Here is a 56782-nt window from a genome sequence, read left to right as displayed (position 1 = left end):
GCCTGGCCGATACGAGGACACCAGATGAAGCTCAGGACCCAGCTGGTCGGCTTTGCCGCAGACCAATATCCTGGCCCTGAATGCGGCGGTCGAGGCGGCGCGCGCCGGCGAACAGGGCCGCGGCTTCGCCGTCGTGGCGACCGAAGTACGCAGCCTGGCCCACCGTTCGGCCGAGGCGGCAAAGCAGATCAAGAGCCTGATCGGTGAATCGGTCGAGGCCGTCGACAATGGCGCGCACCTGGTCGAGCGTGCCGGCCAGGCAATGGGCGAGATCGTCGACAGCATCAACCGGGTGGCCACGGTCACGGCCGACATCAAGCTGGCGAGTGCGGAGCAAAGCGCCGGCATCGAACAGGTGAACGAGGCCATCGGCCAAATGGACCAGGTGACGCAGCGAAATGCCGCGCTGGTCGAGGAAGCGGCCGCGTCCGCCGAATCCTTGCGCAGCCAGGCACAGCGGCTGGCCGAATCCGTCGATTTCTTCAAACTCGAGGCAAGCGCGTCCTCGCAGGCCGCCGCGGATGTGGAGAAGACGCGGGGCCACCTGCAACTCTCGCCGCTGTGGCGGTGATCCAACACGTTCCGGTGTTGACCAGCCACCAATGGCAGCTATGTGCGTGCGCGCACGACCATTTCCTGATCATTATCCGTACGCTAGGACTTATTGCAGCGCATCATCCGCGCTGCTTTGCGATGGTGCAAGCGCCTGACTGGCAGTGGGTTGCCCAGCAGCATTTGTTGATGTAATTCAACAAATCGCAGAATTGTCAGATATGCATATCTCAGCAAAAACAATGGCTTACAAGAAAAAATATCTGACTCATCAGTTATTTTTGTTGTAGGGGCACGTCGAGGCGGCGGCCCGAAATGGGGCGCCTCAAGCGGGGCTTGAGGTTTCTGCACTACAATAACGGATTACTCAAATACCAAACACGCTGTGTCGAACCTAGTCGAAATCCGTGATCTGCACTTTGCCTACGGGGAGCGTTCCGTCCTGTCGAACCTCCGCATGGACTTCCCACGCGGTAAGCTCGTGGCCGTCATGGGCGGTTCCGGCTGCGGCAAGACCACGGTCCTGCGCCTGATCGGCGGCCAGATCCGCCCGCAGCGCGGCGAAGTGCGCGTGGGCGGCGAGGTCGTGCACAAGCTCGACACCGACGGCCTGTACCGCCTGCGCCGCCGCATGGGCATGCTGTTCCAGTTCGGCGCGCTGTTTACCGACCTGTCGGTGTTCGACAACGTCGCCTTCCCGCTGCGCGAGCACACCAACCTGCCGGAAGAACTGATCCGCGACCTGGTGCTCATGAAACTCAACGCCGTGGGGCTGCGCAATGCGCACCGCCTCAAGCCGGCCGAGATTTCCGGCGGCATGGCGCGCCGCGTCGCCGTGGCCCGCGCCATCGCGCTCGACCCGGAACTGATCATGTACGACGAGCCCTTCGCCGGCCTGGATCCGATCTCGATGGGCGTCACCGCCAACCTGATCCGCAACCTGAACGATGCGCTCGGCTCGACCTCGATCCTGGTCTCGCACGATGTGCATGAATGCTTCGCGATCGCCGACTACGTGTACTTCATGTCCGCCGGCAAGATCGTCGCCGAAGGCACGCCGGCCGACCTGCGCATCTCGGAAGACCCGTACGTCCAGCAATTCGTGAATGCCGCACCGGACGGCCCCGTGCCCTTCCATTATCCCGGCAAGTCGCTGGCCGACGACCTGGGCCTGGGAGTGCGCAAATGATCACCGGCGTCCTGGAAACCATCGGCCGCACCGTGCGCGAGTCCATCGCCAGCGTCGGCTTCGCCACCCGTGCCTTCTTCAACCTGCTGGGCGTCTCGCCCGGCGCCTTCCGGCGTCCGGCCCTGATTTCCGAGCAGGTCCACTTCATCGGCAATTATTCGCTGGTGATCATCATCGTCTCCGGCCTGTTCGTCGGCATGGTGCTGGGCCTGCAGGGCTATTACACCCTCCAGGCCTACGGCGCCGAGCAGGCGCTGGGCCAGGTCGTGGCGCTGGCGCTGGTGCGCGAACTCGGCCCGGTCGTGACGGCGCTGCTGTTCGCCGGCCGCGCCGGCACCTCGCTGACCGCGCAGATCGGCCTCATGAAGGCCGGCGAGCAATTGTCTGCCATGGAAATGATGGCGATTAACCCGGTCCAGCGCGTGCTGGCACCGCGCTTCTGGGGCGGCGTCATTGCCATGCCGATCCTGGCCACCGTGTTCTCGGCGGTGGGCGTGTTCGGCGGCTACCTGGTCGGCGTCCAGCTGATCGGCGTGGACGAGGGCGCGTTCTGGTCGCAGATGCAGGCCGGCGTGGATGTGCGCGCTGACGTACTGAACGGTGTTATCAAAAGCTTTATCTTCGGCGTGGCGGTCACCTTTACCGCGCTGTTCCAGGGTTACCAGACCAAGCCGACCCCGGAGGACGTGTCGCGCGCTACCACGCGCACCGTCGTCATCGCGTCGCTGATGGTCTGGGGCCTGGACTTCATCCTGACCGCCTTGATGTTCAATAAATAATCAAAGTAAGCAAGTTCCATTAGGGTATTCGTATGCACCGCAAAACTATCGATGTCTGGGTTGGCCTGTTTGTCCTGCTGGGCTTGATCTCCCTCCTGTTCCTGGCCCTCAAGGTCGGAAACATGAGCACGCTTTCATTCAAGAAGACCTATGCCGTGACCGGCAAGTTCGACAATATCGGCGGCCTCAAGCCGCAGGCGCCGGTGAAAAGCGCCGGCGTGGTAGTCGGCCGCGTGGGTGACATCACCTTCGACGACAAGACCTACCAGGCGCTCGTGCGCCTCGAAATGGAGCCAGGATATAAATTCCCTAAAGACAGTTCGTTGAAGATCCTGACTGCCGGCCTGCTGGGCGAGCAGTACATCGGGATCGAACCGGGTGGCGATACCAATAACCTGGTCGATGGCGACCGCATCAACCGTACCCAATCGGCAACGGTGCTGGAAGACTTGATCAATCAATTTATCTATAGCAAGGCCGCTGAAGGAAAGGAAGGTTCTGAATGAAACACGTTCCACTCTTCACCCCCGGCCAACTGCGCCTGGCCACGGCAATTGCCGCGGGCCTGATGCTGACCGGATGCGCAACACCGCAGAATCCGCAGGATCCGCTCGAGAAATACAACCGCGCCGTCTTCAGCTTCAACGATGCGGTCGACCGCACCGTGCTGAAGCCGACCGCCACCGCCTACAAGAAGACGCCGAGCTTCGTGCAAACGGGCGTGAACAACTTCTTCGGCAACCTGTCCGACGCCTGGAGTGCGGTGAACAACCTGCTGCAGGGCAAGGGCCAGGCCGGCATGGGTGACATGACCCGTTTCGCGATGAATTCCACCTTCGGCATCGTCGGCCTGCTCGACATCGCGTCGGAAGCCGGCATCCCGAAGCACAACGAAGATTTCGGCCAGACCCTCGGTACCTGGGGCGTTCCAAGCGGACCCTACTTGATGTTGCCGCTGTTGGGCCCATCTACGATCCGTGACACCGCAGCATTGCCGGCGGACATGGCCGGCGACATCTGGTCGTACAAGTACCCGGCGAACTGGCGCAATGTCGGCAAGGCCGTGAACATCGTCGACAAGCGCGCCACTTTGCTCGACGCCTCGAACCTGCTGGAAGAAGCTGCCCTCGACCGTTACGAATTCATTCGCGACGGCTACATGCAGCGCCGCCAGAGCCAGGTGTATGACGGCAACGTGCCGCGTCAGGACGATGCGGAAGACGCTGCCGTAGCACCGGCGGCACCGAAGTCACAAGTGGTTACACAACCGGTGTCATCCGACAAGCAGTAAGACGAGTTAACGGTGTATCGCCCGCCGCCAGCCTTGCGCGGCGCGGCACCCAACAACAAGGAAACCGACACATGAAACCAGTCATTCAACTGATCGCAGCCGCTACCGCCACTTTCGCTTTCTCCACCGCCGCCATCGCCGCCGAAGCACCGGACGTCCTGGTCAAGCGCATCAGCGCGGATGTCATCGAGACCGTCAAGGCCGACAAGGACATCCAGGGCGGCAACCGCGCCAAGATCATGGAACTCGTGAACTCCAAGATCCTGCCGCACGTCGATGCCGACAAGATGACCGCACAGGCGGCCGGCCGCTTCTGGCGCCAGGCCACCCCGGAACAGCAGAAGCAGCTGTCGCAGGAATTCAAGACCCTGCTGGTCTACACCTATTCGGGCGCGCTTACCCAGATCAAGAACGAAACCGTCGAATTCAAGCCGATGCGCGCTGAAGCCGGCGCCACCGACGTCGAAGTGCGTTCGCAGGTCAACGTCGCGCGCGGCGAGCCGATCACGCTGAACTACCGCCTGGCCAACGGCCCGCAAGGCTGGAAGATCTATGACATCAACGTGCTGGGCGCCTGGCTGGTCGAGACCTACAAGAGCACCTTCGCCAGCGAGATCAACAAGGGCGGCATCGATGGCCTGATCAAGAAGCTGGCCGAGCGTAACCAGCAGCTGGCTGCCAAGCCGCTGAAAGCCCCGAAGTAATGGCGGAAGCGAATCCGATGCTATCGCTCGATGCCCTGACCTTCGAGAGCGCCCGCGGCGCGCTGGAGCAAGGCTGCGCCGCGATCTCGGCCGGCGAGACCCAGTTCGACCTCGGCGGCGTCAGCGCCGCCGATTCGTCGGGCGTGGCGGTGCTGCTGGCCTGGCAGCGCCTGGCCAACAAGGCCGGGCAGCGTCTTACCTTCATCAACGTTCCCGAGAACGTGCAGAAACTGGCCGCGCTGTATGGCGTGGACCAGCTGCTGCCGCAGTCGTAAACTGTCGGGTGGGCGGCGATGCCGCCCACCCGACGACCCCTCCTGCTTCAAAAATCCCACCGACCTCTGGTATTTGCAATTTCCCCTATAATGGGCCGTTTCCCCGCATGGTCCGGCGCGCTCGCGCCATCCCCCACACGAATGACAGCGATCCAGATTAACAGCGTCGAGAAAAGCTACAAGGGATTCAAGGCCCTGAAGGGCGTTTCCCTCAGCATCGAGGAAGGCGAATTCTTCGGCCTTCTTGGCCCGAACGGCGCCGGCAAGACCACATTGATTTCGACCATCGCGGGACTGATCCGTCCCGACGTGGGCAGCGTCAAGATCCATGGCCACGATGTCGTCACGGATTTTCGTGAAGCGCGCAAGCGCCTGGGCGTGGTGCCGCAGGAACTGGTGTTCGACCCCTTCTTCACGGTGCGCGAAACCCTGCGCCTGCAATCGGGCTATTACGGCATCAAGAACAACGACGCCTGGATCGACGAAGTGATGCACAACCTCGACCTGACCAACAAGGCCGAGGTCAACATGCGCGCCCTGTCCGGCGGCATGAAGCGGCGCGTGCTGGTGGCCCAGGCCCTGGTGCACAAGCCGCCCGTGATCGTGCTGGACGAACCCACCGCCGGCGTCGACGTCGAGCTGCGCCAGACGCTGTGGAAGTTCATCTCGCGCCTGAACCGCGAAGGCCATACCGTCGTACTGACCACCCACTACCTGGAAGAAGCGCAGGCCATGTGCCAGCGCGTGGCCATGCTCAAGCTGGGGCAGGTGGTGGCGCTGGACACCATGTCGGCGCTGCTGCGCCGCGTGTCCGGCTCGCAGCTGGTGGTGCACTTGAGCAGCGGCGACCTGCCGCAGGACCTGCGCCACCTGGTCTCGCACGACGAACATAACAACGGCAACAAGTACACGCTGCGCGTGAACCACGTAAACGAAGTCGAACCGATTTTGGCGCGCATCCGGCTAAGTGGCGCCGTCATCGACGACATGCAGCTGGAGCAGGCCGACCTGGAAGACATCTTCCTGCAGGTGGTGGGCGACAAGCAGCCGGGAGGCCCGCAATGAATCTGTTCTCCGTGGGTTTCCGCACCCTGTTCTACAAGGAGTCGCTGCGTTTCTGGAAGGTCGCGACCCAGACCGTGGCCGCGCCGATCGTCACGGCCATGCTCTATCTGCTGATCTTCGGCCATGTGCTCGACGGCCGTGTGGAGATGCTCGATGGGGTCAGCTACACCGCCTTCCTGATCCCGGGCCTGGTGATGATGAGCGTGCTGCAGAATGCCTTTGCCAACTCGTCCTCGTCGCTGATCCAGTCCAAGCTCACCGGCAACCTGGTCTTCATCCTGCTGCCGCCGCTCTCGCATGCCGAGATCCTGTCGGCGTATGTAGCGGCCGCGGTGCTGCGCGGGGTCGTGGTGGGCGCCGGCGTGTTCGTCATCACCGCCTGGTTCGCGCACCTGAGCTTCGTGGCGCCGCTGTGGATCGTCATCTTCGCCTTCCTCGGCGCCGCCATCCTGGGCACGATGGGCGTGATCGCCGGTATCTGGGCCGAGAAGTTCGACCAGCTGGCCGCGTTTCAGAACTTCCTGATCATGCCGGCCACCTTCCTGGCCGGCGTGTTCTATTCCATCCAAAAACTGCCGCCATTCTGGCTGGCAGTCTCGCATTTCAACCCGTTCTTTTATATGATTGACGGGTTCCGCTATGGATTCTTCGGCAAGTCCGACGTCTCGCCCTGGATCAGCCTGGCCATCGTGTCGGTGTTCTTTGCAGTGCTGGCGGCCATTGCGGTCAATATGCTCAAGCGTGGCTATAAGTTACGCCACTAAGTGCGCCACTAGAGCCATCAAGAATTTACTGGAGTTACCGTGTCGACTACACCCGAACTGATCCACAGCTACATCAGCAATGGCCTCGATTGCACCCACCTGGAAGTCGAAGGCGACGGCCAGCATTTCACGGCCGTGATCGTGTCGTCGGCCTTTGCCGGCAAACGCCCGATCCAGCGCCACCAGCTGGTGTACGCCGTGCTCGGCGACCGCATGCGCGAAGAAATCCACGCGCTGTCGATGAAAACCCTCACCCCTGAAGAATACCAAGGCTAATCATGGACAAATTGCGGATCAATGGCGGCAAGCGCCTCAATGGTGATATTTCGGTCTCGGGCGCCAAGAACGCGGCCCTGCCCATCCTGTGCGCGGGCCTGCTCACCGCAGGCGACCTCGAACTGTCGAACGTGCCGCGCCTGCACGACGTGCGCACCATCCTGAAACTGCTCGAGCAGACCGGCCTGAAGGTCACGCAGGACGACGAGCGCGTCACGCTCAACGGCGCCAACATCACCTCGCTGGAAGCGCCGTACGAACTGGTGAAGACCATGCGCGCCTCGATCCTGGTGCTCGGTCCCCTGCTGGCGCGCTTTGGCGAAGCCAAGGTTTCGCTGCCGGGCGGCTGCGCCATCGGTTCGCGTCCGGTCGACCAGCACATCAAGGGCCTGCGCCAGATGGGCGCCGAGATCACGATCGAGGGCGGCTATATCCATGCCAGGACGAATGGCAAGCTGAAAGGCGCGCGCATCCACACCGACATGATCACCGTCACCGGCACCGAGAACCTGCTGATGGCGGCGACCCTTGCCGAGGGCGAGACCGTGCTGGAGAACGCCGCGCGCGAGCCGGAAGTGACCGACCTGGCCAACCTGCTGGTGGCCATGGGCGCGAAGATCGAAGGCATCGGCACCGACCGCCTGGTAATCCAGGGCGTCGACGCCCTGCATGGCGCGCAGCACGCGGTGATCTCGGACCGCATCGAAGCGGCGACTTTCCTGTGCGCGGTGGCGGCCACCGGCGGCGACATCCTGCTGCGCAACACCCGCACCGACACCTTCGACGTGGCGCTCGACAAGCTGCGCGAGATCGGCCTGCAGCTGACCGTCGCCGGCGACACCATCCGCGCGCGCATGGATGCGCGCCCGAACCCGGTGTCCTTCCGCACCACCGAATATCCGGGCTTTCCGACCGACATGCAGGCCCAGTTCATGGCCGTGAACACCATCGCCGCCGGCTCGAGCAAGGTCACCGAGACCATTTTTGAAAACCGCTTCATGCACGTGCAGGAGATGAACCGTCTCGGCGCGCAAATCTCCACCGACGGCAACACCGCCAACATCGTGGGTGTCGACCGCCTGGTGGGCGCGCCCGTGATGGCGACCGACCTGCGCGCTTCGGCGTCGCTGGTGATTGCCGGCATGGCCGCCGAAGGCACGACCCTGATCGACCGCATCTATCACCTCGACCGCGGCTACGATCGCATGGAAGTGAAGCTGTCGGCGGTGGGCGCGGACATCGTGCGCATCAAGGAAGCCAAGTAAAACGCATGACATTCACGAGCAAAAGTGGAGAGCCGGGCCTGATCCTGGCGCTGTCGAAGGGCCGCATTTTCGAAGACACCCTGCCGCTGCTGGCGGCGGCCGGCATCACCGTCCTTGAAAATCCGGAAACCTCGCGCAAGCTGATCCTGCCGACCAACGACCCCGGCGTGCGCGTGCTGATCGTGCGCGCCAGCGACGTGCCGACCTATGTCCAGCATGGCGCGGCCGACTTCGGTGTGGCCGGCAAGGACGTGCTGCTCGAGCATGGCGGCGAAGGCCTGTATCAGCCGATCGACCTGCGCATCGCCTGCTGCCGCATGTCGGTGGCCGTCAATGCCGGCTTCGACTACGAGACCGCGGTGCGCCAGGGCGCGCGCCTGCGCGTGGCGACCAAGTTCGTCAACACCGCGCGCGAGCACTTCGCCAGCAAGGGCGTGCACGTCGACCTGATCAAGCTGTATGGCTCGATGGAGCTGGCCCCGCTGGTCGGCCTGTCCGACGCCATCGTCGACGTGGTCTCGACCGGCGGCACCCTGCGCGCCAACAACCTGGTCGAAGTCGAAAAGATCATGGACATCTCGTCGCGCCTGGTGGTCAACCAGGCCGCATTGAAACTCAAGCGCGAGCGCCTGCAACCGATCCTGGACGCGTTCCAGCGCGCCTCACAACAACAAGGCTGACCCATGGCAGTACAGATCCGCAAGCTCGATTCCTCCGCGCCCGATTTTCACAAGACCTTGCACGCGCTGCTGGCTTTCGAAGCCGAGACCGACGACGCGATCGAGGCCAGCGTCGCGAAGATCCTTGCGGACGTCAAAAAGCGCGGCGATGCAGCCGTACTCGAATACACGAACACATTCGACCGCATCCCGAACGGCGGCGCCGCCTCGATGGCCGCCTTCGACATTGGCCAGGCCGAGCTCGATGCGGCCCTGGCTGCGCTGCCGGAAACCCAGCGCACCGCGCTGCAGGTTGCGGCGGAACGCATCCGCGTCTTCCACGAACGCCAGAAGCAGGAACTGAACGGCTTCAGCTTCACCGAGCCGGATGGCACCGTGCTGGGCCAGCGCGTCACGCCGCTGGACCGGGTCGGCATCTACGTCCCGGGCGGCAAGGCCGCCTATCCATCCTCGGTGCTGATGAACGCCGTTCCGGCCAAGGTGGCGGGGGTGCAGGAAATCGTCATGGTGGTGCCGACCCCGGACGGCGTGAAGAACCAGATGGTGCTGGCCGCCGCCGCCATTGCCGGCGTCACACGCGTGATCACCATCGGCGGCGCACAGGCCGTCGGCGCGCTGGCCTACGGCACCGAGACCATTCCCGCGGTGGACAAGATCGTCGGGCCGGGCAATGCCTATGTGGCCGCCGCCAAGCGCCGCGTGTTCGGCACGGTTGGCATCGACATGATCGCCGGCCCGTCCGAAATCCTGGTGCTGTGCGACGGCACGACCGACCCGGACTGGGTGGCGATGGATCTGTTCTCGCAGGCCGAGCACGACGAGCTGGCGCAGGCCATCCTGCTGTGTCCCGATGCGGATTACATCGCCCAGGTGGAAGCGAGCATCCACAAGCTGCTGCCGACCATGCCGCGTCACGAGACCATCACGACGTCCCTGAGCGATCGCGGCGCGCTGGTGAAGGTGCGCGACATGGAGGAGGCCTGCGAGATCGCCAACGCCATCGCCGCCGAGCACCTGGAAATCTCGGCCGAAGACCCGTTACAGTGGGCCGACCGGATCCGCCACGCGGGCGCCATGTTCCTGGGCCGCTTCTCGTCCGAATCGCTGGGCGACTATTGCTGCGGCCCGAACCACGTGCTGCCGACCTCGCGCACGGCGCGCTTCTCGTCGCCGCTGGGCGTGTACGACTTCCAGAAGCGCTCGTCGATCATCCAGGTCAGCGAAGCGGGCGCCCAGACGCTCGGCAAGGTCGCGGCTGTACTCGCCTATGGCGAGGGCTTGCAGGCGCACGCCCGCAGCGCAGAGTTGAGATTGAAATCATGAGCGGCTGGGTCGACCAGGTATTCTGCGAGGATGCGCTTGCCGGCATGGCGCGCATCCCCGATGGGTCCATCGACCTGATCCTGACCGACCCGCCCTACAATCTGGGCAAGGACTACGGCAACGCCTCCGACCAGCAAAGCGTCGAGGCTTATCTTGCCTGGACCGAGCAGTGGATCGACGCTGCTTTGCCGAAGCTGAAACCCAACGGCAGCCTGTACATCTTTCTTACCTGGCGCTTCGCGCCGGAGATCTTCGTCATGCTGAAAAAGCGCATGACCATGATGAACGAGATCATCTGGGACCGCCGCGTGCCCTCGATGGGCGGCAGCGTGCGCAGTTTTTCGTCGGTCCACGACACCATCGGCTTCTTCGTGAACCGCAAGGACTATTACTTCGACCTGGATGCGGTGCGCATTCCGTATGACGCCGAGACCAAGAAGGCGCGCTCGCGCTCGATCTTCATCGGCGCCAAATGGCTGGAGGTCGGCTACAACCCGAAGGACGTGTGGAGCGTCTCGCGCCTGCACCGCGAGCACCCGGAGCGCGCCGACCACCCGACCCAGAAACCGGTCGAGATCATCGAACGCATGGTGAAGGCTTCCTGCCCGGCCGGGGGCGTGGTGCTGGATCCCTTCATGGGCAGCGGCACCACCGCGATCGCCGCGCGCCAGGCCGGGCGCCATTTCACCGGCTTCGAACTGAACCCGGCCTATTGCGACATCATCCGGGAGCGCCTGGCCGCGCCCGAAGTGCCGGTCGCGGGCAAGGCTGCCAAAAAACGCAGGAGCGCCGCCAAGCGAGCGCTCGCCGACGAGGAAACCGCATGAGCTCCATTGACAAGCTGATCGAGAACACCATCCGCGAAGACGTGCGCGCCACCGGCGGCTACCAGGTGCCGGATGCGAACGGCTACATCAAGCTCGACGCGATGGAAAACCCCTACCAGCTGCCCGTGGAGCTGCGCGCGGAACTCGGCCAGCGCCTGGCCGACGCCGCGCTGAACCGCTATCCGGTGGCCTCGTATGCGACCCTCAAGGCGAAGATCTGCGCCAGCCTGGGCGTGCCGGCCGGTTACGACGTCTTGCTCGGCAACGGTTCGGACGAGCTGATCTCGATCATGGCCATGGCCGTCGCGCGGCAGGACAAACGCGCCGTCATCATGGCGCCGACCCCGGCCTTCGTGATGTTCTCGCGCTCGGCCCAGTTCGCCGGCGCCGATTTCGTCGGCGTGCCCGTGAAGGCCGACTTCTCGCTCGATTTGCCGGCCATGCTGGCCGCCATCGAACGCTACCGGCCGTCGCTGGTCTTCCTGGCCTACCCGAACAACCCGACCGGCAACCTGTTCGATGCCGGCGACATGGCGGCCATCGTCAAGGCCCTGGGCGAGACCGGTATCGCCGTGGTCGACGAGGCTTACCAGCCTTTCGCGCGCACGAGTTTCATGGGGCGCCTGCCGGAGTTCCCGAACCTGGTCGTGATGCGCACCCTGTCCAAGCTGGGCCTGGCGGGCATCCGCCTCGGCTACCTCTCTGGCGACCCCAAGCTGCTGGAGCAGTTCGAGAAGGTGCGTCCACCCTATAACGTGAACGTGCTGACCCAGGTTGCGGCCGAGTTCGCACTCGACCATCTCGACGTGCTCGACGCGCAAGCCGGCCTGCTCAATGACGAGCGCACCCGCTTGAGCGCCGAACTGGCGGCGCTGCCGGGAGTCGAAGTATTCCCGTCTGCCGCGAATTTCATCTCGCTGCGCGTACCCGACGCGGACAAGACCTGTTCAGAACTGCGCGCGGCGAAGGTGCTGATCAAAAATTTGAGTAGAATGGACAAGCTGTTGGCCAACTGCATCCGCGTCACGGTCAGCACGCCTGAAGAAAACACCGCATTCTTGAACGCCCTGAAAGCGTCCCTATAAAAGCGGCTGCCTGCGCACAGGCAGCCTGGAAGAGCACCCAGCAATGACCCGCACCGCCGACATCACACGCAATACCAACGAGACGCAGGTCCGCGTCTCGATCAATCTCGACGGCACCGGCCGCCAGAAGCTCAATACGGGCGTCCCTTTTCTGGACCACATGCTCGACCAGATCGCCCGCCACGGCATGTTCGACCTCGAAGTCGAAGCCGTCGGCGACCTGCACATCGACGCCCACCATACGGTGGAAGACACCGGCATCACGCTGGGCATGGCGGTGGCCAAGGCCGTGGGCGACAAGAAGGGCATGACGCGTTACGGCCATTCCTACGTGCCGCTGGACGAAGCGCTGTCGCGCGTGGTCATCGATTTCTCGGGCCGTCCGGGCCTGGAAATGCACATTCCCTGGACGCGCGCCATGATCGGCACCTTCGACGTCGACCTTACCGGCGAATTCTTCCGCGGCTTCGTGAACCACGCCGGCGTAACCCTGCACATCGACAACCTGCGCGGCGTCAATGCGCACCACCAGTGCGAAACCGTGTTCAAGGCCTTTGGCCGCGCGCTGCGCATGGCCACCACGCTCGACGAGCGCGCAGCCGGCATCATCCCTTCGACCAAAGGCAGCCTGTAATCGGCTCTACTTCGCGACCATGACGAACAAGATCGTAGTAGTCGACGGCCTCGGTAACCTGCGCTCGGTCGCGCAGGCGCTGCGCGCGGCCGCGCCGGAAGCGGACATCCTGGTCTCCAACAACCCGGCCGACATCGACGCTGCCGACCGCATCGTGTTGCCGGGCCAGGGCGCGATGCGCGACTGCATGCGCAGCCTGCGCGAATCCGGCGCCGAGGAAGCCCTGCTGCGCGCGGTAAAAACGCGCCCGGTGATGGGCGTGTGCGTGGGCGAGCAGATGCTGTTCGACACGAGCGAAGAAAACGAAGGCACGCCGGGCCTGGGCCTGCTGCCCGGCAAGGTGGTGCGCTTCCAGCTGGACGGCAAGCTGCAGGCGGACGGCTCGCGCTTCAAGGTGCCGCAGATGGGCTGGAACCGCGTGCGCCAGACCCGCGCCCACCCGCTGTGGGACGGCGTCGAGGACGGCAGCTATTTCTATTTCGTGCACAGCTATTACGCCGCGCCGGAGATTGCTACCGACACCATCGGCGAAGCCGACTACGGCGGCATGTACGCCTGCGCCGTGGCGCGCGACAACCTGGTCGCCACCCAGTTCCACCCTGAAAAGAGCGCAGCCGCCGGCCTGCGCCTGTACCGCAATTTCATCCGCTGGAATCCGTAATCCAACCTCCAACCAACCGACAACGACCATGCTGCTGATCCCCGCCATCGACCTGAAAGACGGTCACTGCGTTCGCCTGAAACAGGGCGACATGGAACTCGCCACCGTGTTCTCCGAAGATCCCGCCGACATGGCGCTGCATTGGCTCAAGCAGGGCGCCCGCCGCCTGCACCTGGTCGACCTGAACGGCGCCTTCGCGGGCAAGCCGAAGAACGAAGGCGCGGTCAAGGCGATCCTGCGAGTGGTCCAGGAATACGCCGAAGAGCACGGAATCGACGAGATCCCGGTCCAGCTGGGCGGCGGCATCCGCGACCTCGACACCATCGAGCGCTACCTGGACGACGGCATCAGCTACATCATCGTCGGCACCGCCGCGGTGAAGAATCCGGGCTTCCTGCACGACGCCTGCGGCGCCTTCCCGGGCCAGATCATCGTCGGCCTGGATGCGCGCGACGGCAAGGTCGCCACCGACGGCTGGAGCAAGATGTCGGGCCACGAGGTCATCGACCTGGCCAAGAAATTCGAAGGCTATGGCGTGGAATCGATCGTCTACACCGACATCGGCCGCGACGGCATGATGGGCGGCGTGAACATCGAAGCCACCGTCAAGCTGGCCCAGGCCGTGCGCATCCCCATCATCGCCTCGGGCGGCGTGCACGTCCTGGCCGACGTCGAGGCCCTGTGCGCGGTGCAGGACGAAGGCATCGAAGGGGTCATCTGCGGCCGTTCGATCTACGAAGGTACGCTCGACCTGGCATCGGCCCAGGAACGCGCCGACGTACTGACCGAGGGCGCCCAGGCCTAAGCTTTATGCTCGCAAAACGCATCATCCCCTGCCTCGACGTTACCGGCGGCCGCGTGGTCAAGGGCGTCAACTTCACCGAGCTGCGCGATGCCGGCGACCCGGTCGAGATCGCACGCCGCTATGACGGGCAAGGAGCGGACGAACTGACCTTCCTCGACATCACCGCCTCGAGCGACGGCCGCGACCTGATCCTGCCGATCATCGAAGCCGTGGCCTCGACCGTGTTCATCCCGCTCACCGTCGGTGGCGGCGTGCGCAAGGTCGAAGACGTGCGGCGCCTGCTCAATGCCGGCGCCGACAAGGTGTCGATGAACACCTCGGCCGTCACCAACCCGCAGCTAGTGTTCGAAGCCTCGCAAAAGCACGGCTCGCAGTGCATCGTGGTGGCGATCGACGCCAAGCAGGTCGCCCCCGGCAAGTGGGAAGTATTTACCCACGGCGGGCGCAATGCGACCGGGCTCGATGCGGTCGAATGGGCGCGCAAGATGGAAAGCCTGGGCGCGGGCGAACTGCTGCTGACCTCGATGGACCGCGACGGCACCAAGGTCGGTTTCGACCTGGGCCTGACCCGCGCCGTGTCGGACGCGGTGGGCATTTCCGTGATCGCCTCGGGTGGCGTCGGTTCGCTGAAAGACCTGGCCGACGGCATATTGGTAGGCCACGCCGATGCGGTGCTGGCCGCCAGCATCTTCCACTACGGGCAGCACACGGTCGGCGAAGCCAAGCGCTATATGGCTGAACGCGGCATCCCGATGCGGCTGGAGTGAGCATGGCACACAAATGGCTCAACAAGGTCCGCTGGGACGAGAACGGCCTGGTGCCGGTGATCGCGCAAGAAGCGGCGACCGGCGACATCCTGATGTTCGCCTGGATGAACCGCGACGCGCTGGCCAAAACGGTGGAGCTGGGCGAAGCCGTCTACTGGAGCCGCTCGCGCAAAAAGCTGTGGCACAAGGGCGAAGAGTCCGGCCACACCCAGCGGGTAGTAGAAATGCGCCTGGACTGCGACGAAGACGTGGTGCTGCTCAAGATCGAGCAGGCGGGTGGTATTGCCTGCCACACCGGGCGCCACTCCTGCTTCTTCCAGAAATTCGACGGCGACGACTGGCAGGCGGTCGACCCCGTGCTGCAAGACCCCGACACCATCTACCCAAAGAAACCATGAGCGACATTCTGGCCCGCGTGGCGGCCGTGATCGAATCGCGCAAGCCGGACAACGGCGGCGACCCTGCAACTTCCTACGTAGCCAAGCTGTTTTCAAAGGGCGACGACGCGATCCTGAAAAAGATCGGCGAGGAAGCCACCGAGACCGTGATGGCCGCCAAGGACGCGCGCGTCTCGGGCGACGCCGCCAAGGTGCTGTACGAGACCGCCGACCTGTGGTTCCACAGCATGGTGTTGCTGGCGCAGTTCGGGTTGAGCCCGCAGCAGGTGATCGACGAGCTGGGGCGCCGCGAAGGTGTGTCCGGCATCGATGAGAAAGCCGCCCGCGGCGACCAGTAGCAATAGTAAGCACCAACTCACTTGTCATCATCGCATCCGGTGTCATAATCGGGTTGTGCGGTCATGCAGGTGTCATGGCGCGCCGTCACAGATCTGGAGACAAGATGGACAACTGCATTTTCTGCAAGATCATCGCCAAGCAAATTCCGGCCAATATCGTCTACGAAGACGAGGACGTGCTGGCGTTCAAGGACATCAACCCGGCGGCTCCGGTGCACCTGCTGGTGATCCCGAAGCAGCACGTGGCCACGCTGTCGGATTGCACCGGCGAGCATGCGACGGTGCTGGGCAAGATGCTGGCGCTGGCGCCGAAACTTGCAGAAGAGCATGGTGTCGCGGTCAAGACGGATGGCAATGGCGGACGCAGCGGCGGCTTCAAGACCCTGATCAATACCGGACCGGACGGCGGGCAGGAGGTCTATCACCTGCACCTGCACGTGTACGGCGGCAAGCGCCCATGGCGCGGCCTGGGCACTTGAAAGGCTGACTGGGTTGCGACTGAGTTTTTAATGGGGGCAAGCAGTGCCCGCATGGCGTATACTGAAATATACGCTTTCCCGATTTACAGGCGCATGCGCCTCGCTAGGAGATAAACATGGGTTCAATGAGTATTTGGCACTGGGTCATTGTGCTGGTCGTCGTGATGCTGATTTTCGGCACCAAGAAGATCGGCAATATCGGTGGCGATCTGGGCAAGGCCGTCAAGGGCTTCAAGGATGGCGTGAAGGGCGAGGAAGACAAGGCGAATGCCGAGGCCACCACCACCACGACCACCACCACGACGCAACAGGTCGCCGACAAGTCGACCATCGATGTCGAAGCCCGCGAAAAAACCCGTCATTAATCGCCGGGCATGATTGATCTCGGACTGTCGAAAATCGCGATCATCGGCGTTGTCGCCCTGATCGTGATCGGCCCTGAAAAGCTGCCGAAAGTGGCGCGCATGGCCGGCACGCTGTATGGCCGTGCCCAGCGCTACCTGCACGACGTGAAATCCGAAGTCAGCCGCGAGATCGAGCTCGACGAGCTGCGCAACCTGCACAAGGAAGTGCACGAGAGCGCGCAGTCGTTCAAGGACGATCTCGCGCACTCCGTGTCCAGCCAGGTCGACGAGGTCGAGGCGCTGTGGGACGGGCGCGAGGCGATGTCGGCGCATGCCGGCTCGTCGTCTTTCCTGAGTACGACGGACATCGAGCGCAAGGCGCGCGACTTCCGCCGCAAGAAACTGGTGCGCACATCAAGCGTGCCGGCCTGGTACAAGCACCGCAACGGCGGCAAGACCCATGTGCTGTCGGGCGCTGCGCGCGTGCGCAAGTTCCGCCCTGGCACCAGCAAATCCAAGAGTTCGTTTTTCTAAATGACCGAAGAAGCCGCAGGCGAAGAAACCTTCATCTCCCACCTCGTCGAACTGCGTGACCGCCTGGTCAAGGCGTCGATCGGGATCGCGATCGCCTGCGCGGCGCTGTTCTTCTGGCCCGGCCCCTCGCAAGTCTACGACCTGCTGGCCGCGCCCATGGTCGCCTCGCTGCCGCCCGGCTCGACGATGATCGCCACCGGCGTGATCTCGCCCTTCCTGGTGCCGATGAAGGTGACGCTGCTGCTCGCCTTTATCATTGCGCTGCCCTGGGTGTTCTACCAGTTGTGGGCCTTCGTGGCGCCCGGCCTGTACGCGCACGAAAAGCGCCTGGTGCTGCCGCTGGTGATCTCGTCCTCGCTGCTGTTCATCGGGGGCGTGGCCTTCTGCTATTTCTTCGTGTTCGGCCGCGTGTTCCAGTTCATCGGCGAGTTCGCGCCGAAATCCATCGCCGTGACGCCCGACATCGAGAACTACCTCGACTTCGTGATGTCGATGTGCCTGGCCTTCGGGGCCACCTTCGAGGTGCCGGTGGTGGTGGTGATCCTGGTGCGCATGGGGATCGTCAGCATCGGGAAGCTCAAGGAAATCCGCTCCTACGTGATCGTCGGCGCCTTCGTGATCGCGGCCATCGTGACGCCGCCGGACGTGGTCAGCCAGCTGGCGCTAGCCATCCCGATGTGCCTGCTCTACGAACTGGGCATCCTGGTGGCGCCGATGTTCGCCCGCATCACCCGCGCCCCGCAGGACGCCTGAACGCCGGGTCCGCGGGCGGGCCGCCTCAATTGGTCTTCAATACGCCGCCGTTCCCCAGCCCGCCCTCGACCGACTGCGCCTTGTAGGCGCGCACGGCCCGCACCATCTGGTGGTACGAGTCCATGAAGGACGCCGCCAGCACCTTGCCCTGCGGGTGTGCGAGCAGACTTGGGTCCCGGCCTGCGCCGGGACGACGGGGCAGGTGGCCGAGACCCGCCTTACGGGCAATTCCCGATCACGTAATACCCGCTCGAGGTCTGCGCCAGCGTCGAGGTGTAGAACGTATTGTTCAGCCCCATGTTCTGGTTCGACCCATTGGCCAGCGCATAGCCGCCGCTGTTGTGCGCGCGTCCGGCCGTCACGTGCGCGTAGTTGCTGGCGGTGGTGGCCGTGCACGTAAAGCCAGACGTGGTCGACCCGGTCACGCTGGACGACTTCGCGCTTTCCACGCCGCCGTTCCCGGTCGCCGTCACTTCGTAGCTGTAGCTGGTGCTGGCCGCCAGGCCGCCGTCGGTGTAGCCGGTCGCCGTCAAGGCCGTGCCATTGACCTTGGCCCCGTTGCGGTAGACGTTGTAGCCGGTCGCGCCATTGGCTGCATTCCAGGACAGCGCGATGCTGCTGGCGGTACTGGCGCCGACTGCCAGGCCGGCTGGCGGCAACAGGGCAGGTGCGCTGCCGACCAGGAACTGGGCGATGGTGCAGGCGCTGGAGGTCAGCCCGGTCGCGGTATTGGTGGCCGTGACGGTGCCCGAATAATAGCCGTCGGCGCGCGCCGCATAGGCCTTGCTGAAGCTGGCGCCGCTGCCGGCCGCGCTGTCGTTCACCGGGGTCGGGCCAGTGAGCACCACGCGGTAGCTGCCGATCGCGCCGGCGGCGTCGGTGGCGGCGCCGTTCACCGTCACGGTGGATCCCGACACGCTGGCGCTGCAGGAGCTCATGCTTGGTGGCGCCGCCTGCGACACGCGCAGGTTGTTCTTGAACCAGAAGTCCATCACGAAGGCCGGGTAGTTGACCTTGGTGGCGTCGACGTAATTGCTGTTCTGCCCACCGGTGCCCGCCGGCCAGGCGTGGGCCATGCCGGTCACCACGATTTCCGAGGTGCGCAGCTTGCCGTTCGCATCCGTGTAGGGCACGTTGCTGCCGCCGGTCGGCACCGTGGCGGTGGCGCCCTTGGTATAGGTGCCGCCATACACCTGGCGCATCGCGGCCGCATTCAGCGGGCCGTAGGCCTGGCCGACCACGTAGTCGTTGGTGCCCCAGATCACGCTCGCGACCTGGCTGGTGAACTGGCTGGCGCTGGCGCCCGCCCAAGAGGTACAGGCACTGGCCACGCTGCTGGAGGTCGTGCCGGCGGGGACCGAGGCGATCTGCGAGCTCGACACGGTTGGCGACGGGCCGGCATTGATGCCGATGCCGGCGAAGATGTCGGGCGCCACGCAGCCCATCACCATGGTCTTGGAACCCCCGGAGGACAGGCCGGTGACATACACCTGCTTGGGGTCGATCACATACTGCGGGTTGCTCACGAAGCGGTTGATCAGGTCGAGCAGCACCGCATTGTGCCCGTAGCTGCGGCTGCGGTTGGTGGCGGCCCAGTCCCAGCAGTGGGCGCCATACAGGTTGCCGGTGGCGTTCGGGGCCAGGATCACGGCGCCGTACTGGTCGGCCGCCGCCTTCCAGTTGTAGCCGGCGTCGCCCGTGCCGGCGATGACGTCGTTGGCCGCGGTCTGGGCGCAGCCGTGCAGCACCAGCACCAGGGCGCGCTTGCCGGCCAGCGTCGGCGTGGTGGCGGGCCAGTAGTAATAGCCGGTGAGGGCGCCGCCATTGGTGGTGTCGGTGGCCCAGGTCTGGTTCGCGCTCCATGTGCCCGGTCCGGCCTGGAGTTGCGCGGATGCCGGCAGGCTGAGGGCCATGCAGGCGGCGGCGAGTGCCGCCTGTTTGAAGAGGAATGCCATGGAAGTCTCCGTTCTGTTGTTTTCTGCAGTACAGGACCGGAAACAACAGGCGCAATGCGACCTCGCCCCTTCGTGACCGGCAATTCGGTGAAACAAGCGGGAAAGACTGGCGGGCCGGGTCAGCTAAGACGGCGGCAGGGGAAGGGAAGTCATGGGATGGGTCTCCGGCTTATGGTCGTTGCCCCGCTTCTACGCGAGGTTCGCACCCATTCTATCCCCGGGGAACTTGCGCACAAGCGAGCGAGTTAGCACGCCGCTTGTGCGCTTTTGCACAGCAGGCTTGCTGTGCAATATCAACACATTGTCACTGCATCAGTTCCGAAATCATCTTGACCGGCGCATTGCCGTAGCCGAGGAACTGGTCATGGAATTCCTTCAGGTTGAAGCGCTCGCCCAGTTGCTGCTTGCGGCGCTCGCGCAGGGCCATGATCTGCTCGTAGCCGCTGTAGTAGCTGGTCAGCTGCACCGAGGTGAGCGACACGCGGCGCCACTTCTCGTCGGCTTCCTGGCGGGTCTGGAAGGCCTGGCGCACCAAGAGGTCGATCGCCTCGGGCTGCTGCATGCCCAGCACGTGCACGCTGTAGTCGAGGATGGTGTTGGTCACGCTGCGCAGGTTCCACTTCGAGTACATCAGCCACATCTCGGGAGCGTTGTCGCCGTAGCCGTTCTCCAGCATCATGCGCTCGCCGTACACGGCCCAGCCTTCGACCATGGCGCCGTTACCGAACAGCGACTTCACCAGCGAGGGGGAACGGTTGGCGTAGACCAGCTGCGCGTAGTGGCCGGGAATCGCCTCGTGGATGTTCAGGATTTGCAGGATCCACTCGTTGTACTCGCGCAGGCTGCTCTCGGCCTGCTGCGGCGTGAGGCTGTCGAGCGGGGTGACGTTGTAATAGGTCTTGTCCTTCGGGCGGTACGGGCCCGGCGCATCGATGCTGGCGCCGGCCACGCCGCGCTGGTACATCGGCGTCTCGCGCACTTCCAGCGGCTTGTCGGCATCGAGCGTGAGCAGGTTACGGTCCGTGACGAACTTGTGCAGCAGCGGGATCTGGCGGCGGATCTCGGGCAGGAAGTTCTCGCGCGCGACGTGGCGGCTGGAGAGCTTGTCGATCATCATGCCGATCTTCTGGAAGCGGTCGCGCGGCTTGGCCACGCCGGCCATGTAGCGCGGCCACAGCTCGTCCGAGATCGTGTCCATGCGGGTGAGCAGCTCTTCGCGCGTGGCCAGGGCCTTGCGGAAGGTCTGCTCGGCGCTGCTGGAAGACTGGATCTCGAGCGCGAACTTCTGCTCGTACAGGTCTTTCCCGGCGCGGAAGGCGCGCGGCTTGATGCTCCCCGTCGTCATGGCCTTGTCCTGGGCGATCAAAAAGTCCACATAGCCCAGCAGCGCGGTGCCGGCGCTTGCCACGCGCTGCGCGAAGATCGCCTTTTCCTGCGCATTCAGGATCGACTCCTGGGCCGCCTTGCCCAGGTCGGCCAGCACCGCGAGGGTGCCCGGCGCCTGCGAGATGGCGAGCTGGGTATGCTCGCGGGTCGGGTTGACGATCGAGGCTTGCGCGGCCTGGTAGTAGGCCGGCACGTTGGTCAGGCGTTTCAGGATGGTGCGCAGGCGCTGCGGCTTGGCCGCGTAGTCGGTATTGAGGACCAGGTCGAGCGGCTGGGCAATGTTGTGCATCGACGGGTTCCACTCGTATTCGCGCCAGGTGGTCAGGTGCCAGCGGTCTTTCTCCAGCTTGTTGACCAGCAGGGCCAGGTCGGTGCGCTGGCGCGGCGACAGCTGGCGCACGTCCAGCTTGCCGAACTTGCCCAGCCATTCGTTGGCAAAGGCGAGCTTCCTGGCGCGGGTCGCGGCGTCGGGAATGGTCAGGTTGGCGGCCTGCTCGAACTTGCCGACATAGATGCCGCCTTCCGGATCGATGCGCCACAGCGCGGTCAGGTATTGCATGCTCATGCTGTCGAAGCGGCGGTCGAGGCGCTTTTCGTTCGCGGCCGGCGCGGCCGCTGGCGCGGCGGCGGCGACCGGTGCGGCAACGGCGGCAACTGCAGCGGCTTTCTTGACCGGAGCTTTTGGTTTGCGCTTGTCGGCCGCCTTCGATTTGACCACCTTGGTGGCTTTCGCCTTGCCCTTGGCGGGCTTGCTGGTCTTGGCGCTGGCGGGCGCCAGGGCGAAACTCGCCAGCAGCACTGCCAGCGCGATCTTTGTTTTCATCATTCTGTTCGAACCTTGCAAAATAAAAGGTCAGGCGCCCCGGCGCGGCAAGCGCACCGGGAACGCTCGAGGCGCAAGAAGATTAGCACCATTCAGGCCGCTTGCGGACGGCTGAAACATTCCGACACGTGGCGGGGATTTATTCCATGGCGCCGCTACGGATCATGTCCTGGTGGACGGCGTTGACCGTCTCCACGGCCTGGCGCCCGCGCGCGATGTTGTGCAGGACGATCTCGCTGTCCCTGGTGAAGCGGTGGCCGATGCGCACCGTGTACGAACGGGTGGCCCAGCTCACGAAGCCGTTGGCATAGGTGGCGTCGTCCATGTCGCGCCACTTCACGCCGCTGACGCCCTTCTTCCAGGGCAGGACGCCCGAGTGCACCCAGACGCCGACGTCGTCGTAATACAGCTGCACGCTGCGCACCAGCAGGAAGCGGTAGGCCACCAGCGCGCTTGAAGCGGCCATCACGCCGGCCGCCGCGATCTCGTTCCACAGGAAGGCCAGCGGCAGCGCGCCGGCAAACAGCAGCACGGCCAGCGCGATCACGCCCGCATACGCCATCCAGGATTTGACGCCGATGACACGGGCTTGCGCCGTCGTTGCCGCTTTGTCCAGTTCCATGTGGGTAACTCTTCGGTAAAAAGCGGCATGATCACATGGAATGCGTGGCCGCGCCAGTAGGGTGGGCGGGTCTCCCGCCCGCGCGGTGATCGCTGACGGCTTCGCTGTCGTGCCGGGTGATCTCGCTGCTGACTATCACCGCGCGGGCGGCGAAGCCGCCCACCCTACGAACCCAAGCCCTGCTTGAGCATCGCCAGCATCTCCCCCGGCGACAGGCGCGCCGCCATGTCGGTGCCTTCCAGCAGGCTGTCGGCCAGGCCGCGCTTGCGGTGGTGCAGGTCGACGATGCCTTCCTCGATGGTGCCGCGCGCCACCAGCCGGTAGATCGTCACCGGGCGCTGCTGGCCCATGCGGTGGGCGCGGTCCGAGGCCTGGTCTTCCACCGCCGGGTTCCACCACGGGTCCATGTGGATCACGTAGTCGGCCGCGGTCAGGTTGATGCCGACGCCGCCCGCCTTCAGGCTGATGAGGAAGAGCTCCCCTTCGCCGGCCTGGAAGGCATCGACGCGGCGCTTGCGCTCCTGCATCGAGGTGGCGCCGTCGAGATACTGGTAGGGGATGTTCTTCCCGTCCAGGTATTTGCGGATCAGGCTCAGGTGATCCACGAACTGGCTGAACACCAGCGCCTTGTGCCTGTTCTCGAGCAGGCCGTCGACCAGGCGCGCGAAGGCCACCAGCTTGCTGCTCACGATGCCGGCGCCGGGCGCCACCAGCTCCGGATTGCAGCAGGCGCGGCGCAGCCGCATCATCTCGGCCAGGATCTCGATCGATTTCTGGTTGTCGGGCGCCTCCAGCGAGGCCAGCTTGTCGAGCGCCTGGCGCCGCAGCGATTCATACAGCGCGCTTTCGTCTTGCGTGAGTTCGACCGGCAGCACGATCTCGGTGCGCGGCGGCAGCTCGCTCAGGACTTGCGCCTTGGTGCGGCGCAGGATGAAGGGTTGCGTCAGCCGGCGCAGGCGCATGCGCGCGCCGGCTTCGGCGCGCTTGTCCTGGGCCTTTTCGATCGGCCCGGCAAAGCGCAGCTGGAACTGGTCGGCGCTGCCCAGCAGGCCCGGGTTGATGAACCTGAACAGGTTCCACAATTCGCCCAGGTGGTTTTCCAGCGGCGTGCCGGTAGCCGCCATGCGGAAGTCGCCCTGCAGGGCCATCACGGCCTGCGAGCGCTTGGTGTGCATGTTCTTGATGGCCTGCGCTTCGTCCAGCACGATGCTGTGCCAGCTGCGCTTGGCGAACAAGGCCGCTTCCAGCTGCAGCAGGCCATAGCTCACCACCACCACGTCGAAGGGGCCGGCCTCGTTGACTGTCGCGGCGCGGTCGCCCGGTCCGAACAGTTTCAAATTGAGCGTCGGCGCGAAGCGCTCGGCTTCGGAAATCCAGTTCAGGCAGACCGAGGTCGGCGCCACCACCAGCGCCGGGCCGGCCGGCGCGCGCATCAGGAGCAGGGCCAGCGCCTGCAGCGTCTTGCCCAGGCCCATGTCGTCGGCCAGGCAGGCGCCCACGCCCCAGTGGGCCAGGCGCGCGAGCCATTCGAAGCCTTCGCGCTGGTAGTCGCGCAGCTCGGCCTGCAGGGTCGAGGGCAGCGCGGGCGTGAAGGCTTCGCTGGCGGCCATGCGTTCCAGATGCTTGCGCCATGCTTCGTCGCCTGCCATGCCGCCCGCATCGCGGGCCAGCTCGGCCAGCGAGAAGCTCGCCAGCGGATGCACCCGCAGCTCGTCCCCATGCAGGGTGCCGTAATCGGCCAATTCCATCAGGCGGCGGTGCAGCTCGTCGCTCAGGGCCAGGTATTCGTTGTCGCCCAGCGCCACGAAGCGGCTTTTCTCGTCGCGGATGCGGGCCAGCAGTGCGCCCAGGTCCATCACGCGGTTCTCGTCGATGACCACCTCGCCGCTGGCCGCGAACCAGTCCTTGTCGCGCCGGACCTGGACCCGCACCGATTTCGCATTCGCGCGTTTCGCCACGCGGAATTTCTCGCCCTCCGGCCAGGCCACCACCACTTTCGACGGATCGAGTTCGCGCAGCTCTTCCACGAATTCCAGGCATTGCAGGGGCTGGCCAAGCAGCCATTCGCCGTGGTCCAGTTCTCCATGTTCGAGTGCGTGGCAGGCGCCCACCAGCTGACGCTCGGCGTCGCGCTCCGCGTTCAGGTCGCGTTTGGCCTCGGTGCGCACGCCGTCGACGTCGCCGATCACGTTTTCCCCGCCGGTGCCGGGCGCGTAATAGGCGCCGTTTCCAGGCAGCGGGCGCACCAGGATTTGCATGCGCATGCCTTGCTGGTAAGGGCGCAGATGCAGGTGCAGGCGCGGGTCGGCCACTACCTGCTCGATGTCGCCCGGGCTGGCGCCGATGTCCGACTGCACGGTGACGATCGCCGAGATCGCGCTGATCGCGCGCAGCACGCGGCGCTCGGCTTCCACCGGCACTTCCAATCCTTCGCCCACGATGGCGGCGATGCGGCGGTGCTCATCGAGGATGCGCACCAGGCGCAGGCGGGTCGGCGTCTCGCGGGTGACGATCACCTCGCCGTCCTGGTCACCTGGCGTGGGGTGCAAGGTAATCGAGACCTTGCCGCCGCGCGACTTCACCAGCAACTCCGGCTCGCCCGGCAGCAGCTCCACCCGTGTGCCCGGCGACTCCATCCAGAACAGCAGCGGATGCCCGACCAGGGCCGCCAGGGCCTTGTCCAGCTCGAACTCGAAGCGGATGCCGGTGCTGCCGTAATAGCGCCGGCCGCCGATCGAGGCCACCGCCGCCACGTCCTGCGCGGTGAGGAAGTCGAGCGCCGAGGCTTCTTCGGCCAGGCGCTTGAGGCCCACGGCGCGTCCGCGGCTCCAGCCGCCCTGGGCGTCGCGCTTTTGCTCGCGCGGTTCCAGCTCCTGCACGCCCATCTGTTCGTCGTAGCGGATCATCCACACCAGGCGCGATTCGCGCACGACTTCCGCGTTCAGCGCCGGCTGCAGGTTGATCAGGGCATTGAGCTGGCGCTCCCAGGCTTCCTCGCGCTCGAACCAGTGGAGCAGGTCGGTGAAGCGGTGCTGTTTACGTAATTCGCTTGCATACGCCTCCTGGCCGACGAAGCCGAGCTGGCCGAGCAGCGCCGCCAGCTGCGCCGACAGCAAATCGAAACCGGCGCGCTCGGACTGTTCCAGCATGTCCTCGATGTCCTTGCGCTTGCCCGCTAATTGCGGCAGGCCGAGCCAGTGGTGCATCAGCGCGCGGAAGGTAAACGGTTCGAGCGCCATTTCCCAGTTGCGCGAAGCCAGCACGTCGGCGTCGACCGTGCCGCGCCGGATTTCCTGCAGCATGCTGAGCTGGAAGACCACGGCCGTATCAAGCCGCTGCACCGCGCGGGTGGCGATATCGAGCCAGGCATCGGCCAGTTTCAGGTGGGCCGGTTGGTTGCTGCGCAGGAGGGCGGCCAGGTACAGGTGGGCGCCGATGCCTTCGAAAATCGCCTTGCGCTTGCCGGTCTCGCGGCGCAGCGCCTTGAGCGCGGCCTCGATGCCGGGCAGGGCGATGTCCGCATCGTCGCGCAGCAGCGCGATTACGTTGCGCAAGAACAGGCCGGCCGCGTCGTCGACGTCAATCAGCAGCGCGCCGGCGTCATCCAGGCGCCCGCACAGGATCAAATGCTCGCCCAGCGCCAGGCGCAGCGCCACCGATGGGTCGACCTGCGCTTCGGCGGCGGCGCGGATGGCTGGGGCCATCGCCGGCTCGCGCTGGGTGTGCTGCACCAGGGTAGCCAGCACGCCGTCCACCAGCGACGGGTGGATGTAGTCCAGGATGGCCGCATCGAAGGGCCGCGCGCATACCTCGACCAGCGGGTGCAGGTAGGACGCTTCGTGGCAGCGCAGGCAGGCGGCCAGCAGCGGCGTGACGACGGCCGGGCTCTCGCGCGTGAGCAGGGCGATGCGCAGCAGCGCCAGGCCCTGGCGGTAACTGCGCAGGATCGGCGTGCCCTGCCAGTCGCGCCGCAGCGGGGTCACGTGTTCATAGGCGGCTTTCACGGTGCGGAACAGGCCGCTGCTCAATGCCTTGGCCAGCGCGGGCCAGACGGCGTCGGGTGCGATCGTGAAGCCGCGTCCCACCACGTCGGTTACCAGTCCGGCCGCGCGCAGCCGCTCCAGCTCGGCCGCCCATTGCGCGGGCGGCAGGGCCAGGCCGACAGCCATCAGGTGTTCGAGGATGCGCTGGCGGCCCATCGGCTCGCCGGCCAGCGCCAGCAAGGTCAGGATTGCCTGCTCGCCGAAGTCAAGTTCGTCCAGGATCATGCGGGCGGCAGGTTCTCGATATCCACCGCGGGCAGGCCGGCAGGAACTGGGAGCTTGAAGACGCGCAGGTAGAACACCAGCTCCGCTTCCAGCGTACGCACGACGCTCTCCGCCTTGCGGAAACCGTGGCCTTCGCCCTCGAGGGTGATATAGGCCACCGGCAGCTTGCGCGCACGCAGGGCCTCGACCATCGTCTCGGACTGCTGCGGCGGCACCACCATGTCGTCCAGGCCCTGGAAGAAGATCATCGGGCGGTCGAGTTTATCGGTATGGTGGATCGGCGAGCGTTCGCGGTAGACGCTGTCGGCCCGCTCGGGCGGGGCGATCAGGTACTGGTTGTAGTGCGATTCGAACTTGTGCGAGTCGGCGTCGAGCCCGGCCAGGTCGGACACGCCGTAATAGCAGGCGCCGGCCTTGAACACGTCGTGGAAGGCGAGGGCGCACAAGGTGGTCAGGCCGCCGGCGCTGCTGCCGCGCACCAGCAGGCGCTCGGGATCGACCAGGCCCTGCTCCGCGAGATAGCGCGCGCCGGCCACGCAGTCTTCGACGTCGACCACGCCCCACTGGCCCTTGAGAAGGTCGCGGTAGGCGCGGCCGAAGCCCGTGCTGCCGCCGTAGTTCACGTCGAGTACGGCGAAGCCGCGGCTGGTCCAGAATTGCGTCGCCAGTTTCAGGGTGCTGGCCGCCATGCCGGTCGGGCCGCCGTGGCCGATGACGATCAAGGGCGGCAGCTCGCCCGCCAGGGGCGCGGAATCGGCATTCGCGGGCGGGTAGTGGAAGGCGTAGGCGGTGCGTCCGTTCGCGCTCGGGTAGCTGATGCTGCGCGGGCTCGAGAGGTAGCCTTCAGGCGGCAGCGATTCGATCGATCGCGCCAGCACCTCGTGCTTGCCCGTATCGAGGTCGATGCGCGCCAGTTCCAGGGCGACCGTCGGCGCGCCGCCCAGCAGGGCGACAGTCTCGCTGTTGACGCGCAGCTCGCGGATTTCCTGGTAGGGCGTGGCGATGTCGGTGAGCTCGCCGCCGCGCAGGCGCGCCAGCTTGCCGACCCCGCCCTCGACATAGGTGCAGACGATGTCGTCCTCCGCGCGGAAACCGTACAGCGAACCGCCGAAGGTCCACTGCGGGCCGCCGAATTCCGCTTCGCGCGGGCACAGCGCATGGACGACGCCATGGTCGTAGCGGTACAGGTTCCACCAGCCGCTGCGGTCGGACACGAAGTGGAGCAGGCCGCCGGGCGACCATTCGGGCTGGCAGATCGATTCCTGCGGCCCGCCCGCGATCAGCCGGCCATTGGCCAGGCTGCCGTCCTCGAGGATATCGGCCAGCCACAGCTCGGTGCCTTCCCATGGCATGCGCGGGTGGTCCCAGCACAGCCAGGCCAGATGTCGGCCATCTGGCGAGATGCGCGGCGCGGCATAGAAATCGTTGCCGTCCACGAGCACGGTTTCAAGGCCGTCGAAGCCGATGGCGGCGATCGTGTTCTCGGGGTAGTGGCCGCCCGCGGAATGGTCTTCGCGCACCGTGACCAGCCGCCCGCGTCCCGCGTCGACCACGAAGTCGGCATAACGGTGGGCGTTTTCAAACGTGAGCGCGACCGGCGCGCCGCCCGGCTGCACGCGGTACAGGCGGCCATCCGCATGATTCGAGAACCAGGCCACGCCATCGGCGACCGTGTATGCGCCGCCGCCGTATTCATGCACCTTGCTGCGCACGTTGAAGGGCGCAGGCGTCAACTCACCAGTGCTGCCCACCAGCGTCGAGCGTCCCGCCTCGCTGGCCCTGCCTTCCAGCCAGCTCAAACTGGCGCCGTCGAGCGTCAAGGAAGCCAGCGGAGTGGCGCCGGCCGCAACGACGGCGGCGCTGATCGGGGAGGTCCACGTGCCGCAAAGTGCTTGCTGTTTGGTCATGGCGGGTTCTCTCAATGAGGTGGAATGGCATTATAAGGTCAGCCCGGGAATGCGATAATAGGCGTTTTCCTTCCGTCTTCTATTGTCAGCCATGCCACAATTTGCCCCGCTCCAGAACGACACCTTCCTGCGTGCGCTGCTGCGCCAGCCGACCGACTACACCCCGGTATGGCTGATGCGCCAGGCGGGCCGCTACCTGCCGGAATACCGCGCCACGCGCGAACGCGCCGGCTCGTTCCTGGGCCTGGCGAAGAATCCGGACTATGCCACCGAAGTCACCCTGCAGCCGCTCGACCGCTTCCCGCTGGACGCCTCGATCCTGTTCTCGGACATCCTGACCGTGCCGGACGCGATGGGCCTGGGCCTGTACTTCGCCGACGGCGAAGGCCCGAAGTTCGAGCGTCCGCTGCGCAGCGAAGAGGCCGTGCGCGCCCTGGCAGTGCCGGACATGGCGTCGCTCGACTATGTCTTCAAGGCGGTGACCCAGATCCGTACCGCGATCAACGGCCGCGTGCCGCTGATCGGCTTCTCGGGCAGCCCGTGGACCCTGGCCTGCTACATGGTCGAAGGCGCCGGTTCGCGTGAATTCCACACCGTCAAGAAGATGATGTACACGCGGCCCGACCTGATGCACCACATCCTGGAGACCAATGCGCGCGCCGTGGCCCAGTACCTGAACGCCCAGATCGATGCCGGCGCCCAGGCGGTGATGATCTTCGATTCCTGGGGCGGCGCGCTGGCCGATGGCGCTTACCAGGAGTTCTCGCTGAACTACATGCGCCAGATCCTGGCCCAGCTCCAACGCGAGAAAGACGGCGTACGCATCCCGGCGATCGTGTTCACCAAGGGCGGCGGCCTGTGGCTGGACGAGATGGCCGGCATCGGCGCCGACGCGCTGGGCCTGGACTGGACCGTGAACCTGGGCCGGGCCAGGGCGCTGGTGGGCGATCGCGTCGCCCTGCAGGGCAACCTCGACCCGGCCATCCTGTTCGCGGCGCCGGAGCAGATCCGCGCCGAAGTCGAGCGCAGCCTGAGCGCCTACGGCGCCCCGTCGGCAGGCCAGGGCCATGTCTTCAACCTCGGCCACGGTATTTCGCAGTTCACGCCGCCGGAGTCGGTAACGGCGATGGTGGAAGCCGTCCACAGCTTCAGCCGCAAGCAGCGCGCGGCCTGAGAATCGTTCCCGCTGCGGCACGCCGTTGCCGCAGCAAAATCACACTTGTTCACAAGTTCGTAAAACACCATATTTATTCCTGTGGACATCTTTGCGAAAAAAACAAAATCGCAAGTGGATGATTCGTAAGCACTTTTTACTTAAAGAACTGTGGATTTACACAGTAGCGCAGCACCTCCTTCAGTGAAATTTCCCGGCTTACCCTGCCTTGTTCACAAAGTTATCAACAGGCGCGCATGAGTTTGGTGAAAACCCTTTCGTTTACGGGGACTTAGCTCAACTCTTCAAGTAAGGTATGAAGAGTGTGGTGCGGCGCAGCGAGTTTTCCCACACCATCTGTGCAGTTATGCACAGCAAGGGAATTCCAGATCGACTTGTTAACAGGGATAACTCGTGTTTTTCAAGGCATTGAATTCATTGAAGTTTTTTGTATTTCTCAGGTGAATTCCGGGGTTTGGGTTGATCTAACGTAAACCTCCAGCGGGGTCAAGTAGCGCACTATTCACAAAGTTTTCCACAGCTTGGTGGGATAAGAGAAGGTTGGTTTTGACACACTGTTTCCTTGAAGTCGCGCTCGATACGCCGCTCAACAGCTGTTTCGACTACCGCTGGCCTTGCCAGCCGGGCGAAGAGCCGCTGGTGGGCCAGTTGGTGCTGGTGCCCTTCGCGCGGCGTGAGGTGGTCGGCCTGGTGGTGGCGGTCAAGGCGCACAGCGAAGTCCCCCCAGGCAAGCTCAAGGATGCCCTGGCCGTGCGCAGCCAGTTGCCGCCGCTGTCGGCGCGCTGGCTGGCGCTGGCCCGTTTCGCGGCCGACTACTACCAGCGCCCGCTGGGCGAGGTGGCGCTGCCCGGGCTGCCGAAGAACCTGCGCGTCCCCAAGACCGTGGCGCTCGACCGTGCGCTGAAAAAACTGGCCAAGGACGCTACGCCGCACGACCCCACGCCGTCCGGCATGCCGGTCTTGAACCCGGAGCAGCAGACGGCGGCCGACGCCATCGGCGGGGCGCAAGGCTTCACCCCGATCCTGCTGTATGGCGTGACGGGCAGCGGCAAGACCGAGGTCTACCTGCAGGCCTGCGCCCAGGTGCTGGCGCGCGACGGGCAAGCCCAGATCCTGATCCTGGTCCCCGAGATCAACCTGACCCCGCAGCTGGAAGGCAATATCCGGGCGCGCTTCCCCGGCGTGATGCTGGCGACCCTGCACAGCAGCCTGTCCGAGGGCGAGCGCACGCTGCACTGGATGGCCGCGCACGCCGGCAAGGCGCGCATCGTGCTCGGCACCCGCCTGGCGATCCTGTCCTCGCTGCCGCATCTGAAACTGATCGTCATCGACGAGGAGCACGACCCCTCGTACAAGCAGCAGGAAGGCCTGCGCTATTCGGCGCGCGACCTGGCGGTGTGGCGGGCGCACCAGCTGGCGATCCCGATCGTGCTGGGATCGGCCACGCCCTCGCTGGAGAGCTGGCACCACGCCGCTACCCGGCGCTACCGCAAGCTCGAGCTGCGCGAGCGCGCCGTGCGCGACGCCGTGCTGCCGACCGTGAAGCTGGTCGACCTCGAGCGCGACCGTCCGAAGGACGGCTTGAGCGGCGCGCTGCTGGCGGCCCTGCGCCAGCGCCTGGACCGCGGCGAACAGTCGCTGCTGTTCCTGAACCGGCGCGGCTATGCCCCGGTGATCACCTGCGAGGCCTGCGGCTGGATCAGCAACTGCACCCGCTGCACCTCGTTCATGGTGCTGCACAAGCCCGAACACCGGCTGCGCTGCCACCATTGCAGCCTGGAGCTGCGCATCCCGCGCCACTGCCCGACCTGCGGCAACGTCGACCTGCAGCCGCTCGGGCGCGGCACCCAGCGCGTGGAGGAAGGCCTGCAGGCGATGTTCCCCGACGCGCGCATCCTGCGCATCGACGCCGATTCCACGCGCCTCAAGGGCAGCGCCCAGGCGGCCTTCGACACCGTGCACCGCGGCGAAGTGGATATTTTGATCGGCACGCAGATGGTCGCCAAGGGCCACGATTTCAAGAAGCTCACCCTGGTGGGCATCCTGAACCCGGACACCGCGCTGTTCTCGCAGGATTACCGCGCCAGTGAGCGCCTGTTCGCCCAGCTGATGCAGGTGGCGGGCCGCGCCGGGCGCGCCGGGGCGGCGTCCGAGGTGCTGGTGCAGACGCGCTACGCCAGCCACCCGCTGTATGGCGCCGTGGTGCGCCACGACTACGACCGCTTCGCCGGCAGCCTGCTCGAAGAACGCCGCCAGGCCGGGCTGCCGCCCTACATGTACCAGGCGCTGCTGCGCGCCGAGGCGCCGGAACTGGCCACCGCAATCGCCTTCCTGGAAGCGGCGCGCGACTGCTATCCGCTGGAAGGCATCATGATCAACGACCCGATCCCGATGACGATGACGCGCGTACACAATGTCGACCGCGCCCAGCTGCTGGTGGAATCGAACTCGCGCCCCGCGCTGCAGGCCTTCCTGCGCGAGTGGATCGAGATCCTGCGCGCCATGAAGTCGCGCGTGCGCTGGTCGCTGGAAGTCGATCCGCTCGATATCTGATAACCGCGCAAGTGTGGCGATCGGTGAGAATTCACGCCTCCCGGCTCTGCTAGAGTACTGACCTCGATCATGACGATATAAAGGCCCGCCGTGCGCGCAACCCTCGCTACCCTGCTGCTGGCCATGGGCACAGCGGCGCCCACGGCGTCGGCCGGCTCCTACGGCGGCATCATGGCCGTCGACGCGGTACGCGCCAGCATCGCCGCGCGCGACTGCCAGACCGCCGTCAAGCGCCTGAAAAGCGGCCTGGAAAACGCGTACCCCGAAATGTCGCTCTTGGCCGGCTCGATGTACGAGAACGGCATCTGCGTCAAACGCGACTGGCCGCGCGCCGTGACGTTCTACGCGCAGGCGCATGCCGCCGGCGAAGCCGACGGCGCTGCGCGCCTGGCCGCCGGCTATGCCGATCCGGCCAATGGGCCGGACGTGGCGGCCGCGCTGTGGTGGGCCGGGAAGACGCCCGGCTTCCGGCAACCCTGGTGCGCCGTGTCCAAGGAGGCCGCGGCCGACCCTGAGCGCTTTGTCGCGGAACTGGGCGCCTGGCCCAAGGATCGGCTGGCCTTCTGCAATTATGTGGCCGGCGTACTCTCCACCCTGGCGGCCGAAGTGAAGTACCCGGAGCTGGCTTACCGCCATAGCGTCGGCGGCGACGTGACGCTGCGCTTCCTGGTCGGGGTGCCGCGCATCGAGCTGCAGCGCGGCGAATCGCGCGAATATGAGCTGCTGGGCTGGGTCAGCGCCGACACCCTGCGCGGCCGCAAGACGCGCCGAATGGGCGACGGCTTCGTGGATGCGTTGAGCAGCGCGGCCAACCGCGCGCTGGCGCGTTATCCACATCCTGCCGGGATTCCAGCCGATGCGCTGATTCCGGTGAAGTTCAGTTTCGAGATCAACCATGTGACGCGCTGATTGCCATGGAAGTCACCAAACCCGGGCCTCGGTCTGGAATGAAGGAGAGAGCATAAAGATGAAAGCCAGATTTGCTGCCTATTTCGCTGCGTCGAACCGGACGTTCGCCTATTCTTTTCCATCCACCGTGGTGCTTGCCGCCGCCTTGTACTACCTGTCGGCCTCCTGGCTCTGGCTGTTGCCGGCGGTCACTGCCGTCATCGAAGCAATGGCAAAAGCGTTTGAAATCTGGAATCGGAAACAGCAGCCTTGATCGGCTGGATGTGAGCCGCTGCACCTACAAAGCGCAGGTACGAAACCCGGCGAAGATGTCATCCCGTTCGGGCGTAAAAAAGTTACGGAAATGCGGAGAGCGCAGCCGCATCGGTGTCGCGAACGAGGCCCCGCGCAAGACCTGTCGGCTGCCGAAAGACGGCGCCGAGTACTCCAGGTAGCGGTCCGGGGCGAAGCCCGCGTAAGGAAGGAAGCTTGACGCCGTCCATTCCCACAACTGCCCCCACCGAAAGCCGGGCTGGCCGGAACCGGCTGCACATTCCCATTCCTCTTCGGTCGGCAGGCGCCGTCCGGCCCAGCTGCAATAGGCCTGCGCCTCGTACAGGCTCACGTGCCGCACCGGATCGAGTGGGTCCAGCGCTGCCGGGCTGCCGAAATGAACCGTGCTCCACTCGCCGCCCGGCGCCTCCCGCTGCCAGTAGCGCGGCGCCAGGCGCTGCCCTTGCGCCAGCCATGCGCGCCCGGCCTCGCTCCAGTAGGCGGGCCGCTGGTAGCCGCCATCGCGCATGAAGGCCAGGTAGGCGCTATTGGACACCAGGCCGGCGTCGATCGCGAACGGGGCGACGCGGCATGGCGCTGCCTGCTTTTCGTTGTCGAACACAAAGCCGCGTGACTGGTCGCCGCCGAGCAGGAAGTCGCCGGCGCAGGCAATCTCGGCGCACGCCGTCGTCGCCCCTGGATGCGCGGCCATGGCGGAAGCAGGCGCCGCCGCGCCCAGGGTCTGCAGGGTGTACAGCAGGGCTTCCCCATGCATGTCCTCATGCGCCAGCACCAGGCGATACGGATAGAGCGCCGCGTCGTCCGCGGGCGTGCGCGCCAGCCGGTCGCGGACCTGGTCCAGCACGGCGCGGCAGTAGCCCTTGATCGCTTCAGGGCCGGGCAGGTCGAGCGACCAGCGGGTGCCATGGGCCACGGTATTGGAATCGAACCACTCGTCGCCGCGCGCCAGCAGCGAAGGCCCGGCCGCGTCGCCGGACGCGCTGCTGCGCGCTGCGCGCAGGACGAACCATTCCGCGAACCAGGCGATATGGCCCAGCTCCCACAGCGGCGGGTTCAGGATGGGCAGGCGCGGCACCTGTGCCGCCCGGTCGTGGCCGGCAGCGGCAAGCGCCTCGAACAGGGCCAATGTGTGCTGCCGCGCGTCCTGCAATGCGGCGTCCAGCTCGCGCGGGCCCATGTGGCGGAAGGATGCGTCGTGTTCTGTCATGCCCTGATTGTACGGCGATCCTTTTTCGGCGCACAGCGCGTTGCGTGCAGGCGCTTCCCAGCCATCCGGGCGAAAATCGCGTATCGTTTGGACATCGATTCGCAGGAGAGAAGAATGAACAAGCTAAACGTCGACGTCGCCATCATCGGCACCGGCACCGCCGGCATGACGGCTTATCGGGCCGCCAGGGCGCAGGGCGCGCGCGCCGTGGTGATCGAAGGCGGCCAGTACGGCACCACCTGCGCACGCGTGGGCTGCATGCCCAGCAAGCTGCTCATCGCGGCCGCCGAGTCGGCCCATGCGATGCAGCATTCCGCGCCCTTCGGCGTGCATGCGGGCGAGGTCCGTATCGACGGGCCGGCCGTGATGGAGCGGGTGCGGCGCGAGCGCGACCGTTTCGTGGGCTTCGTGCTCGAAGGTGTGGACTCCTTCCCGATTGAGGACAAGCTGCGCGGCCACGCGCGCTTCACCGGCCCGCATACGCTGGTCGTGGACGACCATACCGAGATCCAGGCTGCGCGCGTCGTGATCGCCACCGGTTCGACGCCGCTGCGCCTGCCCCAGCTGGAAAACGTCGGCCCCGGCATCGTCACCAGCGACGACGTGTTTTACTGGGATGACCTGCCCAAGTCGGTGGCCGTGATCGGCACCGGCGTGATCGGGCTGGAACTGGGCCAGGCACTTGGCCGGCTGGGCGTGCGCGTCAAGTTCTATGCGCGCGGCGGCAGCATCGCCCACATCACCGACCCCGAAGTGCTGCGCGAGGCCGGCCGCGTGCTGAACGAAGAACTCGACATCCAGTTCCAGTCGAAGGTGGTGCGCGCCGTGCAGGATGGCGACGAGGTGGCGCTGACCGTGAGCGACGCCCTCGGCAAGGAAAACACCGAGCGCTTCCAGTTCGTGCTGATGGCGGCCGGGCGCACGCCGAACGTGCACGGGATCGGCCTGGAAGAAACCGGCATCGAGCGCGGCCCGGATGGTATTCCTCTTTTTGACGCCCGCACGATGCAGTGCGGGAGCAGCCATATCTTCATCGCGGGCGACGCCAACAACGAGCGCCCGCTGCTGCACGATGCGGCCGACCACGGCAAGATCGCCGGCGACAATGCGGGCCGCTACCCGGACGTGCGTCCCGGCCTGCGCCGCACGCCGATCGCCGTGGCCTTCACCGAACCGAATATCGCCACGCTCGGCGCCAATTACCGCAGCCTGTGCGAGGGCGGCAAGCGCAAGTTCGCGGTCGGCTCGGTATCGTTTGCGAACCAGGGCCGCAGCCGGGTGATGTTGCAGAACAAGGGGATGCTGCGGGTGTATGCCGAATACGGCTCGCGCCGTTTCCTGGGCGCGGAGATGATCGCGCCGCGCGCCGAACACCTGGCGCACACGCTGTCGTGGGCGGTCCAGATGCGCATGACGGTGGACCAGATGCTCGAGATGCCGTTTTATCACCCGGTGATCGAGGAGGGCGTGCGCACGGCGCTGCGCGACCTGGCGCATTGCCTGACCAAGGGCGAGAGCGAGATCGATGCGGCCGATAGCGAGCCAGGTACTTGAGCAGACGCGCATCGTAGGGTGGGCAAGTTTCTTGCCCACGCGTTCAATCCTCGGTAATGCTGCCTGCGCGGCTATTCCATTGCTGGCTGAACGCGCGGGCAGGAGGACCTGCCCACCCTACGGGCTAACTCAATTCAGGTAACTGGCATCGAGCTTGCCTTCGCTGGCCAGCTGGCGCAGGATCCGCACCGTATCGATATCCGCTTCCTGGTAGGCCGAGCGCTTGAAATCGTCGTACATCTTGTTGGCTTCGTCGGTGTGCTCGCCCTGGCCGTCGTCGTAGGTGAAGCGCACCAGCAGCATGGCATTGGTCGGGGTCTCGATCGTCATCTTCAGGCTCGATGCCGCGATCTCGCCCTGGGCCGGCACCTCGAAGCGCACTTCCTGCAGGGGTGTCATGTGCACGACGTCGTCGATCACCAGGTCGCCGTAGCGCAGGCGGCGCGCGAAGCTGCCGCTGGCGCGCTCGCCGATCTGGCAGTCGTCCAGGTGTGGCACGAACAGCTTGGGCGACTCGGCGCGCAGCACCAGGCCGCGCCAGAGCTGCTCGACGGTGAGGGTGTCGACCAGCGGGTTGAGCGGATCGTTGATCTGGATGAGATGTTCAAATTTCATGGTGCGGGTGTCCAAAGAAGCGCCGGCGCTCGCGCGCCGCAAGGGCGAGATGGTACCCGATTGCAGGCCCGGGCGTCGCGCCGGTGCCGGTTATTGTCGGGTTCAGTTACCCAGCAGCGAAGCATGCTGCTTGCGCTGGAAGAAGGCGATCGCGGCCAGGATCACGAACGAGATCACCAGCAGTACCAGCGCATACGCATGCGCCGCCTCGTAGTTGAGCTTTTGCGCCTCGTCGTAGAGCGCGATCGAAGCGACCCGGGTCTGGCCCGGGATGTTCCCGCCTAACATCAGCACCACGCCGAACTCGCCCATCGTGTGGGCGAAGCTGAGCGACAGGCCGGTATAGATGCCGTTGCGCGACAGCGGCAGTACCACCGAGAAGAAGGCCTGGCGGCGCGTGAGGCCCAGCGCCAGCGCCGACTGCACCAGGTCGCGGCTGACGTTCCTGAAGGCCGACTGGATCGGCTGCACCGCGAAGGGCAGGCTGTAGATGACCGAGCCGGCCACCAGGCCCGCGAACGAGAAGGGCAGCGGATGGCCGAACACCGACAGCCAGGCCGCACCAAACGGCTGCTGCGGCGCCATCAGCATCAGGAGGTAAAAGCCGATCACGGTCGGCGGCAGCACGATCGGCAGGCTGACCAGGGTTTCGATGAACAGGACGCCGCGCATCCGGCTGGTGTTGAGCCAGTTGGCGAGCGGGATGGCGATCGCCAGCAGCACCAGCGAGGTCACCAGCGACAGGCGCAGCGTCAACGCGAGCGCGGACCACAGCTCGGGGGCGAAGGCGACGCTCCCCAAGTCAATCATCCATGGCGGGTGGCAGGCCGAAGCCGTGGCGCTCGAGGATGGCGCGCGCTTTCGGTGTGCCGAGGAAGCGCACGAAACGCGCCGCCAGCGGGGATGTGGCGCCGGCCGCGGTGACGATGGCGCCCTGCTCGATCGGCGCGACGCCCGCATCGCTGATCAGGTGGTAGCGGCCCACACCGGCCATCTTCGGGGAACGCACGGTGGCCAGCGACACGATGCCCAGTTGCGCGTTGCCGGTCTGGACGAACTGCGCCGCCTGCGCGATGTTCTCGCCGATCACGAGGCGCGGCTGGACGGCTTCCCACAGTTTGTCGCGCACCAGCACGGCTTTGGCGGCGCGGCCATAGGGCGCCGTATCCGGGTTGCCGATGGCAATGCGCTTCACGCGCGCATCGCGCAGCAGGGGCAAGCCCTGGTTCACGTCGAAACGGCTGTCCGTGGTCCACAGCACGATCCGGCCGATCGCATACGGGCGCAGGGTGGCGCCGTCGGCCGCCCCGGCTTTGGCCAGCTGGGTGGGATACGTCATGTCCGCCGACAGGAAGACGTGGAAGGGCGCGCCATGGCGGATCTGGGCGAAGAAGTTGCCGGAAGCACCAGTCGAGATCTTGATCTCGGCTTCCGGGGCCTCCTTGCGGAAGGCCGCCGCCAGCTCGTCGATGCAATACGCCAGGTCGCTGGCCGCCGCCACCAGCAGCGGCGCGGCCGTGGCCGGCAGCGCGAGCAGTGTTGCAAACAGGATGACCAGCAATTTTTTCATGAAGCCATTTTAGCGCGGCGGCCAACTCATCGTTACAATACCCGGCCATCCTGCAGAAACTTTCCCATGTCCAACGCACCAAAATTCGGCCTCAACGGGCCGCAAAGCGAAGCCGTGCTTTATCTGGACGGCCCGTGCCTGGTGCTGGCGGGCGCCGGTTCGGGAAAAACCCGCGTCATTACGCAGAAAATCGCGTACATGATCGAAGACCGCGGCTATGACCCGCGCACGATTGCCGCCCTGACCTTTACCAACAAGGCGGCGCTCGAGATGCAGGAGCGCATCGCCAAGCTGCTCAAGCAGCCGAAACAGGCCAAGCAGCTCACCGTGTCCACCTTCCACTCGCTGGGCGTCAAGATCCTGCGCCAGGAGGCGGCCGGCGTCGGCCTGAAGGACAAGTTCTCGATCATGGACAGCGACGACTGCTACACCATCGTCTCCGACCTGGCGCTGACCACCGACAAGCAGGAAATCCGCCGCATCCAGAATGAGATCTCGCTCTGGAAGAACGGCCTGGTCGACCCGGAAGATGCGATCCGCGAGGCAAGGGACGAGGACGAAGCCATGTCGGCGCGCGTCTACCGCAGCTACCTGGCAACCCTGCAGGCCTACCAGGCGGTGGACTTCGACGACCTGATCCGCCTGCCGGTAGAGCTGTTCCGCAACAACGAATCGATCCGCGACCGCTGGCAGCGCCGCCTGCGCTACCTGTTGATGGACGAATACCAGGACACCAACACCTGCCAGTACGAGCTCGTGAAACTGCTGGTGACGGGCATCGGCAAGAAGCCGATGTTCACGGCCGTGGGCGACGACGACCAGGCGATCTACGCCTGGCGCGGCGCGTCGGTGGAAAACCTGAAGACCCTGCAGACCGATTTCCCCGACCTGCGCGTCATCAAACTGGAGCAGAACTACCGCTCCACCACCCGCATCCTGCAGGCGGCCAATGCGGTCATCGGCAACAACCCGAAGCTGTTCGAGAAGTCGCTCTGGTCCGAGCACGGCCTGGGCGAGCCGATCGAGGTGCTGGGCATGCAGAGCGACGAGCAGGAAGCCGAGCAGGTGGCGATCATGATCTCGGCCGACCACTTCCAGCGCAAGAACCAGTGGGCCGACTATGCGATTTTGTACCGCGGCAACCACCAGGCCCGCGTGATCGAGCAGTCGCTGCGCAAGGAGCGCATCCCCTACACCATGTCCGGCGGCCAGAGCTTTTTTGACAAGGCCGAGATCAAGGACGTGATCGCCTACCTGCGCCTGATCGCCAACCAGAACGACGACCCGGCCTTCATCCGCGCCGTGACCACCCCCAAGCGCGGGGTCGGCATGGCCACGCTCGAGGTGCTGGGCGAGTTCTCGAAGCAGTGGAACTGCTCGCTGTTCGAGGCGGCGCAAAAAGGCGGCCTGGAGGCCAAGCTGGCCGAGCGCCAGTTGCAACCGCTGCGCGGGTTCTGCTATTTCATGAACGGCCTGGAAGACCGCGCCACGCGGCCGGGCCCGTCGGGCAGCGGCGACAACGCCGCCGAGGTGCTCGACGACATGATGAAAGAGATCAATTACGAGCACTACTTATATGAGAACTTCGACGACCGCGCGGCCCAGGCCAAATGGCAGAACGTGCTCGAGTTCACCAACTGGCTGAAGGAACGCGGCCGGGGCGGGCGCGACCGCGACGGCGAAGAGAAGAACCTGCTCGAGCTGACCCAAATGGTGGCGCTGATGTCGATGCTCGAAGGCCAGGACGAGGAACAGGATGCGGTGCGCATGTCGACCCTGCACGCCTCGAAAGGCCTGGAATACCCGCACGTCTTCCTGGTGGGCGTGGAAGAGGGCATCCTGCCGCACAAGGGCGACCCGGACGCGCCGGTGGAAATCATCGCCGCGCGCATCCAGGAAGAGCGGCGCCTGATGTACGTGGGCATCACCCGCGCCCAGCGCACCCTGCGTCTGACCTGGTGCAAGAAACGCAAGCGCGCCGGCGAGCTGGTGCACTGTGAGCCTTCGCGCTTCATCAAGGAGATGGCCCTGGATGTCGGCGATGCTCCGCCGAAGGAAACCGAAGTCATCACGCCGAAGGAACGGCTGGCCAGCCTGAAAGCACTGCTGGCGACGCCTAAATTGTAAGCATGTGTTACGACAGCTCCCATTACGTTGCGTAGAAGCCTTGAACCCTTGGCAAGACTCGCGCACGATTGAATTCTCATTTGACTTCTCTTATCCTGGAAGAAATACTTCTAGGACGAGGAAACTCAGCAGAAACTTACTCGATAGTTTACAAAGGCTTTGGTATGGCAACGGTAGCGGATCTGACGAATGTGCCCCTCTCCGGGCAGCGATACATCGACGCGTTGCTCGATACGGGGCCGCATTGGAATTACATGACCGGCCTGCCGGCGAACACCCTGTATTACACCTTCTCGATTGCTTCCGGTAACGAACCCGGACGCACCGGGCAGGAAGCCTTTACGCTGGCGCAGCAGAACAGCGTGCGCATCGCGATCGCCGACCTGCGCGCGATCACCGGCATCAATTTCGTCGAAACAGCCGATGGTGATGCCGCGCAGATTCACCTGAGCAATGTCAACATCGAGGCCAGCAACACCGTCGGCCTGTGCAGCTGGAGGGGCGGCTATAACTACAATCCGTCGACCAACGAAGTCACCAAATACGATGCGGACGCCTGGGTCTATCTCGACAACGCCGAGTGGCGCGCGCGCAACCGCGACCTGACGCCGGGCTCGGAAGGCTACGAGACCCTGCTGCACGAACTGGGCCATGCGCTGGGCCTGAAGCATCCCTTCGAAGGCGACATCGTCCTGCCGGCTGCGCTGGACAATGCAGGCAATACCATCATGACGTACACCAACCACGCGATCATCCACGCCGATTTCAGCCAGTACGATGTGGCTGCGCTGAACTGGATCTACGGCGGCGATGGACTGGGCGGCGCGCTTGGCTTCAACGCGCTGACCGACGCGGTCTATCTCACCGGTACCAGCAGCTCTGAAACGCTGACAGGTACCGATTTCAATGACACCCTGCAGGGCAATGGAGGAAATGACGTGATCAATGGCGGCAACGGCAACGATACGGCGGTCTATATGGGCGCACGTAATAACTACAGCATCACCGGCAACCTCGATGGCAGCCTCACGGTCGCCAGCGCGGCGGAAGGCATCGACACCCTGCTGTCGATCGAGCAACTGCGCTTTGCGGACATGACCGTCCAGCGCGCGGCAGTGGTCGATGCGACCGCGCCGGCGGCGCCGACCTTCGCCGTGACCAAGAACGCCAACGGCTACACCACCGGCAACACCCCGCTCATCACCGGCGTCGCAGAAGCCGGTTCCACCGTGAAGATCTATCTCGGCGGGACCGTGATCGCCACCACCACGGCCGGCAGCAACGGCGTGTTCCGGGTGGTCGGCAACGCACTGGCGGACGGCACGAATTACCAGGTCTACGCCACTGCCACCGATACCTCGGGCAATACCTCGAGCTTCAGCCCGCTCGATACCTTCAATGTCGACAGCAAGGCCCCGACCGCGCCGACCAATACCTTCTCGCTGGACCAGGGCGGCAACAAGCCCGTGTTCTCGGGCATCGGCGAAGTCGGCACCAGCATCGTGCTGGTACACGTCAACAAGGCCATTGAAATCGGCCGCGCGACCGTGGGCGGCGACGGCAAGTGGACCATCGATTCCACCCCGCTGCCCAACGGCAGCTATGTGGTCAGCGCCGCCTCGGTGGACATCGCCGACAACGCCACCAGCGCCACCACCCGCATGAATTTCACGGTGGCGAGCAGCGCCAACCAGACCGGCACCGGCGGCAACGACAAGTTCAATGTCGGCGGCGGCGACAACGCCATCGACGGTGGCGCCGGCATCGACACCGCCGTCTTCGCGGGCAGCGCCGCCAATTACACCGTGGCACGCGGCATTTGGGGCTATAACGTTACCGCCAAATCCGGGACCGACGGCAAGGACGCGCTCATCAACGTCGAGCGCATCCAGTTCAGCGACGGCTACAAGGCCATCGATATCGACGGCATCGCCGGCCAGGTCTACCGCCTGTACGAAGCCGTCTATGGCCGTCCATCGGACAAGACCGGCATGGGCTACTGGATGGACCGCATGGAACACGGCACCAGCCTGCTGCAGGTGGCCAAGGAGTTCATCACCAACCAGCCGGAATTCGTCCAGCAATACGGCGCGAACCCGACCAACGGCGAGTTCCTCAACAAGCTGTACATGAACATCCTGGATCGCGCACCGGATGCGGCCGGTTACGAATACTGGGTCGGCCGCATCGTCGACAGCAGCCGCGAGCAGATCCTGATGGAATTCAGCGAAGGCTTCGAGAACCAGGCACAGGTGATCGGTACCATCAGCACCGGCATCGACTACACGCCGTGGGGCACGCCATAAGCCAGGCTGGCATAATGCCGGCTTTACGCCGGAGTATGCCGTGAGCCAGGAAGACCGTTTCGTCGACATCGAGATCAAGGTCGCGCACCAGGAAGACCTGGTCGAGACCTTGAACCAGACCATCTACCAGCAAGGCCGCCGCATCGACAAGCTCGAAGCGATGGTGGCCGCGCTGGCGGAGCACGTCCGCAACCTCCAGACCAGCCGCCAGGGGCCGGTCAACGAACGTCCCCCGCATTACTGATCGGGTGACGTAGGGTGGGCGGCTTGTCCGCCCGCGCGTTCAACCGGCGCTCGCTTTATCGCGCCCAGGGCTTCCCCCAGCCGCATCCCCAAACACAGCAGCGTCAAGGTCGGCGGCAACCCCCAGGCCCCCGGTATCACCGACGCATCGCACACATACACCCCCGGCGCCGCGCGCAGGTCGCTGTCGACGCCGGCGCCGATCGGCACGCTGCCGCCCGGATGCGCCGCAAAATGGTGGGTCGCGAACACCTTGCGCGCACCGGCCTGCTGCAAAATCGCTCGCGCCATCACGATGCCTTTCGCCAGCCGTCCCCGGTCGCCCTTTGTCAGCCGCTTGTCCACCCAGCGCGGCCCCACCGCGCCGCCGACCTCGTCGCGGATCTTGACCATGATGCTCAGCGTGCGCCGGTGCGCACCCAGGCGGTCGATGCGGCCGGCCTGCAGCGCGAAGGCCTGGAACATCGGGCGCGGCAGCGTCAGGTCGGCCAGCGTGATGCCGTCGTCATGGAAGCTGGCGCCGGCCGCCATCGGCACTTCGGCCCCGCCGATGCCGTCGCCCAGATCGTCGACGCTGCCCATCACCGCCACCACCGGGTCGCTGAAGAAGGGCGCATGGCGCGGCCCCAGGTTTGACGCGTGCAGCAGGCGCGGGCTGCCGATGCCGCCGCCGGCCAGCACCACCAGCGGCGCCCGGGCGACCTGCACGGCGCCGGCGCGCAGCAGCTCGACACCAAAGGCCCGGCCGTCTTCCATCAGCACGCGCAGCACCCGGCTGCGGTCAAGCAGCACGGCGCCGTGGCCGCAGGCCTGCTCGACGAAGTCGCGCGCGCTCCATTTGGCGCCGTAGGGGCAGCCGTAGACGCAGCGCCAGCAGCCGCTGCGGCAGGCTTCGGGGCGGATCATCTTGTCGAGTTTTTGCCAGTCGAAGCCGGCGCCGCGCGCGGCTTGCATGATGCGCGCCGCCATCGGGCCGACCAGGCTGTCCGGCAGCGGCGCCAGCGGCAGTTCGGCGCGCAGCGCGGCCAGCGCCGGCGCCAGGTCGATGCCGTGGGCCGCGAACACGGCCAGCGGCGGAGCGGCGGCGGTGGCGAAGTTCAGCGCCGAGCTGCCGCCCAGGGCCGTGCCCGACACCAGCAGCGACGCGTCGCGGTGCAGCCAGGCGCCTTTTCCGGGCAGCGCCATGGTGGCCATCTGGCCGAGCGTGCCGGCAAGCGGCGCGGCGCTGCCCTGTTCGAGGATGAGCACGCGCGCACCGGCTCGCGCCAGTTCGCGCGCGGTGCTGGCGCCGCCGGGACCGGTGCCGACGACGATCGCATCAAAGAGTCGTTCGATGAGGGAATCCATGGCCGAAGAAGAGGGTAGGGGGCGATGCTAACACGGACCTGGGGGCTACCCTCCGGACCCGGCCACGGGTGTCAATACGGAGCGTCAATACATGCAACATACATACGCTTTTTGTTGTGACGCCTTGCGACCAAGCCTGCTATGATCTTCGCGCAACGGCTGCCCTGCACGTCCGGCAGCTCCCTCCCAAGAGTCCGTGAAAGATCGCATGAACCGACCAAAACTGCTCATCGTTGCCGCCAGCCTCGCGCTCGCGCATGCAGCGATCGCGGCGCCATCCGCCTCCACGCTCGACGCCTCCAACCCGTTCGCCCAGCCCAGCAGCCTGCCGCTGAACTATCCGGCCTTCGACAAGATCAAGAACGAGCACTTCCTGCCTGCGTACGCGGCCGGCATGGCCGAACACCTGGCGGAAATCGACGCGATCGCGAAGAGTAAATCGGCGCCCACTTTCGAGAACACCATCGTCGCCATGGAACGCTCCGGCGAGATGCTCTCGCGCGTGGCGGCCACCTTCTCGAACCTGCAGACCGCGAACACCAACGACACGCTCGACGCGGTAGACCGCGAAATGTCGCCGAAGCTGGCGGCGCACAACGACACCATCTACCTGAACCCGGCCCTGTTCCAGCGCGTGAAGACCCTGCACGCCAAGCGCGCCACGCTGCGCCTGGACGCCGAATCGAAGCACCTGCTCGAGCGCGTGTACAAGGAATTCGTGCGCGCGGGGGCCAACCTGTCCGCCGCCAACAAAGAGAAGCTGAAAAAATACAACGGCGAGATCGCTTCGCTGCAGTCGGAATTCTCGCAGCGCGTGCTCAAGGAAGCCAATGCATCGGCGCTGGTCGTCGATTCGCGCGCGGAGCTGGCCGGCTTCTCGGACGCCGAGATCAATGCCGCCGCGGCGGAAGCCGACAAGCGCGGCCTGAAGGGCAAGTACGCGATTGCCATCGTCAACACCAGCAGCCAGCCGCCGCTCGCCACGCTCACGAACCGCAGCACGCGCGAACGCCTGATGGCGGCGTCGCTCAACCGCGGCAGCCGCGGCGGCGAGTTCGACACCCGCGAACTGGTGCTGCGTCTGGCCAGGCTGCGCGCCGAACGCGCCGTGCTGCTGGGCTACCCGAACTATGCGGCCTATTCGCAGGAACTGGAAACGGCCAAGAACCCGGCCGCCGTCAACAAGCTGCTGGCCGAACTGTCCAAGCCGGCCGTGAACAACGCGCGCAAGGAAGCGGCCGAGATCCAGAAGGTCATCGACGCCAGCAAGGGCGGCTTCCAGGTGGCCAGCTACGACTGGCCGATCTACCAGGACAAGGTACGCGCCGCGAAGTACAACTTCGACGAGAACCAGCTGCGCCCGTACTTCGAGCTGAACCGCGTGCTGGTCGACGGCGTGTTCTTCGCCGCCACCAAGGAATACGGTATCACCTTCAAGGAACGCAAGGACCTGCCGGTGTACGACCCGGACGTGCGCACCTTCGACGTCATCGATGCCGACGGCAAGCAGCTGGCGATCTTCATCTTCGACCCCTACGCCCGTGGCAACAAGCAGGGCGGCGCATGGATGAACGAATATGTCTCGCAGTCGCACCTGCTCGCTAAGCGCCCGGTGGTGGGCAACCACCTGAACATTCCGAAGCCGCCGAAGGGCGAGCCGACCCTGCTGACCTACGACGAAGTGCGCACCGCCTTCCACGAGTTCGGCCACGCGCTGCACGGCATGTTCTCGAACGTGAAATACCCGCACTTCTCGGGCACCAGCGTGCCGCGCGACTTCGTCGAGTATCCGTCGCAGGTCAACGAGATGTGGGCGGTCTGGCCTGAAGTGCTGGGCAATTATGCCAAGCACCACCAGACCGGCGCCGCCATGCCGAAGGAACTGCTGGACAAGGTGGTCGCTTCGAAGAAGTTCAACCAGGGCTACATGACCACCGAATACCTGGCCGCTTCGCTGATCGACCAGCGCTGGCACCAGCTCACGCCCTCGCAAATCCCGACGGATGTGCTGTCCTTCGAGGCCAAGGCCCTGAAGGATGCGGGCGTGGACTTCGCGCCGGTGCCGCCGCGCTACCGCACCACCTATTTCTCGCACTCGATGGGCGGCGGCTATTCGGCCGGCTACTACGCCTACCTGTGGAGCGAGAAGCTCGACGCCGATACGGTCCAGTGGTTCACCACCAACGGCGGCTTGAGCCGCAAGAACGGCGACCATTTCCGCAAGACCCTGCTGTCGCGCGGCGGCACGGCCGATGCGATGGACCTGTTCCGCAACTTCCGCGGCCGCGATCCAGTCATCGAGCCGTTGCTGGAACGCCGCGGCCTCACCGGTAACTGATCCTCCCTCCCACATTACGAGACACCATGAACCGTCCACATATCCTGCTGGTCGCCGCCGCCAGCGTCGCCGCCAACCTGGCCTATGCCGCCCCTGCGTCGATGCTCGAAGCGTCGAACCCGTTCGCGAAAGAGAGCACCCTGCCGTTCAAGTACCCGGCCTTCGACAAGATCAAGAACGAGCACTTCGCCCCGGCTTATGCCGAAGGCATGCGCCAGCAGGCCGCGGAGATCGAGAAGATCGCCAACAACAAGGCCGCACCCAGTTTCGAGAACACCATCGTCGCGATGGAGCGTTCGGGCCAGCTGCTCAACCGCGTCGGTACCGTGTTCGGCATCATGACCGGTTCGTACACCAACGACACCCTGAAGGCCCTCGACAAGGACCTGGCGCCGAAGCTGTCGGCCCACAGCGACGCGATCCGCCTGAACCCCAAGCTGTACGCACGCGTGAAGGCGCTGTACGACAAGCGCACCAAGCTGGGCCTGGATGCGGAATCGCAATACCTGATCGAGCGCTACCACACCGACTTCGTGCGCGCCGGCGCCAAGCTCTCCGACGCCGACAAGCAGAAGCTCAAGGCCATGAACGGCGAGCTGGCCGCGCTGTCGACCCAGTTCGCGCAGAACACGCTCAATGAAGCCAACGCTTCGGCGCTGATCGTCGACACCCGCGCCGAGCTGGCCGGTATGTCGGACAAGCAGATCGACGCCGCCGCTGTGGAAGCGAAAAAGCGCGGCATGGACGGCAAATTCGCCATTCCGGTCGTGAACACCACCCAGCAGGCCGGTTTGTCGGTACTGACCAACCGCGCCACCCGCGAAAAGCTGCTGGCCGCTTCGCTGGCACGCGGCTCGCGCGGCGGTGAATTCGACAACCGCGCGGCAGTGCTGAAGCTGGCCAAGCTGCGCGCCGAGCGCGCTACGCTGCTGGGCTACCCGAACCACGCCGCCTACAACCTGGAAGACCAGACCGCGAAGACCACCGGCGCGGTCAACAGCCTGCTGGCCGAATTCGCCAAGCCGGCCGTGAACAACGCGCGCAAGGAAGCGGCCGAGATCCAGAAAGTGATCGACGCGGAGAAGGGTGGCTTCCAGGCCGCCGCCCACGACTGGGCCTTCTACAGCGACAAGGTGCGCGCCGCCAAGTACGCCTTCGATGCCGGCCAGCTGCGCCCGTATTTTGAACTGAACCGCGTGCTGGTGGACGGCGTGTTCTTCGCCGCCAACAAGGAATTCGGCCTGACCTTCAAGGAACGCAAGGACCTGCCGAGCTATGTCGAGGACGTGCGTATCTTCGACGTGTTCGACCATGACGGCAAGCAGCTCGCGATCTTCACCTTCGATCCATACGCCCGCGCCAACAAGCGCGGCGGCGCCTGGGCCAACGCCCTGGTCGCGCAGTCCAAGCTGATGGGCACCAAGCCGGTCATCGCCAACAACCTGAACATCGCCAAGCCGGCAGCCGGCGAGCCGACCCTGTTGACCTACGACGAAGTGCGCACCACCTTCCACGAGTTCGGCCACGCGCTGCACGGCATGTTCTCGGACGTGAAATACCCGCGCTTCTCGGGCTCGCGCGTGCCGCGCGACTACGTCGAGTTCCCGTCGCAGGTCAACGAGATGTGGATGGCCTATCCGGAAGTGCTGGCGAACTACGCGAAGCATTACCAGACCGGCGCGCCGATGCCGAAGGAACTGCTGGACAAGGTGCAGGCCTCGCAGCAGTTCAACGAAGGCTTCCGCACCACCGAATACCTGGCGGCCTCACTGCTGGACCAGGCCTGGCACCAGCTGTCGCCGGGCCAGATCCCGACAGACGTGCTGGCCTTCGAGGCTGACGCACTGAAGAAAGCCGGTGTGGACTTCGCACTGGTGCCGCCGCGCTACCGCACCACCTACTTCTCGCACACCTTCTCGGGCGGCTATTCGGCCGGCTACTACGGCTACCTGTGGGCCGAGAAACTGGACGCGGACACCGTCAACTGGTTCAAGGAGCACGGCGGATTGAGTCGCAAGAACGGCGACCACTTCCGCAAGACCCTGCTGTCGCGCGGCGGCACGCTCGATGCGATGCAGATGTACCGCAATTTCAGCGGGCGTGATGCGCAGGTGCAGCCGCTGCTGGAGCGCCGGGGCTTGACCGGTAACTGATCGTTGTTGATGTAGTGGCTGTTCAGCAAAATTGGGTCCCTTCGGGACCCAATTTTCTTCGCACACCACCAACGCCTCAAACCCCAATCCGGGGTATAAACTGCACCTATCCCCATTTTCAAAACAAGCCCCACCCATGAGTGTTCAATCCCTCGAAGGTATTACCTTAGAATCCCTGTTAACCCGCCTCGTCGAGCACTACGGCTGGGAAAAACTCGGCCGCCGGATCGACATTAACTGTTTCCAGAAAGACCCGAGCATCAAGTCGAGCCTGAAGTTTTTGCGCCGCACTCCCTGGGCGCGCGAGCAGGTCGAGGCGCTTTACCTCGAAACCCGCTTCACCAACTAGCGAGAACCACATGCTGAACGAGAACCCGAACGACAGCGATGCCATCCTGAAAACGCGGCTGAAGGCCCTGCACCGCCAGTTGCAGGAGACCGGCGACGTCGATCCCGAGCTGGAAACCCTGCTGCGCCAGCTCGACGGCGACATCGACAAGGTGCTGGAGCGCCGCGCCGACCAGGAGTTCGACAACAACACCTATGGCCTGTCCTCGCGCACCCAGGAACTGGCAGCCCGCTTCAATGCGCGCCACCCGAATGTGTCGACCGGCCTGCGCGAGCTCGGCAATATCCTGTCAAACATGGGCATTTGAGTGGTCAACTCTGCCACAAGTCATTGATAAGTAAGCCATTTTTCGGACCTGGCGACGACCCGGCAGGGGTTTTCCGGTACAATACCGGCCAATGAACTCCCCAGCAAACCTCTTCGCGAGCGTCGCCAAGCGCTCCAGCCGCGGACCTGCCGCGCCCTTCCTCCCGATGACCCGCGCAGAAATGAACGCGCTCGGCTGGGATTCGTGCGACATCATCCTGATCACCGGCGACGCCTACATCGACCACCCGAGCTTCGGGATGGCGCTGGTGGGCCGCCTGCTGGAAGCGCAGGGCTACCGCGTCGGCATCATCAGCCAGCCTGACTGGACGTCCGTCGAGCCTTTCCGCGCGCTCGGCAAGCCGAATTTGTACTGGGGCGTCACCGCCGGCAACATGGACTCGATGGTCAACCGCTACACGGCCGACCGCAAGATCCGTTCCGACGACGCCTATACCCCGAACGCCGAGCCGAATAAACGCCCGGACCGCGCGGTCACCGTCTACTGCCAGCGTGCGCGCGAAGCCTTCCCCGGCGTGCCGGTGATCGCCGGCAGCATCGAAGCCTCGCTGCGCCGCATCGCCCACTACGACTACTGGTCCGACAAGGTGCGCCGCTCGGTGCTGTTCGAATCGAAGGCCGACCTGCTCATCTTCGGCAATGCCGAGCGCGCGCTGGTGGACGTCACCCGCCGCCTCGCGGCCGGCGAGAACATCAAGGAAATCCGCGACCTGCGCGGCACCGCCTTCCTGGTGCCGCAGGGCTGGCTGCCGGACGCCGAATGGAGCGTGCACAATTCGACCCGCGTCGACGTGCCGGGCCGCGTCGATGTGCACCCGAACCCCTACGCAATGGCGCAAGAAGATACGAAGGCCTGCGCCACCGAGAACGCCCAGCCGGAGCAGGTCGTCAAGCCGGTCATCATCATGACGCGCGAAGAACGCCAGGCCGCCGCGCGCGAAAAGGCGCGCAAGACCGTGGTGCGCCTGCCGAGTTTCGACACCGTCAGCGTCGATCCGGTGATGTATGCGCACGCCTCGCGCGTGTTCCACCTCGAATCGAACCCGGGCAATGCGCGCGCGCTGGTGCAGGCCCACGGCGACCGCGACGTCTGGCTCAATGCGCCGCCGTTGCCGCTGGCGATGGACGAGATGGACAATGTCTACGACCTGCCATATGCGCGCGCACCCCACCCGAGCTATGGCAAGGCCCACATCCCGGCCTGGGAAATGATCCGTTATTCGGTCAACATCATGCGCGGCTGCTTCGGCGGCTGCACCTTCTGCTCGATCACCGAGCACGAAGGCCGCATCATCCAGAGCCGCTCGGAGCCGTCGATCCTGCGCGAGATCGAACTGATTCGCGACACCACCAAGAACTTCGCCGGCACCATCACCGACCTGGGTGGCCCGACCGCGAACATGTACCGCCTGGCCTGCAAGGACAAGACGATCGAGGAATCCTGCCGCCGCCTGTCCTGCGTGTACCCAACGATTTGCAGCAACCTGGGCACCGACCACAGCAAGCTGATTTCGCTGTACCGCAAGGCGCGCGCCATCCCCGGCATCAAGAAGATCCTGATCGGTTCCGGCCTGCGCTACGACCTGGCGGTGCGCTCGCCCGAATACGTGAAAGAGCTGGTGACCCACCACGTGGGCGGCCTGCTGAAGATCGCGCCGGAGCACACCGAGTCCGCCACGCTTTCGAAGATGATGAAGCCGGGGATCGGCGCCTACGACGAGTTCAAGCGCCTGTTCGACAAGTATTCGCTCGAGGCGGGCAAGAAGCAGTACCTGATCCCTTACTTCATCGCGGCCCATCCGGGTTCGACCGACGAGGACATGCTGAACCTGGCGTTGTGGCTCAAGAAGAACAACTTCAAGCTCGACCAGGTGCAGACCTTCACGCCGACCCCGATGGCGATGGCGACCACCATGTACCACTCGCGCAAGAACCCGCTGGCGAAAGTCACCGAAGACTCGGAAGTCGTCGAGACGGCGAAAAGCGGCAAGACCCGCAAGCTGCACAAGGCCTTCCTGCGCTATTACGATCCGGAGAACTGGGCGATCATCCGCGAAGCCCTGCGCCGCATGGGCCGTGGCGACCTGATCGGCAATGGCGAGCGCCACCTGATTCCGGCGACCGACGACGGCGCCTCGATGGTGCGTGAAGATCGCCGCGTTCCGGGCGGCGTGCCGAAGGGCCGCACGGTCGAGGTGGCGCCGAAGCGTGCGCCGCGCGGGAACGATGGCCGCGTTGCCGGCCGCAGCGCCCCGTCGAACACGCCGTTCATGGCGCCGCCGTCCAAGGTCAAGCCGTCGATACTGTCGACCATCAAGGCCAAGCCCAAGGCTAGCGGAAGCAAGCGATAGGGCGGATGTAAAAAAAACCGGAACGTGTTTCCGGTTTTTTTTCGTCACAAGCCCGCGTTGGGCGTTGGCGCGCCGCGCCGCTCGCGCGCGATGTCGAGGTCCACGCTGGCCTGCCTGGTGCGCAGCGCCCGCGCATAGCGGTGGCGCGCGCGCAGCCGCGGATTGGTCACCAGGCGGCCCAGGGTTTCGCCGATCACCATCACCACGCCCAGCAGCGGCAGCACCAGCATCAGCCCTACCACGCCGGCCAGCGCGCCGCCGGCGAAGATCATCAGGACCGTCACCAGGGGATGCACGCGCAGGCTGCGGCCCAGCGTCAATGGCATGAACACGAAGTCGTCGAGCAGGCGCACCAGCACGAACACGCCGATCGCGCCGTAGGCGATGAAGGGGTTGTTCGGCGCATCGGTCGAGGCCACGATGACGACCAGCACGCAGCCGGCCACCGAGCCCACGAAGGGCACCCAGGCCAGCACCGCCGAGATCAGGCCAAGCAGCAGGGGCGAAGACACGCCGATGGTCCACAGGCCCAGCGCCAGCACCGCCGTGTCGAGGAAGGTGAGCTTGATCAGGCCTTCGAAATAGCGGCGCGCGGTCTGGTCGACTTCGTGCAGCAGGTTCAGCGCGCGCTCGAAGTAGGCGTTCGGCACCGCGCGGGCCAGGAATTTCTTGAAGCGCAGGCCGTCGCGCAGGAAGAAGAAGGTCAGGAAGGGCACCAGCAGCAGCGAGGGAATCCAGGTCGCTACGCCGACCACGATCTCGCCCAGGTGCTGTTCGGCGAAATTGTCGGTAAAGGTGCGGAAGGCCGTGTTCCCGAGCGATGTCAGGTGCATCTCGGCCAGCAACGGGAATTTCTTTTCCAGCAGGGCCATCGTGTTGCGCACGAAGGCGACGCCGCCATCGAGGTAGAGGCCGATGGTCTTTTCCCAGGAATCTTCTTCCGGCCCGCGGCTCCACGAAAAGGCCGCGGTCAGGGCCAGCGTGAAAAAGGAAAAGAACAGCAGGCACACCATGAGGGCAGCGGTGTTGCGGCTGAAACCGGCGCGCACCAGGCGCTGCATCGGCCCCAGCAAGATGTAGTGCAGCACCGCGCCGAAGATGAAGGGCAGGGCCAGCCACAGCACTTGCTGGACAACCAGCACCAGCAGGCAGGTGGCCGTGATGATCCCGGTCCAGACGACCGGCCCGGCGCGCTCGCCGCCGTTCACAGCGCTTCCAGCTGCGGACGTCCGGTGCCCATCCATTCGCGCAGGCGCAGGCCGATGTGGCGCGCCAGCGCCAGCGAGATCTTGTAGCCGATCACGGCGTCGGTTTCCAGCAGCCCGAGGAAGTCGTCGCGGAAGAACACCGCCATCTCGCAGGGTTCCAGCGCGCGCGCCTGGGCGTTGCGTGGCGAGTTGTCGAGCAGGGCGAGGTCGCCGAAGAAGCCGCCCGGATCGAGCTCGGCCACGGTCTGGATAGTGCCGGCGTGGGTCTTGTTGATGACCACCCTGCCGCTCATGAGCAGGTACAGGGCCTGGCCTTCCTCGCCTTCGTCGAACACGATTTCGTCGGTCAGGTAGCGGCGCTCGTGCAGCAGGCCGTCGACGATCTTCAGCTCCAGCGGCGTCAAGCCAGAAAACAGCGCCGAATTCTTCAGCCGGTGCAGGCGCGGCGACATCTTGGGCGGCTTGAGGAAACCGAGAATCACGTGTGCTCCATCATGGTGCGTTGATATGTTGTCGGATGATTATCTCCTAACGCGTGCTGCTATGCATCAAAAAGCTGTTACCGCGGCAGAACAGCCCATGCCGACTGTTGCGCTTTGCGCAGTTGTCCCGCTGTCGCTGCGATTGTGTGAACGACAGTATTAAAAACAGTGTAACATAGTTCTCTACAGCAATATGTATTAACAATTTAGCACATGCGCGGTATCGACGCTGCACAAGGAACGGTCAGTGATCGACATCCCCTCATTCCTGCTGGCGCTCGGCATCGGCAATATCGCCTTTGCCGTGCTGATGGCCGGGTACACCCATGGCGGCAGGCCCAACCCCGGCCTGCGCCTGTGGATGTGTGCGCGCTTCGGCATCGGCGTGTGCCAGCTGCTGGGCTGGGCGCGGCCCTACCTGAGTGTACCTGCCTTGAACGGACTCGAGGGTGCGGGCTGGGTACTGGCGGTGTCGCTGGAAGTGGCGGCCTATTGCATCTTCTTCGGTTTCGAGCGCTGGCAGCGCGTGCTGGTCCCGGTCGCGGCGCTGGCGCTGGCCGCCGTGCTGGCCGCCGGCAGTGCCGGTGCGTCGGTGGCCTATCTCACCGCGCTGGTCGCCGCCATGGTCGCGCTGTTCGCGGCGGCAATGGCCTGGATCCTGCTGCGTCCGCGCCGCCACGGCGCCCCGCTGCTGCAGCGGATCATCGGCGTCAACGACGGCCTGTTCGCGGTGGCGGTGGCGCTGTGGGCAGCCACCGGTTTCGCTGGCGAGGCACAGCATGGCCCGCGCGCGGCCCAGGAAGGCGCCTACCTGGCCGGCTACCTGCTCATGATCGTCAATGGTTTCGGTTTCCTGCTGCTGTGCAAGCAGAAGGATGATGCCGAGATGGCGCGCCTGGCGACCACGGACAGCCTCACCGGCCTGCCCAACCGCCATGCCTTCCTCGAGCGCGCGGAAAGCGCCCGGCTGGCGGCCCTGCGCATGTGCCAGCCGCTGGCGCTGGTGATGATCGACATCGACCACTTCAAGCAGATCAACGACCGCTTCGGGCATGCGACCGGCGACGAAGCGCTGGCCGTGTTCGCACGGGTGGCGCGCGGCGTGCTGCGCGGGCATGAACCCCTGGGGCGGCTCGGCGGCGAGGAATTCGCCGCGGTGTTGCCGGGGACGGACTTGTCCGGCGCGCGGCAGGCGGCGGAGCGCTTGCGGCTGGCGGTGCGGGAGGCAGGCGTGGTGACCAGCGGGGCGGCGTACACGATGACGGTCAGTATCGGCGTGGTGGTGCTCGATCCGAACGAGGCGCTCGGGGCGGCGCTGGCGAGGGCGGATCATGCGCTGTATGCGGCCAAGAGCGCGGGGCGGGATCGGGTGGAGGCGGAGGCGCCGGAGAAGCGCTGTGCGTAGGGTGGCCGGCTTCGCCGGCCGCGCGTTCACATCACGGTCATGCTGCCGGTGCGGCTCCGCAGGGAGCACACTCTGGCGCGGCAACAAAAAAAGGATCCCGAAGGATCCTTTTTTCTTTTAGCTGGCGGAGCGGACGGGACTCGCCCACGTCCCGCGGGCCGCGGATTCCCTTGCAGGGGAATCCCTTCGAGTCCCAAACCGTGCTCTCCGCAGGGAGAGCACTCTGGCGCGGCAACAAAAAAAGGATCCCGAAGGATCCTTTTTTCTTTTAGCTGGCGGAGCGGACGGGACTCGAACCCGCGACCCCCGGCGTGACAGGCCGGTATTCTAACCAACTGAACTACCGCTCCGTTTAATCTGATCGGCACTTCGGTAACATCTGAATGAATCCTGGTGGGCGCTGAGAGGCTCGAACTCCCGACCTAATCCGTGTAAGGGATCCGCTCTACCAACTGAGCTAAGCGCCCGTAACTCTTTCAGAGGTTTTCTGTCTGACGCTTGTCATTGCGTCCGAAGAGGCCCGAATTATAGAGGCTGCAATTCGGGGTGTGCAAGGGTTTTTCGAAAAAAATTCAAACGACGGCGGATTGATCTTTTTACCAGCCCGCGATTTTGTGTAAAGATCAGGCTTGCCCTTGCCTGGAGAGCCTGCCCATGACTGGTCCGCATCCCCTGTTGCACCGCCTGTTCGACGCCGCGATGAAGGCGGCCGACCCATATCACCTGATCGCGGCGCACCTGCCGCCACCGCCCAAGGGCCGCACCGTGGTGCTGGGCGCGGGCAAGGCGGCGGCGCGCATGGCCGAGGCGGTCGAGCATCACTGGCAGGGCCCGCTCGAAGGCCTGGTGGTCACGCGCTACGGCCATGGCGCGCCGACCCGCCAGGTCGAAGTGATCGAAGCCGGCCACCCGGTGCCGGACGCGGCCGGCGAAGACGCGGCGCGGCGCATGCTGGCATTGGCCCAGGGCCTGGGGCCGGACGACCTGGTGCTGTGCCTGGTGTCCGGCGGCGGCTCGGCGCTGATGTCGCTGCCGGCGCCCGGCATCGGCTTCGAGGAAAAGCGCGCCCTGAACGAGGCGCTGCTGCGCTGCGGCGCGCCGATCGGCGAGATGAATTGCGTGCGGCGCCATCTCTCGAGCATCAAGGGCGGGCGCCTCGCGCTGGCCTGCTATCCGGCACGCGTGGTGACCTTGATCGTGTCGGACGTGCCGGGCGACGATCCGGCCGTGGTCGCTTCCGGACCAACCGTGCCCGACGGCAGCAGCGGCGAAGCGGCACTGGCCATCCTCGAGAAATACGGTATTCCCGTGTCGAGCGCGGTGCGCGCCGTGCTGGCCGACCCGCGGGCCACGCCCCGCGCGGACGACCCGCGCCTGGCGCGCAACGAGACGCATGTCGTCGTCACCGCCCAGCAAGCGCTCGATGCGGCGGCCGAGGCGGCGCGCGCGGCCGGCTACGTGCCATTGATCCTGTCCTCGAGCATGGAAGGCGAGGCGCGCGACGTCGCGCTGGTGCATGCCAGCATTGCGCGCCAGGTCGTC

At 65.3% G+C, this 56782-nt stretch carries 51 protein-coding genes, 2 tRNA genes and 1 pseudogene (1 of these 54 only partly in view); 40 read left to right on the top strand and 14 right to left on the bottom strand.

Features of this window, described 5'->3' with window-relative positions; all coding sequences use genetic code 11:
• Positions 1–58 precede the first annotated feature (58 nt).
• From AC56LR_RS07775 to tatC, 25 genes and pseudogenes are all read left to right on the top strand, one after another.
• A pseudogene (locus AC56LR_RS07775) lies at positions 59–520 on the top strand (methyl-accepting chemotaxis protein); the annotation flags it as partial.
• A 417-nt stretch (positions 521–937) separates the two neighbouring features.
• Entirely contained in the window at positions 938–1741 is an 804-nt protein-coding gene (locus AC56LR_RS07770; RefSeq protein ID WP_497129254.1) for an ABC transporter ATP-binding protein, read from the top strand.
• Positions 1738–2520 (top strand): lipid asymmetry maintenance ABC transporter permease subunit MlaE, encoded by a 783-nt coding sequence (gene mlaE, locus AC56LR_RS07765; protein ID WP_497129252.1) that lies wholly within the window; start codon positions 1738–1740, stop codon positions 2518–2520. The genes AC56LR_RS07770 and mlaE overlap by 4 nt, the downstream gene beginning before the upstream one ends.
• A 32-nt stretch (positions 2521–2552) precedes the next feature.
• The gene (gene mlaD, locus AC56LR_RS07760; RefSeq protein WP_497129250.1) at positions 2553–3026 is read left to right on the top strand and encodes an outer membrane lipid asymmetry maintenance protein MlaD; all 474 of its coding nucleotides are present in this window, start codon (positions 2553–2555) and stop codon (positions 3024–3026) included.
• A complete protein-coding gene (locus tag AC56LR_RS07755) occupies positions 3023–3811 on the top strand; it encodes an MlaA family lipoprotein (RefSeq protein WP_497129249.1) in 789 nt (262 codons plus the stop codon). Before mlaD ends, AC56LR_RS07755 begins: the two co-directional genes overlap by 4 nt.
• Positions 3812–3882: 71 nt before the next feature.
• Complete coding sequence (locus AC56LR_RS07750) at positions 3883–4515, top strand: MlaC/ttg2D family ABC transporter substrate-binding protein (RefSeq protein ID WP_497129247.1); 633 nt, start codon at positions 3883–3885, stop codon at positions 4513–4515.
• A gap of 17 nt (positions 4516–4532) precedes the next feature.
• A complete protein-coding gene (locus AC56LR_RS07745; RefSeq protein ID WP_497129245.1) occupies positions 4533–4790 on the top strand; it encodes an STAS domain-containing protein in 258 nt (85 codons plus the stop codon).
• 141 nt (positions 4791–4931) lie between these two features.
• Positions 4932–5855, top strand: coding sequence for an ABC transporter ATP-binding protein (locus AC56LR_RS07740; protein WP_497129243.1), 924 nt, complete (start codon positions 4932–4934; stop codon positions 5853–5855).
• Positions 5852–6619 carry an ABC transporter permease gene (locus AC56LR_RS07735; protein WP_497129241.1) on the top strand — a complete coding sequence of 256 codons (768 nt, stop codon included), beginning with the start codon at positions 5852–5854 and terminating at the stop codon, positions 6617–6619. The genes AC56LR_RS07740 and AC56LR_RS07735 overlap by 4 nt, the downstream gene beginning before the upstream one ends.
• Before the next feature lie 39 nt (positions 6620–6658).
• Complete coding sequence (locus AC56LR_RS07730; RefSeq protein ID WP_497129239.1) at positions 6659–6895, top strand: BolA family protein; 237 nt, start codon at positions 6659–6661, stop codon at positions 6893–6895.
• A 2-nt stretch (positions 6896–6897) separates the two neighbouring features.
• Complete coding sequence (gene murA, locus AC56LR_RS07725; protein ID WP_497129237.1) at positions 6898–8160, top strand: UDP-N-acetylglucosamine 1-carboxyvinyltransferase; 1263 nt, start codon at positions 6898–6900, stop codon at positions 8158–8160.
• 5 nt (positions 8161–8165) lie between these two features.
• The gene (hisG, locus tag AC56LR_RS07720; RefSeq protein WP_497129235.1) at positions 8166–8840 is read left to right on the top strand and encodes an ATP phosphoribosyltransferase; all 675 of its coding nucleotides are present in this window, start codon (positions 8166–8168) and stop codon (positions 8838–8840) included.
• 3 nt (positions 8841–8843) lie between these two features.
• The gene (gene hisD, locus AC56LR_RS07715) at positions 8844–10163 is read left to right on the top strand and encodes a histidinol dehydrogenase (protein ID WP_497129233.1); all 1320 of its coding nucleotides are present in this window, start codon (positions 8844–8846) and stop codon (positions 10161–10163) included.
• Positions 10160–10990 carry a DNA-methyltransferase gene (locus AC56LR_RS07710; RefSeq protein ID WP_497129232.1) on the top strand — a complete coding sequence of 277 codons (831 nt, stop codon included), beginning with the start codon at positions 10160–10162 and terminating at the stop codon, positions 10988–10990. The genes hisD and AC56LR_RS07710 overlap by 4 nt, the downstream gene beginning before the upstream one ends.
• Positions 10987–12075, top strand: coding sequence for a histidinol-phosphate transaminase (gene hisC, locus AC56LR_RS07705; RefSeq protein ID WP_497129229.1), 1089 nt, complete (start codon positions 10987–10989; stop codon positions 12073–12075). Before AC56LR_RS07710 ends, hisC begins: the two co-directional genes overlap by 4 nt.
• 43 nt (positions 12076–12118) lie before the next feature.
• Complete coding sequence (gene hisB / locus AC56LR_RS07700; protein ID WP_489874867.1) at positions 12119–12709, top strand: imidazoleglycerol-phosphate dehydratase HisB; 591 nt, start codon at positions 12119–12121, stop codon at positions 12707–12709.
• A 19-nt stretch (positions 12710–12728) separates the two neighbouring features.
• Positions 12729–13370 (top strand): imidazole glycerol phosphate synthase subunit HisH, encoded by a 642-nt coding sequence (gene hisH / locus AC56LR_RS07695; protein ID WP_497129227.1) that lies wholly within the window; start codon positions 12729–12731, stop codon positions 13368–13370.
• 28 nt (positions 13371–13398) lie between these two features.
• Positions 13399–14175: a 1-(5-phosphoribosyl)-5-[(5-phosphoribosylamino)methylideneamino]imidazole-4-carboxamide isomerase gene (hisA, locus tag AC56LR_RS07690; protein WP_497129224.1), complete on the top strand. Its 777-nt coding sequence runs from the start codon at positions 13399–13401 to the stop codon at positions 14173–14175.
• Between the two features lie 5 nt (positions 14176–14180).
• Positions 14181–14942, top strand: a complete 762-nt coding sequence (gene hisF, locus AC56LR_RS07685; RefSeq protein ID WP_497129222.1) for an imidazole glycerol phosphate synthase subunit HisF — start codon at positions 14181–14183, stop codon at positions 14940–14942.
• Positions 14939–15340, top strand: coding sequence for a phosphoribosyl-AMP cyclohydrolase (gene hisI, locus AC56LR_RS07680; protein WP_497129221.1), 402 nt, complete (start codon positions 14939–14941; stop codon positions 15338–15340). The genes hisF and hisI overlap by 4 nt, the downstream gene beginning before the upstream one ends.
• Positions 15337–15678: a phosphoribosyl-ATP diphosphatase gene (locus tag AC56LR_RS07675; protein WP_497129219.1), complete on the top strand. Its 342-nt coding sequence runs from the start codon at positions 15337–15339 to the stop codon at positions 15676–15678. Before hisI ends, AC56LR_RS07675 begins: the two co-directional genes overlap by 4 nt.
• Before the next feature lie 104 nt (positions 15679–15782).
• Positions 15783–16157: a histidine triad nucleotide-binding protein gene (locus AC56LR_RS07670; protein ID WP_497129217.1), complete on the top strand. Its 375-nt coding sequence runs from the start codon at positions 15783–15785 to the stop codon at positions 16155–16157.
• A gap of 116 nt (positions 16158–16273) precedes the next feature.
• The gene (gene tatA / locus AC56LR_RS07665) at positions 16274–16522 is read left to right on the top strand and encodes a Sec-independent protein translocase subunit TatA (RefSeq protein WP_489874874.1); all 249 of its coding nucleotides are present in this window, start codon (positions 16274–16276) and stop codon (positions 16520–16522) included.
• 9 nt (positions 16523–16531) lie between these two features.
• On the top strand, positions 16532–17035 hold the full coding sequence (gene tatB, locus AC56LR_RS07660) for a Sec-independent protein translocase protein TatB (protein WP_497129215.1): 504 nt from the start codon (positions 16532–16534) through the stop codon (positions 17033–17035).
• Positions 17036–17788, top strand: a complete 753-nt coding sequence (tatC, locus tag AC56LR_RS07655) for a twin-arginine translocase subunit TatC (RefSeq protein ID WP_497129213.1) — start codon at positions 17036–17038, stop codon at positions 17786–17788. It begins immediately after the preceding gene.
• Between the two features lie 218 nt (positions 17789–18006).
• Here the strand turns inward: tatC and AC56LR_RS07650 are convergent, their stop codons facing one another.
• From AC56LR_RS07650 to AC56LR_RS07630, 5 genes are all read right to left on the bottom strand, one after another.
• Positions 18007–19743 carry an extracellular catalytic domain type 1 short-chain-length polyhydroxyalkanoate depolymerase gene (locus AC56LR_RS07650; RefSeq protein ID WP_497129211.1) on the bottom strand — a complete coding sequence of 579 codons (1737 nt, stop codon included), beginning with the start codon at positions 19741–19743 and terminating at the stop codon, positions 18007–18009.
• A gap of 304 nt (positions 19744–20047) precedes the next feature.
• A complete protein-coding gene (locus AC56LR_RS07645) occupies positions 20048–21955 on the bottom strand; it encodes a DUF885 domain-containing protein (protein WP_497129209.1) in 1908 nt (635 codons plus the stop codon).
• A gap of 136 nt (positions 21956–22091) precedes the next feature.
• A complete protein-coding gene (locus tag AC56LR_RS07640) occupies positions 22092–22574 on the bottom strand; it encodes a hypothetical protein (RefSeq protein WP_497129207.1) in 483 nt (160 codons plus the stop codon).
• Positions 22575–22738: 164 nt separating this feature from the next.
• Entirely contained in the window at positions 22739–26842 is a 4104-nt protein-coding gene (locus AC56LR_RS07635) for an SNF2-related protein (RefSeq protein WP_497129205.1), read from the bottom strand.
• Positions 26839–28749 carry a S9 family peptidase gene (locus AC56LR_RS07630; protein WP_497129204.1) on the bottom strand — a complete coding sequence of 637 codons (1911 nt, stop codon included), beginning with the start codon at positions 28747–28749 and terminating at the stop codon, positions 26839–26841. The genes AC56LR_RS07635 and AC56LR_RS07630 overlap by 4 nt, the downstream gene beginning before the upstream one ends.
• A 91-nt stretch (positions 28750–28840) precedes the next feature.
• On the opposite strand from AC56LR_RS07630, the gene hemE reads away from it, so the two are divergent.
• The 4 genes from hemE to AC56LR_RS07610 all read left to right on the top strand — a co-directional run bounded on the left by hemE (position 28841) and on the right by AC56LR_RS07610 (position 33638).
• The gene (hemE, locus tag AC56LR_RS07625) at positions 28841–29923 is read left to right on the top strand and encodes a uroporphyrinogen decarboxylase (protein WP_497129202.1); all 1083 of its coding nucleotides are present in this window, start codon (positions 28841–28843) and stop codon (positions 29921–29923) included.
• 546 nt (positions 29924–30469) lie between these two features.
• Entirely contained in the window at positions 30470–32476 is a 2007-nt protein-coding gene (locus AC56LR_RS07620; protein WP_497129200.1) for a primosomal protein N', read from the top strand.
• Positions 32477–32566: 90 nt separating this feature from the next.
• Positions 32567–33385 carry a hypothetical protein gene (locus AC56LR_RS07615; RefSeq protein ID WP_497129198.1) on the top strand — a complete coding sequence of 273 codons (819 nt, stop codon included), beginning with the start codon at positions 32567–32569 and terminating at the stop codon, positions 33383–33385.
• A gap of 58 nt (positions 33386–33443) precedes the next feature.
• Entirely contained in the window at positions 33444–33638 is a 195-nt protein-coding gene (locus AC56LR_RS07610; RefSeq protein ID WP_497129196.1) for a hypothetical protein, read from the top strand.
• A 24-nt stretch (positions 33639–33662) separates the two neighbouring features.
• On the opposite strand, the gene senA is transcribed toward AC56LR_RS07610, so the two are convergent.
• Complete coding sequence (gene senA, locus AC56LR_RS07605; protein ID WP_497129194.1) at positions 33663–34865, bottom strand: selenoneine synthase SenA; 1203 nt, start codon at positions 34863–34865, stop codon at positions 33663–33665.
• Between the two features lie 114 nt (positions 34866–34979).
• Here senA and AC56LR_RS07600 point away from each other — a divergent pair, with 114 nt between their 5' ends.
• Positions 34980–36419: a dihydrolipoyl dehydrogenase gene (locus tag AC56LR_RS07600; RefSeq protein WP_497129192.1), complete on the top strand. Its 1440-nt coding sequence runs from the start codon at positions 34980–34982 to the stop codon at positions 36417–36419.
• A gap of 129 nt (positions 36420–36548) precedes the next feature.
• Here the strand turns inward: AC56LR_RS07600 and AC56LR_RS07595 are convergent, their stop codons facing one another.
• From AC56LR_RS07595 to modA, 3 genes are all read right to left on the bottom strand, one after another.
• Positions 36549–37034 (bottom strand): SRPBCC family protein, encoded by a 486-nt coding sequence (locus tag AC56LR_RS07595; RefSeq protein WP_497129190.1) that lies wholly within the window; start codon positions 37032–37034, stop codon positions 36549–36551.
• Positions 37035–37136: 102 nt separating this feature from the next.
• Complete coding sequence (gene modB / locus AC56LR_RS07590; RefSeq protein ID WP_497129188.1) at positions 37137–37835, bottom strand: molybdate ABC transporter permease subunit; 699 nt, start codon at positions 37833–37835, stop codon at positions 37137–37139.
• Position 37836: 1 nt separating this feature from the next.
• Positions 37837–38604, bottom strand: a complete 768-nt coding sequence (modA, locus tag AC56LR_RS07585) for a molybdate ABC transporter substrate-binding protein (RefSeq protein WP_497129186.1) — start codon at positions 38602–38604, stop codon at positions 37837–37839.
• A 66-nt stretch (positions 38605–38670) separates the two neighbouring features.
• Here modA and AC56LR_RS07580 point away from each other — a divergent pair, with 66 nt between their 5' ends.
• The 3 genes from AC56LR_RS07580 (at position 38671) to AC56LR_RS07570 (ending at position 43281) form a co-directional block, all read left to right on the top strand.
• Positions 38671–40731 (top strand): UvrD-helicase domain-containing protein, encoded by a 2061-nt coding sequence (locus AC56LR_RS07580; RefSeq protein WP_497129184.1) that lies wholly within the window; start codon positions 38671–38673, stop codon positions 40729–40731.
• 254 nt (positions 40732–40985) lie between these two features.
• Positions 40986–43037 carry a DUF4214 domain-containing protein gene (locus AC56LR_RS07575; protein ID WP_497129182.1) on the top strand — a complete coding sequence of 684 codons (2052 nt, stop codon included), beginning with the start codon at positions 40986–40988 and terminating at the stop codon, positions 43035–43037.
• A 40-nt stretch (positions 43038–43077) separates the two neighbouring features.
• Positions 43078–43281: a SlyX family protein gene (locus tag AC56LR_RS07570; RefSeq protein WP_497129180.1), complete on the top strand. Its 204-nt coding sequence runs from the start codon at positions 43078–43080 to the stop codon at positions 43279–43281.
• On the opposite strand, the gene AC56LR_RS07565 is transcribed toward AC56LR_RS07570, so the two are convergent.
• Entirely contained in the window at positions 43275–44627 is a 1353-nt protein-coding gene (locus tag AC56LR_RS07565; protein WP_497129178.1) for an FAD-dependent oxidoreductase, read from the bottom strand. The two genes, AC56LR_RS07570 and AC56LR_RS07565, sit on opposite strands and share 7 nt — an antisense overlap.
• A 208-nt stretch (positions 44628–44835) precedes the next feature.
• Here AC56LR_RS07565 and AC56LR_RS07560 point away from each other — a divergent pair, with 208 nt between their 5' ends.
• The 5 genes from AC56LR_RS07560 (at position 44836) to AC56LR_RS07540 (ending at position 52145) form a co-directional block, all read left to right on the top strand.
• Positions 44836–46965, top strand: a complete 2130-nt coding sequence (locus AC56LR_RS07560) for a M3 family metallopeptidase (protein ID WP_497129176.1) — start codon at positions 44836–44838, stop codon at positions 46963–46965.
• A 26-nt stretch (positions 46966–46991) separates the two neighbouring features.
• The gene (locus AC56LR_RS07555) at positions 46992–49118 is read left to right on the top strand and encodes a M3 family metallopeptidase (protein WP_497129174.1); all 2127 of its coding nucleotides are present in this window, start codon (positions 46992–46994) and stop codon (positions 49116–49118) included.
• Positions 49119–49254: 136 nt separating this feature from the next.
• Positions 49255–49467 carry a VF530 family protein gene (locus AC56LR_RS07550; protein WP_489874899.1) on the top strand — a complete coding sequence of 71 codons (213 nt, stop codon included), beginning with the start codon at positions 49255–49257 and terminating at the stop codon, positions 49465–49467.
• Between the two features lie 10 nt (positions 49468–49477).
• On the top strand, positions 49478–49774 hold the full coding sequence (locus tag AC56LR_RS07545; RefSeq protein ID WP_497129172.1) for a DUF4404 family protein: 297 nt from the start codon (positions 49478–49480) through the stop codon (positions 49772–49774).
• A 91-nt stretch (positions 49775–49865) separates the two neighbouring features.
• The gene (locus tag AC56LR_RS07540; RefSeq protein ID WP_497129170.1) at positions 49866–52145 is read left to right on the top strand and encodes a YgiQ family radical SAM protein; all 2280 of its coding nucleotides are present in this window, start codon (positions 49866–49868) and stop codon (positions 52143–52145) included.
• Between the two features lie 44 nt (positions 52146–52189).
• Here AC56LR_RS07540 and AC56LR_RS07535 read toward each other — a convergent pair whose 3' ends face one another.
• Complete coding sequence (locus AC56LR_RS07535) at positions 52190–53353, bottom strand: AI-2E family transporter (protein WP_497129168.1); 1164 nt, start codon at positions 53351–53353, stop codon at positions 52190–52192.
• Positions 53350–53835 carry a cyclic nucleotide-binding domain-containing protein gene (locus AC56LR_RS07530; protein ID WP_497129166.1) on the bottom strand — a complete coding sequence of 162 codons (486 nt, stop codon included), beginning with the start codon at positions 53833–53835 and terminating at the stop codon, positions 53350–53352. The genes AC56LR_RS07535 and AC56LR_RS07530 overlap by 4 nt, the downstream gene beginning before the upstream one ends.
• A 247-nt stretch (positions 53836–54082) precedes the next feature.
• Here AC56LR_RS07530 and AC56LR_RS07525 point away from each other — a divergent pair, with 247 nt between their 5' ends.
• The gene (locus AC56LR_RS07525; protein ID WP_497129164.1) at positions 54083–55240 is read left to right on the top strand and encodes a GGDEF domain-containing protein; all 1158 of its coding nucleotides are present in this window, start codon (positions 54083–54085) and stop codon (positions 55238–55240) included.
• A gap of 273 nt (positions 55241–55513) precedes the next feature.
• On the opposite strand, the gene AC56LR_RS07520 is transcribed toward AC56LR_RS07525, so the two are convergent.
• Positions 55514–55590: transfer RNA gene (locus AC56LR_RS07520), tRNA-Asp, on the bottom strand.
• Between the two features lie 41 nt (positions 55591–55631).
• Positions 55632–55707: transfer RNA gene (locus tag AC56LR_RS07515), tRNA-Val, on the bottom strand.
• Positions 55708–55894: 187 nt separating this feature from the next.
• On the opposite strand from AC56LR_RS07515, the gene AC56LR_RS07510 reads away from it, so the two are divergent.
• Positions 55895–56782 carry the 5' portion of a glycerate kinase type-2 family protein gene (locus tag AC56LR_RS07510; RefSeq protein WP_497129162.1) on the top strand. 381 nt of this gene lie beyond the right edge of the window, so the window shows 888 of its 1269 coding nt (coding positions 1–888); its start codon is at positions 55895–55897; the stop codon falls past the right edge of the window.

Source organism: Telluria sp. ZT3P39, from assembly GCF_059685935.1.
The sequence above is the reverse complement of the archived record's forward strand: the minus strand, read 5'-3'. Positions and strand labels throughout refer to the sequence as shown.

What these genes read in the sequence shown, in the direction of transcription:
- hisH (WP_497129227.1), top strand. Translation starts at nt 12,729, where the DNA reads ATGACGAACAAGATCGTAGTAGTCGACGGCCTCGGTAACCTGCGCTCG.
- modA (WP_497129186.1), bottom strand. Translation starts at nt 38,604, where the DNA reads ATGAAAAAATTGCTGGTCATCCTGTTTGCAACACTGCTCGCGCTGCCG.
- AC56LR_RS07600 (WP_497129192.1), top strand. Translation starts at nt 34,980, where the DNA reads ATGAACAAGCTAAACGTCGACGTCGCCATCATCGGCACCGGCACCGCC.
- tatA (WP_489874874.1), top strand. Translation starts at nt 16,274, where the DNA reads ATGGGTTCAATGAGTATTTGGCACTGGGTCATTGTGCTGGTCGTCGTG.
- tatB (WP_497129215.1), top strand. Translation starts at nt 16,532, where the DNA reads ATGATTGATCTCGGACTGTCGAAAATCGCGATCATCGGCGTTGTCGCC.
- AC56LR_RS07740 (WP_497129243.1), top strand. Translation starts at nt 4,932, where the DNA reads ATGACAGCGATCCAGATTAACAGCGTCGAGAAAAGCTACAAGGGATTC.
- senA (WP_497129194.1), bottom strand. Translation starts at nt 34,865, where the DNA reads ATGACAGAACACGACGCATCCTTCCGCCACATGGGCCCGCGCGAGCTG.
- AC56LR_RS07750 (WP_497129247.1), top strand. Translation starts at nt 3,883, where the DNA reads ATGAAACCAGTCATTCAACTGATCGCAGCCGCTACCGCCACTTTCGCT.
- mlaE (WP_497129252.1), top strand. Translation starts at nt 1,738, where the DNA reads ATGATCACCGGCGTCCTGGAAACCATCGGCCGCACCGTGCGCGAGTCC.
- AC56LR_RS07650 (WP_497129211.1), bottom strand. Translation starts at nt 19,743, where the DNA reads ATGGCATTCCTCTTCAAACAGGCGGCACTCGCCGCCGCCTGCATGGCC.
- AC56LR_RS07745 (WP_497129245.1), top strand. Translation starts at nt 4,533, where the DNA reads ATGCTATCGCTCGATGCCCTGACCTTCGAGAGCGCCCGCGGCGCGCTG.
- hisC (WP_497129229.1), top strand. Translation starts at nt 10,987, where the DNA reads ATGAGCTCCATTGACAAGCTGATCGAGAACACCATCCGCGAAGACGTG.
- AC56LR_RS07565 (WP_497129178.1), bottom strand. Translation starts at nt 44,627, where the DNA reads ATGGATTCCCTCATCGAACGACTCTTTGATGCGATCGTCGTCGGCACC.
- hisG (WP_497129235.1), top strand. Translation starts at nt 8,166, where the DNA reads ATGACATTCACGAGCAAAAGTGGAGAGCCGGGCCTGATCCTGGCGCTG.
- AC56LR_RS07735 (WP_497129241.1), top strand. Translation starts at nt 5,852, where the DNA reads ATGAATCTGTTCTCCGTGGGTTTCCGCACCCTGTTCTACAAGGAGTCG.
- AC56LR_RS07580 (WP_497129184.1), top strand. Translation starts at nt 38,671, where the DNA reads ATGTCCAACGCACCAAAATTCGGCCTCAACGGGCCGCAAAGCGAAGCC.
- AC56LR_RS07670 (WP_497129217.1), top strand. Translation starts at nt 15,783, where the DNA reads ATGGACAACTGCATTTTCTGCAAGATCATCGCCAAGCAAATTCCGGCC.
- AC56LR_RS07610 (WP_497129196.1), top strand. Translation starts at nt 33,444, where the DNA reads ATGAAAGCCAGATTTGCTGCCTATTTCGCTGCGTCGAACCGGACGTTC.
- AC56LR_RS07575 (WP_497129182.1), top strand. Translation starts at nt 40,986, where the DNA reads ATGACCGGCCTGCCGGCGAACACCCTGTATTACACCTTCTCGATTGCT.
- hemE (WP_497129202.1), top strand. Translation starts at nt 28,841, where the DNA reads ATGCCACAATTTGCCCCGCTCCAGAACGACACCTTCCTGCGTGCGCTG.
- hisA (WP_497129224.1), top strand. Translation starts at nt 13,399, where the DNA reads ATGCTGCTGATCCCCGCCATCGACCTGAAAGACGGTCACTGCGTTCGC.
- AC56LR_RS07755 (WP_497129249.1), top strand. Translation starts at nt 3,023, where the DNA reads ATGAAACACGTTCCACTCTTCACCCCCGGCCAACTGCGCCTGGCCACG.
- AC56LR_RS07630 (WP_497129204.1), bottom strand. Translation starts at nt 28,749, where the DNA reads ATGACCAAACAGCAAGCACTTTGCGGCACGTGGACCTCCCCGATCAGC.
- tatC (WP_497129213.1), top strand. Translation starts at nt 17,036, where the DNA reads ATGACCGAAGAAGCCGCAGGCGAAGAAACCTTCATCTCCCACCTCGTC.
- hisD (WP_497129233.1), top strand. Translation starts at nt 8,844, where the DNA reads ATGGCAGTACAGATCCGCAAGCTCGATTCCTCCGCGCCCGATTTTCAC.
- AC56LR_RS07635 (WP_497129205.1), bottom strand. Translation starts at nt 26,842, where the DNA reads ATGATCCTGGACGAACTTGACTTCGGCGAGCAGGCAATCCTGACCTTG.
- AC56LR_RS07540 (WP_497129170.1), top strand. Translation starts at nt 49,866, where the DNA reads ATGAACTCCCCAGCAAACCTCTTCGCGAGCGTCGCCAAGCGCTCCAGC.
- AC56LR_RS07595 (WP_497129190.1), bottom strand. Translation starts at nt 37,034, where the DNA reads ATGAAATTTGAACATCTCATCCAGATCAACGATCCGCTCAACCCGCTG.
- murA (WP_497129237.1), top strand. Translation starts at nt 6,898, where the DNA reads ATGGACAAATTGCGGATCAATGGCGGCAAGCGCCTCAATGGTGATATT.
- AC56LR_RS07550 (WP_489874899.1), top strand. Translation starts at nt 49,255, where the DNA reads ATGAGTGTTCAATCCCTCGAAGGTATTACCTTAGAATCCCTGTTAACC.
- AC56LR_RS07560 (WP_497129176.1), top strand. Translation starts at nt 44,836, where the DNA reads ATGAACCGACCAAAACTGCTCATCGTTGCCGCCAGCCTCGCGCTCGCG.
- AC56LR_RS07645 (WP_497129209.1), bottom strand. Translation starts at nt 21,955, where the DNA reads ATGATGAAAACAAAGATCGCGCTGGCAGTGCTGCTGGCGAGTTTCGCC.
- mlaD (WP_497129250.1), top strand. Translation starts at nt 2,553, where the DNA reads ATGCACCGCAAAACTATCGATGTCTGGGTTGGCCTGTTTGTCCTGCTG.
- hisB (WP_489874867.1), top strand. Translation starts at nt 12,119, where the DNA reads ATGACCCGCACCGCCGACATCACACGCAATACCAACGAGACGCAGGTC.
- AC56LR_RS07555 (WP_497129174.1), top strand. Translation starts at nt 46,992, where the DNA reads ATGAACCGTCCACATATCCTGCTGGTCGCCGCCGCCAGCGTCGCCGCC.
- AC56LR_RS07710 (WP_497129232.1), top strand. Translation starts at nt 10,160, where the DNA reads ATGAGCGGCTGGGTCGACCAGGTATTCTGCGAGGATGCGCTTGCCGGC.
- hisF (WP_497129222.1), top strand. Translation starts at nt 14,181, where the DNA reads ATGCTCGCAAAACGCATCATCCCCTGCCTCGACGTTACCGGCGGCCGC.
- AC56LR_RS07545 (WP_497129172.1), top strand. Translation starts at nt 49,478, where the DNA reads ATGCTGAACGAGAACCCGAACGACAGCGATGCCATCCTGAAAACGCGG.
- AC56LR_RS07675 (WP_497129219.1), top strand. Translation starts at nt 15,337, where the DNA reads ATGAGCGACATTCTGGCCCGCGTGGCGGCCGTGATCGAATCGCGCAAG.
- AC56LR_RS07640 (WP_497129207.1), bottom strand. Translation starts at nt 22,574, where the DNA reads ATGGAACTGGACAAAGCGGCAACGACGGCGCAAGCCCGTGTCATCGGC.